The following is a 56604-nucleotide window of genomic DNA, read 5'->3' on the forward strand; positions in this document are numbered from 1 at the left end:
ATCACGACGGAATCCGCCACGGTCACCGCCGCGGTCGTCACGGCGGTCGAAGGAACGCCCACCACGGTCGTCACGACGGTCGAACGAACGCCCACCGCGGTCACCACCACGGTCACCACGGTCATCACGACGGAATCCGCCACGGTCACCGCCGCGGTCGTCACGGCGGTCGAAGGAACGCCCACCACGGTCGTCACGACGGTCGAACGAACGCCCACCACGGTCACCACCACGGTCACCACGGTCATCACGACGGAAACCACCACGGTCACCACCGCGGTCATCACGACGGTCGAAGGAACGCCCACCACGGTCGTCACGACGGTCGAACGAACGGTCGCCGCGGTCGGCGAAGCGGTCACGGCCGTTGCCACCGCCGCTCCGCTCGGTCTTCTCCCCCTTCTCCGCGTCCCGCGCGCCCGGCTGCTCGGGCAGCGAGACCTCGGCCTGCGCCTCGGACGCGGCGGCGGCCACCTCGGCCAGCACCGCCTCCGGGTCCTCGCCGCGCTCCCGCGCGACCCTGGCGACCAGCCGGTCCGCCTCCTCGCGCAGCTCGGTCGCGCGCCGCTGGGCCCGCTCCAGTTCCTTGTTGAGCTGGGCGACCTCGCGCTCGGCCTGCTGCGCCGCGTTGCCCGCGGACTCGGCCTGGACCTCGGTCATCGACCGGGCCCCGGTGATCTCGGCGACCTCCGGCTCGAAGGCCGCGCCGCCCTGGATGATGTGGCGCGTGGCGTCGACGCCCGCGTCCTCCATCAGCCGGAAGATCTGGCGCCGCTGGTGCGGCAGCGAGAGGGAGACGACGGTGCCGGTACGACCGGCGCGCGCCGTACGGCCGGCGCGGTGCAGGTAGTCCTTGTGGTCTCCGGCCGGGTCGACGTTCAGGACCAGGTCGATGCCGTCGACGTGGATGCCGCGGGCGGCGACGTCGGTGGCGACCAGGACGTTGACGTACCCGTCCTTGAAGTCGGCCAGGGTGCGGGTGCGCGCGCCCTGCGTCATGCCTCCGTGCAGCGCGTCGGCCTTCACGCCCGAGTCGCGCAGCTGCTCGGCGACGCGGTCGGCGCCCAGCTGGGTGCGGACGAAGATGATGGTGCGGCCCTTGCGGGAGGCGATGGCCGCGGTGACCGGCGCCTTGTCCTTGGGCTTCACGACCAGGATGTGGTGCGACATGGTCGTCACGGCGCCCTGGGCGGCGTCGACCTCATGGCTGACCGGGTTGTTCAGGTACCGGTCGACGAGGGTCTTGATCTCGTTCTCCATGGTGGCGGAGAACAGCATCCGCTGACCGCCCGCCGGCACCTGGTCCAGGAGCTCGGTGACCTCGGGCATGAAGCCCAAGTCGGACATCTGGTCGGCCTCGTCGAGAACGGCGATCTGCACGTTCTCCAGGGAGCAGGCGCCGCGCTTGATGATGTCGCGCAGCCGGCCCGGGGTGGCGACCAGGACGTCGACGCCGCGTTCGAGGGCGTAGATCTGGTTGCCCATGGACGTGCCGCCGCACACGACCTTCATCTTCAGCCCGAGGACGTCCCCGTACGGCTGGAGCGCGTCGGCCACCTGCATGGCCAGCTCACGCGTCGGCGTCAGGATGACGGCCCGCGGCTTGTGCTTCTCGGTGCGACCGCCGGACAGCGTGGCCAGGGCCGGCAGACCGAAGGAGAGGGTCTTGCCGGAGCCGGTGCGGCCCCGGCCGAGGATGTCCTTGCCGGCCAGGGCGTCCGGGATGGTCGCGGCCTGGATCGGGAAGGGGGTGGTCACGCCGTTCTGCGCGAGCTTGCGCACGACACCCTCGGGCAGACCCAGCGCGGCGAAGGTGACCTCGGGAGCGGCCTCGACGGCCTCGGTCCCGGTCTCCTCGACCGTCTCGGTGAGGTCGGGGATGTCGGCGTTCTCGGGCACGACGACGTGATCAGTACTGATGATGGACATGCGAATGCGAAACCTTCCGGAGTCTCTCGTCGGCACGCGCCCGTCAACTCCGTGAATCGCGATTCGCAATACGACCGCCTCAATGCGGTCCACCACGGCAAGGGAGAGAGTACGCGCCACACGGCGCGCTCTGCGGTGGCGCCGGGCAAATGGGATCAAACGATCTGCCACCATACGCACCCCCCACCCCCGAAGGCAAACCGAGTAGCACATGCCCAGCTCAGCCGGGCTGTCACCCCACGTCGGAGCCACGCCAGGGCCGCTCCCGAGCCACTCCCGAGCCACTCCCGAATCACGCCGGGCCGCGTCCGAGCCCTCACGCGGCCACGCTCGCCTACGCCGGCGCCCCGGCCTCGGGGGCCGGCTCCCGCTGCGCCAGCTGCGTCCCCGGAGGCTCGTGCGCCGACGAGGACGGCTCCGCCGTCGTCGGCTCCGGCGTCGGGGACTCGGGCGGCTCCGGGGGCGGCGTCGGCTCCGGCTCGACCGTCCGGGTGGGCTCCGCGGGCGGTGTGCGGGTGGGCGCCGGATCATCGTCCCCGCCCTTGGCCGGCGGGGCCCCGGACGGGCGGGCGGGCGGCGGAGCGGAAGGGGTGGCGTCCTTCCCCCTCCCGGCCTCTTTCTCGCCCTCGCCCTCGGCCTCGCCCTTGCCGTCGCCCTTGCCCTTCTTCCCCTTGGCGCGCCCCCGGTGCTCGTCGGCCGCCGCGTCGTACCCGGCGTTTCCGCCCGTCACCGCGGGGCCGCCCTCGGGTACCGCGCCGCCCCGCTCCCCGGTGGAGTGCGACGGCTTCGCGCCCCCGCCGGACGCGTCGTCGCCGATGCTCATGCAGCCGGCGGCGGCCGCTACGGCCACGGCTGTGGCGGCCAGACGGACGGGAACGTACAAGGGGCGCACGGGCGGCCACCTCCGGGGGTCAGGAGTCGCCGTGCCCAACTCCCGTCACCCGCAAGAGGACACGCGCCACGGGCCGCGGACCTTGACCCGAGCGCGTCACCCGTACCCGAGGGCGTGCAGCCGCGCGTCGTCGATCCCGAAGTGGTGCGCGATCTCGTGCACCACCGTCACCTCCGTCTCCGCGACGACGTCCTCACGCGTCTCGCAGAACCGCAGCGTCGGCCCCCGGTAGATGGTGATCCGGTCCGGCAGCACCCCCGCGTACCACTCCCCGCGTTCGGTCAGCGGTGTCCCCTCGTACAGCCCGAGCAGCTCCGGGTCGTCCGTCGGCGGTTCGTCCTCGACGAACACCGCGACGTTGTCCATCAGCCGCGTCAGCTCCGGCGGAATCCGGTCCAGGGCCTCGGCGACCAGTTCCTCGAACTCCTCGCGCGTCATCTCCAGCACAGGCCCATTGTCAGGTACGACCGTGGCATACGACACAGCCGTCGGCCCCGCCATCCTTCCCGTCGTCCCCGCCGTCGTCCCCGCCGTCGTTCCCGCCGTCGTCCCAAGCCACTTCAGCGCACCCCATGCGCACCCGCGCCGCTCCCGGGCGCTCCCACCGATTCCCACCGATTCCCACCGCCTCCCCCCGCGTCCGGCAGCCGGAGGCCGCCGCCCGCATATCCGCCCCGGGCCGTGGGCATACGGGACCAATGGTCCGCGTCCCCGCCGCAGCCCTGCACGCCCTGGCCGAGGTGATGAAACCCATCCGCAACGCCCCGCGCGCCCTCATCCGCCGCCACCACGCCCGCCGGACGTCCCCGTCGGCCGAACTCGCCCCCCGGTCGCGCCCCTGGACCCGCGCCGTCGGCCTCGTCGCCGTCGTCCTGCTCGGAGCCTGGATGGGCCTGCTGATCGTGGGCGACGTCCGTGTCCCGGTCGGCCCGATGAACACGACGATGACCCTGCGCCCGTCCCTCGCCGGCGGCACGAAGATCAACGTCTCACCGCTGGGCGCCCTCCAGCTCGACAGCCACATCGCCCCGGTCCGCCTCGACGTCAACGTCGACCAGCTCGACCCCGACCGCGCCCAGGCCCTCGTCGACCACCCCGAGCGCCTCTCCGGTCTCCAGGACGAGGTCGCCCAGGACGTCGAGCACGGCACCCTCGACCTCGCCGTCCGCTCCTGCGTCGCCGTCGTCACCGGCGCCACCGCCCTCGGCCTCGCCGTCTACCGGCGCCCCCGACGCGCCCTCGCGGCCGGCGGTCTCGCCCTCACCCTCCTGGTCGCCTCCGGCGGCACCGCGTACGCGACCTGGAACCCCGACTCCGTCCTGGAACCGAAGTTCTCCGGCCTGCTCTCCTCCGCGCCCTCCCTCGTCGGCAACGCGCGCAGCATCGTCACGGAGTTCGACGTCTACCAGAAGGAGCTGGCCCGCCTGGTGACGAACGTGACGAAGCTCTACGACGCCACCTCCACGCTCCCCGCCTACCAGCCCGACCCGACCACGATCCGTGTCCTGCACGTGTCGGACATCCATCTGAACCCGGCGAGCTGGAAGATCATCGCCTCGCTGGTGGAGCAGTACAAGGTGAACGTGATCGTGGACTCGGGCGACACGATGGACCACGGCACGGCCGCGGAGAACGGCTTCCTGGACCCCGTCGAGGACCTCGGCGCCCCCTACGTCTGGGTCCGGGGCAACCACGACTCCCGAATCACCCAGAAGTACCTGCAAGGCCTCAAGAACGTGCACGTCCTGGACGACGGCCGGGCCCGGACCGTCGCGGGCCTGCGCTTCGCCGGCATCGGCGACCCGCAGTTCACCCCCGACCGTTCCAAGCCGGACGGCGCCGAGGCCTCCCAGGAACTGGCCGGCGCCCGCCTGGCCTCCGCCCTGCGCGACCAGAGCGCGGCCGGCACCCCCGTGGACGTCGCCGTCGCCCACGAGCCGTCGGCGGCCCGGGAGGTCGACGGCGAGGTGCCGCTGGTCCTCGCCGGTCACGTCCACCGCGAGGACATGGAGGTCATGAAGTACGGCACCCGTCTGCGCATCGAGGGCTCTACCGGCGGCAGCGGCCTGCGCGCGGTCGAGGGCGAGCACCCCGACCCGATCCAGGCGTCGATCCTCTACTTCGACCGGGACAGCCGGCGCCTCCAGGCCTGGGACCAGATCAAGCTGGGCGGTCTGGGCCTGACGACGGCCGAGGTCAGCCGCCACCTGCCCAAGGAGAACCAGCCGGGCGCGACCCCCTCCCCCTCCGGCACGGGCCCGTCCCCCACCGGCACCGGCCCCTCGGGCGCCACCCCGACCGGCCCGACGCCCAGCCCTCCGTAAACCGTTTTGGCGATACCTCCCGCCATCCCATATGCTTCTCACGTCCCCGACGCGCTGCGAAGCGCCCAGGCGGGCCGATAGCCCTCATCGTCTAGCGGCCTAGGACGCCGCCCTTTCAAGGCGGTAGCACGGGTTCGAATCCCGTTGGGGGCACGCAGTACGGTGTGCGACACTGTCGTACGAAGCTTGGTCCTGTGGAGCAGTTTGGAGTGCTCGCCACCCTGTCAAGGTGGAGGCCGCGGGTTCAAATCCCGTCAGGACCGCTGAGGTTTCACGTGAAACCTCGCGGCTGGGTAGCTCAGTTGGTACGAGCGATCGCCTGAAAAGCGATAGGTCGCCGGTTCGACCCCGGCCCCAGCCACATTCAACCCCCGTCGAGATCATCGACGGGGGTTTTGTGTTGCGCGGGTGCTACGCGAGTGCTGCACAGATACCGCTCAGGCACCGCGCAGGTACCGCGCAGAGGGCGGGCGGCGCGGCCGGACGGAAATCGTTCGCCACGAAATTCGCGGGGATGAGATCCTGGAACCCGTATGTCTACGCACCCCGCCCCCGCCCTCGGCACCCTCGCCCCCCGGCTGACCGAGCTGTCCCTGCGCGACGCGCACCGGCTCGGCCGCAGGCTCGAGGGTGCGCGGAAGATCCGTAAGCCGGAGGCCCGCGCCGCCGTTCTCGCCGAGATCGAGGCGGAGGTGGCCAAGGCCGAGCAGCGCATCGGTGAGCGCCGGGCCCGTGTGCCCGCCGTCAGCTATCCCGAGCAGCTGCCCGTCAGTCAGAAGAAGGACGTGATCGCGGAGGCCATCCGTGATCACCAGGTCGTCATCGTCGCCGGTGAGACCGGGTCCGGGAAGACCACGCAGATCCCGAAGATCTGCGTGGAGCTGGGTCGCGGTGTCCGCGGCATGATCGGACACACCCAGCCGCGGCGGATCGCCGCCCGTACCGTCGCCGAGCGGGTGGCGGACGAACTGGACACTCCGCTCGGTGAGGCCGTCGGCTGGAAGGTGCGCTTCACCGACCAGGTGAATCCGGACGCCACCTTCATCAAGCTGATGACGGACGGCATCCTGCTCGCCGAGATCCAGACCGACCGCGAGCTGCGCGCCTACGACACGATCATCATCGACGAGGCCCACGAGCGGTCCCTCAACATCGACTTCCTGCTGGGCTACCTCGCGCAGCTGCTGCCGAAGCGTCCCGACCTCAAGGTCGTCATCACCTCGGCGACGATCGACCCCGAGCGTTTCTCCCGGCACTTCGGCGACGCCCCGGTCATCGAGGTCAGCGGGCGGACGTATCCCGTGGAGGTCCGGTACCGGCCGCTCCTCGAAGAGGACGGCGACGACGCCGACCGCGACCAGATCACCGCGATCACCGACGCCGTCGAGGAGCTGATGGGGGAGGGCAAGGGCGACATCCTCGTCTTCCTCTCCGGTGAGCGGGAGATCCGGGACACGGCCGACGCGCTGGAGAAGAAGAAGTACAGATTCACCGAGGTACTGCCCCTGTACGCCCGGCTGTCGCATGCCGAGCAGCACCGGGTGTTCCAGCAGCACACCGGGCGAAGGATCGTTCTGGCGACCAACGTCGCCGAGACCTCGCTGACCGTCCCGGGCATCAAGTACGTCATCGATCCCGGCTTCGCCCGCATCTCCCGGTACAGCCACCGCACCAAGGTGCAGCGGCTGCCCATCGAGCCGATCTCGCAGGCCAGTGCCAACCAGCGCAAGGGCCGCTGCGGACGGACCAGCGACGGAATCTGCATCCGGCTGTACAGCGAGGACGACTTCACCGCGCGGCCGGAGTTCACGGACGCCGAGATCCTCCGTACCAACCTCGCCTCCGTCATCCTGCAGATGACCGCGGCCGGCCTCGGCGACATCGAGAAGTTCCCCTTCATCGACCCGCCGGACCACCGCAACATCCGCGACGGTGTGCAGCTCCTCCAGGAGCTGGGCGCGCTGGACCCGGCGCAGAAGGACGCACGCAAGCGGCTCACCGACACCGGCCGCAAACTGGCCCAGCTGCCCGTGGACCCGCGGCTGGCGCGCATGGTCCTGGAGGCCGACAAGAACGGCTGTGTCCGCGAGGTCATGGTCATAGCGGCGGCGCTGTCCATCCAGGACCCGCGGGAGCGCCCGGCGGAGAAGCAGGCCCAGGCCGACCAGCAGCACGCCCGTTTCAAGGACGAGACCAGCGACTTCCTGGCGTTCCTCAACCTCTGGCGGTACGTCCGTGAACAGCAGAAGGAGCGGGGTTCGTCGTCCTTCCGCCGGATGTGCAAGCAGGAGTACCTCAACTTCCTGCGGATCCGCGAGTGGCAGGACATCTACACACAGCTGCGCACGGTCGCCAAGCAGATGGGCATCCACCTCGACGAGCAGGACGCCCCCGACGACCGGGTGCACGTCTCGCTGCTGGCCGGACTGCTCTCCCACGTCGGCATGAAGGACGTGAAGGAGGGCGCGAAGAACGAGTACCTGGGCGCGCGCGGCGCCAAGTTCGCGATCTTCCCGGGCTCGGCGCTCTTCAAGAAGCCCCCGCGTTTCGTGATGTCCGCGGAGCTGGTGGAGACCTCGCGGCTCTGGGCCCGCGTCAACGCGAAGATCGAGCCGGAGTGGGTGGAGCCGCTCGCCGGGCACCTCCTCAAGCGCACGTACAGCGAACCGCACTGGGAGAAGGACCAGGCCGCGGTGATGGCGTACGAGAAGGTGACGCTGTACGGCGTGCCGATCGTGGCCCAGCGCAAGGTGAACTACGGGCGGATCGATCCGGAGGTCAGCCGCGAGCTGTTCATCCGCAACGCCCTGGTCGAGGGCGACTGGCGCACCCATCACAAGTTCTTCGCGGACAACCGCCGGCTGCTGACCGAGGTCGAGGAGCTGGAACACCGCGCGCGGCGCCGGGACATCCTGGTCGACGACGAGACGCTGTTCGACTTCTACGACCAGCGGGTGCCCGAACACGTCGTCTCGGGTGCGCACTTCGACTCGTGGTGGAAGCACAAGCGGCACGAGCAGCCCGACTTCCTCGACTTCGAGCGCGAGATGCTCATCAACGAGAAGGCGGGGGCGGTCACCAAGGACGACTATCCGGACTCCTGGCGGCAGGGGCCGCTGAAGTTCCGGGTGACCTACCAGTTCGAGCCGGGTGCCGACGCCGACGGCGTGACCGTCCACGTGCCGCTCCAGGTGCTCAACCAGGTGACGGACGAGGGCTTCGACTGGCAGATCCCGGGACTGAGGGAGCAGGTGGTCACGGAGCTGATCCGGTCCCTGCCCAAGCCGATCCGCCGCAACTACGTGCCGGCCCCGAACTACGCGCAGGCGTTCCTGGACCGGGCCGTGCCGCTCCAGGAGCCGCTGACGGTGACCATGGCGCGGGAGCTGAAGCGCATGGTGGGAGTGCCGTTCGACGCGGAGGACTTCGACTGGGCGAAGGTCCCCGACCACCTCAGGATCACGTTCCGGATCGTCGACGAGCGGCGCCGCAAGCTCGCCGAGGACAAGGACCTGGAGGCGCTCAAGCTGCGCCTGAGGCCGAAGGCCCGCAAGGCCCTCTCGCAGGCCGCGGCGGCCACCGCCGAGCGCAGTGGCGGCGAGTCGCTGGAGCGCACCGGGCTGACGGACTGGACGATCGGCACGATGTCCCGGGTGTTCGAGACACGGCGGGCGGGTCAGCCGGTGAAGGCCTACCCGGCGCTGGTCGACGACGGGCCGAAGGCGGACACCGTCTCCGTACGCCTCTTCGACACGGAGGCCGAGCAGGCGCAGGCGATGTGGAAGGGCACGCGCCGGCTGATCCTGCGCAACATTCCGGTCAGTCCCGCGAAGTTCGCGTCCGAAAAGCTGACCAACCAGCAGAAGCTGAACCTGTCCGCGAATCCGCACGGTTCGATCCAGGCGCTGTTCGACGACTGCGCGACCGCGGCGGCGGACAAGCTGATCGCGGACTTCGGCGGGCCGGCGTGGGACGAGGAGTCGTACAGGAAGCTCTACGACAAGGTCCGCGCGGAGATCGTCGACACGACCGTCCGCACGGTGGGCCAGGTACAGCAGGTGCTGGCGGCCTGGCAGGCCTGTGAGCGCCGCCTGAAGGCCGTACGGAGCCCCGCGCTGCTGGCGAACCTCCAGGACGTGCGGGGACAGCTGGACGCGCTGGTGAAGCCCGGCTTCGTCACGGAGGCTGGGATCAGGCGGCTGCCGGACCTGCTGCGCTACCTGGTCGCCGCCGACCGGCGTCTGCAGCAGATGCCGACCGGCGTCCAGCGGGACACCTCCCGGATGGAGAAGGTCCACGAGATGCGGGACGAGTACGCGTGGCTGCTGGAGCAGATGCCGCAGGGGCGGCCGGTTCCGCAGCAGGTCCTGGACGTCCGCTGGATGATCGAGGAGCTGCGGGTCAGCTATTTCGCGCACGCGCTGGGCACGGCGTACCCGGTCTCCGACAAGCGGATCGTGAAGGCGATCGACGCGCTCGCGCCATAGCGGAACCCGTGACGAGGTCCGTACGGAGGGTGAGTTCGCCCCAGGGGCTCGCCCTCCTGTAGAGTCTCTTCTCGCAGCGCAACGCAGCAGAATCCATAAGCGACTCCGTCGCGTGGGCGCCGCAAATCCTGGTCCTGTGGAGCAGTTTGGAGTGCTCGCCACCCTGTCAAGGTGGAGGCCGCGGGTTCAAATCCCGTCAGGACCGCAGCGAAGAGGCCCGCACCGACTGGTGCGGGCCTCTTCTCGTGCTCCCCCGACACGTCCCACCCCACGGCCCCCAGAAGCCCTCCCCGGCCCTCTCGCGGCCTTGACGGCGTCACATTCGCTCGGTACTCCAAAAGGCAAGGCACGTTCTCCGTGCGACCCCTGGAGGTGGCGTATGGCGGCATCGGTCAGGCACGAGACGCGGGCCCTGCTCCGCGCGCATCTGTCGGCCGCTTCGTCGTACCGCCACCTGACGCGGCACTGTCCGATCTGCCACCGGCTGCTGCGGCTGGCGTTGGACTCGCCCGCCCCGCAGTCTCCGACAGGCCGTCAAGAGGGCGCCGGCGGCGGGAGCGCACCCACCGAGTGAACCGCGCCGGCCTCAACGCCCTTGCCACGCAGACCTGCTGGAGCCCACCCGTCCACTAGCGCACATATGCCAGAGCCAACAAGGACCGCGCCGTGTGACGGGTGTCACCGCATGAGTTTTTGAAACCGTGGCACTTACGACTCCTCTACAACTGGTCAATTTAATATGTGCAATTGCACTGCTCCTCAGGGCCCGCGCACAGCCGATCCGACAGCGCTCCCCAGACTCCGACAAGCCCGCCCACAGGGCCGGTCGGCAGGCACTCACCAGGCACAGGACCGGGCACAAAAAAGATCGCGCTGGACCCGGCGGAGTCCAGCGCGATCAACGACGCACCCCTGTTGGGGCAGGAGCGGCATCATTTGGAGCTGTAGGTTCCGAGCGCCTCGGCGGGTTGGGGGACCTGCCGTTTTGCCCGGTTATTCAGTTGTTCAGGCCTCGCTGCGCTGCTGCGGAATGCCCGCGAGCAGAGCGCGGACCTCGGCTTCGCGGTAGCGGCGATGCCCGCCGAGCGTGCGGATCGACGTGAGCTTGCCGGCCTTCGCCCAGCGCGTGACCGTCTTCGGGTCGACGCGGAACATGGTGGCGACCTCAGCCGGGGTCAGCAGCGGCTCGGCATCAGGGGTGCGAGCGGTCATGAGCGGCCTCCTCGGGAGAACCGAACCTTCTCGGTTCTTTCCTCTAAATTCTGCACCTTGACCCGCGTTGCCCGAAATGGCGGACGCGAGTCGAGTCGGTTATAGGACGAACGGCTTGTCCTCGGCACTACAACTACACCATCCGTCCAGCCGCGTCGGCCAAACCGATGGAATTGCCCTCCCAGGTGTTCATCAGCGACGGAAGCCGATGGACCATGCCATAGCGGACAGTCACGCCCTTGTGACGATCAGTCACAGGGCGAACGGGAGTCATCAGACCCATCACGAGACCCCCCAAAGCGTGCGATGCGGAGATTCCGCCCACGGTGCGTCACAGCAGGACGGAAGGAGCCCTCCCCGGGCTCCTTGTCCTATTTTGGCATGAGGAGGGGGAAGGGGCGCAAGAGTGATGTACGTGCGGTCCGTCACGCTTGACTCATACGCCCGGATCGGTACCTAAGCCCGGATCGGGACCTACGTCCCTTGTTGGCAGAACATCAGCACACCCGGGGCACGTGTCGGACCGGAAGACCAAACCCCACATCGGGCGGTACGTCAAACGTCAGTTCGCCGACCGCCGGTCCCGGACCGCCCGCCAGCGCTCCACCAGCCGCCCGTACGCGGCCCCCGCCGTGGCTCCGTCGCCGTGCCGCAGCGCCTCGATGCCCTCGGCCACGTCCGCCGCGGAGTGGTCCGCCTCCAACTCGCCGGCCGGCAGGGCGTGCACGAGCCCGCCGTAGTCCAGCTCGACCAGTGAGCGCGGGTGGAACTCCTCCAGCCAGCGCCCCACGTCCACCAGGCCGTCGATGAGCGGCCCCTCGTCCATGGCCTCCTTCAGCGCCCGCAGGCCCCGGGCCACTCGCCGGCGGGCCTGCACCATGGGCGTCCGGTAGCGCAGCACCGGCGCGGGGGCCCCTTCGCCGTCGCCGCCCTTGTCGTACTCCCGCTCCGCGTCGGAGACCAGCACGAACCAGTTGATCGGCACCTGCCAGGTCGCGGTGCGGATCCAGGGGCGGGCGTCCGGGTTGCGCTCCAGCCAGCGCTCGTAGTCCTGGGTGGTCTCGCGGCGTACGACCGGCGGGATCAGGGCGTCCAGCACCGGTTCCGGGAAGTCCTCGGCCAGTTCCCCGAGCATCTGCCAGCCGCGCAGCCGGGTCCGCCAGGGGCAGACGCAGACCACGCCGTCGAGCTCGGTCACGAAGGCGTCCGCGCTCTCGTGCACCGGAACCGCCACGGGCGGGGTGGGCAGCAGGTCGGCCAGCGAGCGCCGCAGCTCGTCCTGGTAGGAGGGCAGGTCGGTGCGGCGGGCGTAGCGGGCCCAGTGGCCGCGCTCCTCCTCCGGGAAGGCGGCCAGCGGTTCGTACACGCGCAGGTACGCGGCGTAGGGGACGATCACCGAGGACACCTTGGGCACGCCTGCTCCCTCCCCCGCGCACCGCTTCGAAAACCTGCGGTAGCCGATCACAAACGCGCGGGAACCTCTGCAAATCGTCGCACGCCCGTACTCCGTGCGGAGGTGATCCTGGGCACTGTGCGGCGGGCGGTCACCGCCAGGCTCTAATCTCATGCCAAAGTCCCCGCCACCCGCACGGGGGCCCGTCTCCACCCGCCGCAACTACACAGGAGTCACCACCGTGACCGACGTAACCGGCGCACCTGCTGATGTACTGCACACCCTGTTCCGCTCGGAGCAGGGAGGTCATGAGCAAGTCGTGCTCTGCCAGGACCGTGCCAGCGGTCTCAAGGCCGTCATCGCCATCCACTCCACCGCCCTGGGCCCCGCGCTCGGCGGTACGCGCTTCTACCCGTACGCGAGCGAGGCGGACGCCGTCGCCGACGCGCTGAACCTCGCGCGCGGGATGTCGTACAAGAACGCCATGGCCGGGCTCGAGCACGGCGGCGGCAAGGCCGTGATCATCGGCGACCCGGCGCAGATCAAGAGCGAGGAGCTGCTCCTGGCCTACGGCCGGTGCGTCGCCTCACTCGGCGGCCGGTACGTCACCGCCTGCGACGTCGGCACGTACGTCGCCGACATGGACGTCGTGGCACGCGAGTGCCGCTGGACGACCGGCCGCTCCCCCGAAAGCGGCGGCGCGGGCGACTCCTCCGTACTCACCGCCTTCGGCGTCTACCAGGGCATGCGCGCCTCCGCCCAGCACCTGTGGGGCGACCCGACGCTGCGCGGCAGGCGCGTCGGCGTCGCCGGCATCGGCAAGGTCGGCCACCACCTGGTCGACCACCTCGTGGCGGAGGGCGCCGAGGTCTTCGTCACGGACGTGCGCGAGGACGCCGTGCGGCGCGTCACCGAGCGGCACCGTGACGTGCTGGCCGTGCGGGACACCGGGGAACTGATCCGCGTCGACGGCCTCGACGTCTACGCCCCCTGCGCGCTGGGCGGCGCGCTGAACGACGACACCGTGCCGGTACTGACCGCCAAGGTGGTCTGCGGCGCGGCCAACAACCAGCTCGACCACCCGGGCGTGGAGAAGGACCTCGCCGACCGCGGGATCCTCTACGCACCGGACTACGTGGTGAACGCCGGCGGAGTCATCCAGGTCGCCGACGAGCTGCACGGCTTCGACTTCGACCGGTGCAAGGCGAAGGCCGCGAAGATCCACGACACCACGCTGGCCATATTCGCACGTGCGAAGGAAGACGGTATTCCGCCGGCCGCGGCGGCCGACCGGATCGCCGAGCAGCGGATGGCGGAGGCACGTACCCGACGGTGATCGCGCGGCCATCCCGCAGTGATCACCCGCAGGTCGGAGCGGTGTCTTCGCAGGTTTGACCGGTACCCGCCGGGGGGCAGTTAGAGAGAACTCTCACTTATCCCGGCGGGTCGACCGTCGAAAGGTGGTTAAAATCGCCGTTGACCAGCGAGGACAGGGTGCCTCGAAGGTCCTGGGCGTAGCCACGTCCTGCGGGCGACGTACCGTATGGGCGTGGGCTCAGGTACCGTGGAAGCCCTACGGACCGGTCTCTCCACGGGGAGCCCGTTCCGGACCATGAACGCGTGTCAAGACTCTGGGGCCGTCGAGCCCCGTCGTTGAGGGGGTCGAGCCATGGGGCGCGGCCGGGCCAAGGCCAAGCAGACGAAGGTCGCCCGCCAGCTGAAGTACAACAGCGGTGGGACTGATCTCTCCCGCCTGGCCGAGGAGCTGGGCGCATCGCCGTCGAATCCGCAACCGCCTAACGGCGAGCAATTCGAGGACGATGAGCAGGACGATGACGTGTACGCACGGTACGCCGACCTCTATGGGGCCGACGACCAGGACGAGGACGGCCAGTCCCCGCAACAGCGACGCGGCGCTTGACCCTGCACTGAACACTCACCCGGTCGGTGACTCACGTCACCGACCGGGTTCTGTGCTACCCGCAGGACCGTCACCACCCGTACGGCCGTCGCTTCAGCCGGCGTAGTCGCCGACGAGGGCGGCGCCGGTCCCGTGGTCGCCGCGGTCGGTGATCTCGCCGGCCACCCAGGCGTCCACGCCGCGGTCGGCCAGGGTCGCCAGTGCCACGTCCGTCGACTCCTCGGGGACGATGGCGATCATGCCCACGCCCATGTTGAGGGTCTTCTCCAGCTCCAGGCGCTCCACCCGGCCCGTCGTGCCGACGAGGTCGAAGATCGCGCCGGGGGCCCAGGTGGAGCGGTCGACGACGGCGTGCAGGCCGTCGGGGACCACGCGGGCCAGGTTGGCGGCGAGTCCGCCGCCGGTGACGTGGCTGAAGGCGTGGACGTCGGTGGTGCGGGTGAGGGCCAGGCAGTCCAGGGAGTAGATCTTGGTGGGCTCCAGCAGCTCCTCGCCGAGGGTGCGGCCGAGTCCGTCGAGGTGCGCGTCCAGGGACAGGCCGCCCTCGTTCAGCAGGACGTGGCGGACGAGTGAGTACCCGTTCGAGTGAAGACCGGAAGCTGCCATGGCCACGACCGCGTCACCCTTGCGGATGCGATCGGCGCCCAGCAGCCGGTCCGCCTCCACGACGCCCGTACCGGCGCCGGCGACGTCGAAGTCGTCCTCGCCGAGCAGGCCGGGGTGCTCGGCGGTCTCGCCGCCGACCAGGGCGCAGCCGGCCAGTACGCAGCCTTCGGCGATGCCCTTGACGATCGCGGCGACACGCTCGGGGTGGACCTTGCCGACGCAGATGTAGTCGGTCATGAAGAGCGGCTCGGCGCCGCACACCACGATGTCGTCCATGACCATGGCGACCAGGTCGTGGCCGATGGTGTCGTAGACGCCCAGCTGCCGGGCGATGTCGACCTTGGTGCCGACGCCGTCCGTGGCGGAGGCCAGCAGGGGGCGCTCGTAGCGCTTGAGGGCGGAGGCGTCGAAGAGGCCGGCGAAGCCGCCGAGGCCGCCGAGGACCTCGGGGCGCCGGGTCTTCTTCACCCACTCCTTCATGAGCTCGACGGCGCGGTCGCCCGCCTCGATGTCGACGCCGGCGGCTGCGTAGCTGGCACCAGTTGTGTCAGGCATGACGATGAGAACCTTTGTGTCGTACGGCAGGAAGGCAGGCCAGGGAGGCGGACGGCTACGGGCGACGGATGGCGTCGGTGGCGGCCGTACCGGCGGGCCCGGCGGCCAGCTCGGTCTCCAGGAGCTGCTTGCCGAGCAGCTCGGGGTCGGGGAGCTCCATCGGGTACTCGCCGTCGAAGCAGGCGCGGCACAGGTTCGGCTTGGCGATGGTGGTCGCCTCGATCATGCCGTCGATGGAGATGTACGCCAGGGAGTCGGCGCCCATGGAGGTGCCGATCTCCTCGACGCTCATGCCGTTGGCGATGAGCTCGGCGCGGGTGGCGAAGTCGATGCCGAAGAAGCAGGGCCACTTCACCGGCGGGGAGGAGATCCGGATGTGGATCTCGGCGGCGCCGGCCTCGCGGAGCATGCGGACCAGGGCCCGCTGGGTGTTGCCGCGGACGATGGAGTCGTCCACGACGACCAGCCGCTTGCCCTTGATGACTTCCTTCAGGGGATTCAGCTTCAGGCGGATGCCGAGCTGGCGGATGGTCTGCGAGGGCTGGATGAACGTGCGGCCGACGTAGGCGTTCTTCACCAGACCGGCGCCGAACGGGATGCCGGAGGCCTCGGCGTAGCCGATGGCGGCGGGGGTGCCGGATTCCGGGGTCGCTATGACGAGGTCGGCCTCGGCGGGAGCCTCCTTCGCCAGCCTGCGGCCCATCTCGACGCGCGAGAGGTAGACGTTGCGGCCGGCGATGTCGGTGTCCGGGCGGGCCAGGTACACGTACTCGAAGACACAGCCCTTGGGCTTCGCTTCCGCGAATCGGGAAGTGCGCAGGCCGTTCTCGTCGATGGCGACGAACTCGCCCGGCTCGATCTCGCGGACGTAGGAGGCGCCGCAGATGTCGAGGGCGGCGGACTCGGAGGCGACGACCCAGCCGCGCTCGAGGCGGCCGAGGACCAGCGGGCGGATGCCCTGCGGGTCACGGGCGGCGTAGAGGGTGTGCTCGTCCATGAAGACGAGGCTGAAGGCGCCGCGCACCTCGGGGAGCACCTTGCCGGCCGCCTCCTCGATGGTCAGCGGCTTGCCGTCGTCGTCCACCTGGCCCGCGAGCAGGGCGGTGACCAGGTCGGTGTCGTTGGTCGCCGCGACCCGCGTCGAGCGGCCGTCCTGCTTGGGCAGGTCGGCGACCAGCTCGGCGAGCTGGGCGGTGTTGACGAGGTTGCCGTTGTGCCCGAGCGCGATGGAGCCCTGCGCGGTGGCACGGAACGTCGGCTGGGCGTTCTCCCACACTGAGGCACCGGTGGTCGAGTAGCGGGCGTGACCGACCGCGATGTGACCCTGGAGCGAACCGAGAGAGGTCTCGTCGAAGACCTGGGAAACCAGGCCCATGTCCTTGAAGACGAGGATCTGGGAGCCGTTGCTGACCGCGATTCCCGCGGACTCCTGGCCCCGATGCTGGAGGGCGTAGAGCCCGAAGTACGTGAGCTTTGCGACCTCTTCGCCCGGGGCCCAGACACCGAAGACGCCACAAGCGTCCTGGGGGCCCTTCTCGCCGGGAAGCAGATCGTGATTGAGTCGACCGTCACCACGTGGCACGTCTCCGAGTGTAGGCGAGATCGACCACTGGTCCGAATTGGGGACATGGGCTCACGATTGGATCACCGGTCGGCCGTGGCTCGGACGATGCTGCCGTCTTCGCTGGTCAGCGTGAGGGTTTCTTGATCGATCCGGTAGTCGACCCGGCCGTCGAAGAGGCGCAGTATCCGCTTCTCGGCGTCCATGAGTGAGCCTTCGCACATCATTCGGGTGGTGGACGGGGCGCCGAGGGTGATATGTCCGTCGCTGACGGTGGCCTTGGCGTTGACGTGGTTGCAGGGGAGGCGGCCGGAGACGGTCTGCGCGTCCCGGTCGAAGGTGAGGTGGGCGCTGCCCTTCTGGCCCGTGTCCTTCCGGTCCGTGTCCTTCCGGTCCGTGTCCTTCCGGCTCGTGTCCTTCTGGCCCGGGGTGGTGACGGTCCACTTCGTGCCGTAGAGAGGAGCGTCGGGCTGCCTGCTGAGCCGGACGGTGTCGCCGCCTGAGGTGGTGAGGGTCAGTCGCCCGCCCTCGGTCTCGGTGGTGAGCGGGCCGGCGGTGAGGGTGCGGCCGAGGGACTTCTCGAAGTCGATGGGCGTCTTCTCGCAGGCCTTCTCGGTGAACATGGCGTCGCTGAGCCGGACGCGCTCGCCGTCGAGGTCGGCGCGGGCGCTGAAGGTGTTGCAGCCTGTGCTGCCCTCCGCCTCGCCTTGTCCGGTGATCCGGACGTGTGCCGTGTCCGGCGCCTTGTGGGTGGTGCCGTCCACGGTGACGCTGTCGATGCTCCACCGGACGCCGGTGAGGGGCTTGTCCGCGCCCACGGACCCGCTGCCGCCGCCGGCCTTCTCGCTGCCGCAGGCTGCCGCGAGCGGTACGAGCGCGGCGACTGCCGCCACGGTCAGGGTCATGCTGCGCTGCTGCTTCTGCCTGTACATGCCCATTCGACGGAGGGGCGGAGGGTCTGGTTCCCCTCACGTTCACCCGAGGAGCGGCAGCAGCCCCCCGAGGTCGGCCCGCTCCCCGCTCGCGCTCACCCTCGCCCCGGCCACGGCGTCCTCCCAGGACAGCCGTCCGGTGGCCAGCCGGACCCAGGTCAGCGGGTCGGTCTCGACGACGTTGGGCGGGGTGCCGCGGGTGTGCCGGGGGCCTTCGACGCACTGCACGACGGCGTAGGGCGGGATCCGTACCTCCGTCGAACCGCCGGGCGCCTTCGCGGCGAGCGCGTCGGCCAGCAGCCGGGTCGCGGCGGCCATGGCCTGCCGGTCGTACGGCACGTCGAGGCCGGGCACGGCGGCGTTCAGGTCGTCGGTGTGGACGACCAGCTCGACGGTGCGGGTGACGACGTAGTCGGCCAGCGGCAGCGCACCCGCGCTGGTGGGCAGCAGCCGGGTGCCGGGGTGGGTGTCGAGTCGGTCGGTGAAGCGCCGCTCGACCTCGGCGAGGTGGGCGTCGGTGTCGGGGTGCTCGGCCGCGAGGCGCCGGGCGGTGGCGGCGATGGCGTCCGCGTCGGCGGCGATCGCGAACGGCCAGTCGAGCAGCCGACCGTCCTGCCGTGCGGGCTCGGGCTCACCGAGCAGCCGGTCCACGGCGGTCAGCGCCATCGCGAGGTGTGCCACCAGTTCCCGCACGCTCCAGTCGCCGAGCCTGGTCGGCAGGGCGAGCTGCTCGGGCGTGAGGGTGCGGACGGCCGCCCGTACGTTTCCGAACTGGGCCAGTACGGCGGTACGGGTGCGGGCGGGATCGTAGGCGCGGGCGCGCTTCCTGGCGGGCGGCATGGCGGCGAGCCTAGTCGGCGCGGAAGACGGAGCTCCCGTTGAATGACACAGCGGGAATGACACAGCAGGACGTCCACGGACGTGCGCACACCGTCCGGAGGAATCCGCACAGCTCCCCGTTTCCCCGTTCCACGGCCCCGGCGGCTCCACCGAGTCCGCGGCCTCCCACGGAGCTAACCGTCGCGCCGGGCGGCGTGGTCCGCCGGTTCGGGTACGTCGAAGACCTCGCCGTTGCGCGGGACACCGATGCCGTGCCAGGTGAAGGGGATGCCCCGGGCGGTGTCCGGGTCGGGGCCGTCCATGAGCTGGAAGTGGACGTGCGGTTCGGTGGAGTTGCCGGAGTTGCCGCACCGGGCCAGCCGCTGTCCGGCGTGCACCCGGTCGCCCTCGCGGACGGCGTACGAACCGCGCTGCACATGGGCGTACATCGCGTACGTACCGTCGCCGAGGTCCAGCACCAGGTGGTTGCCGACGATCCGGCGGACGCCGCCCATCTCGCGTACCGAGCCCTCGACGAGCATGAGGTAGAGCAGCGCGGGCAGCGAGTTGCGGCTCAGGTGGTCGCGCTGGGTGTCGTCGGTCCGCACGACCGTGCCGTCGGCCACCGCGAGCAGCGGCGCGCCGAACGCCGGGAAGTCGCGGCTGCGCCGGGCGATCGGCCACAGGGCGCGGAAGCCGGGGCGGGCGCCGGGCTCCGGTTCGGCGACGAGATCGATGGCGAAGGTCTGGCCGTAGGCGTGGACCCCGTGGCTCGGGGTGCGGTCGGCGGGGCTGTTCAGCGCGGACCAGCGGCCGGTGACCGGCGGCCGGACCTCGACCGGCTCACGGGCGACGCCCGCCGCGTCCGGAGCGCCGCCGCCCCACCGGTTGACCACCGTGATCAGCACGAAGGCCAGGGCCATGGGCAGGAAGTTCCACCATCCCGGGTATCCGAAGTCGAAGACGACGTGTGCGGTCACCAGGGCGATGAAGCCCAGTTGCAGCGCCCGGAAGGTGATCATGGCTAGCTTGCGTGCGGACATGGGTTCCCCCTGGATCGGACCTTGATCGGACCTTGTTCGGGTCTTGATCGGACCTTGGTCGGTCTTGACCGGATCGCGACGTAGCCGGTCAGCCGCGGGCCGCCGACAGCACCACCAGCAGCGGTACGACCCGTCCCGCCGGCACCTCGTGGCGGCCCCGGCCGGCCGTGTGCAGCCAGCCGGCGCCGGTGAGCTGGCGCAGGTGGTGGTAGATCTGGCCGGTCGTGCCCACCTCGTCCAGCTCGGCGAGCTCGGCCGCGGTGCGCCGGCCGCCGAGGATCTCGCGCAGCAGCCGCAGCCGGACGGGATGACCAAGCGCGGCGAACGCTTCGGCCGACTCGGCCCAGTCGGCGTCCATCAGGCTGTCGGTCAGCGCACCGTGCTGCCAGGCGTACTGCTCTCCGGTCGGCAGCCGGACAGCGCCCGTGAACAGGACGCCTCCGTCGGCCGCCCGCATCTCCGCGAGCTGCTCCTTCAGGCCGTCAAGGGCCCAGAAGTCGCCCTCGCCGAGGCGGGGGGCGGGCCGGTCGACGCCCTCCAGTGCGGCGAGTCGCCGCTCGAGATCGGCTACACGCTGTTCCAGTTGCTCCACTTCTTCGATATTACGTAAATACGTAACCGTGCGCAAGGGAGCGCAAGGGTGCGCAAGGGTGCGACGCCCGAGGTCAGTCACCCGTACGCGTGCCCTCGGAGATCCTCGGGAACGACGCGCGCAGACAAGGACCACGTGTGCTGAAACGACGAGGTCCCGCCCGGAACCGACCGGACGGGACCTCGGCTCGTACGAACCTCCGCGACGCTTACGCGAGCAGCGCCGGGATCGTGCCCTCGTGGGCCTCGCGCAGCTCGGCCAGGGGCAGCGAGAACTCGCCCTGGACCTCCACCGCGTCCCCGTCCACGACACCGACGCGGGTCGCGGGCAGGCCGCGCGCACCGCACATGTCGTTGAAGCGCAGCTCCTCCGAGCGCGGGACGGCGACGACCGCGCGGCCCGCCGACTCCGAGAAGAGGAAGGTGAAGGCGTCCAGCCCGTCCGGTACGACCAGACGCGCGCCCTTCTCCCCGAGCAGCGCCGACTCGACGACCGCCTGGACCAGACCGCCGTCGGACAGGTCGTGCGCGGAGTCGATCATGCCGTCGCGGGAGGCGGAGATCAGGATCTCGGCCAGCAGGCGCTCACGCTCCAGGTCGACCTTCGGGGGCAGGCCGCCGAGGTGGTCGTGGACGACCTGGGACCAGGCCGAGCCGCCGAACTCCTCACGCGTGTCGCCGAGAAGGTAGAGCAGCTGGCCCTCCTCCTGGAAGGCGACCGGCGTGCGGCGGGCCACGTCGTCGATGACGCCGAGGACCGCGACCACGGGAGTGGGGTGGATGGCCGCCTCGCCCGTCTGGTTGTAGAGCGAGACGTTGCCGCCGGTCACCGGGGTGCCGAGCTGCCGGCAGCCGTCCGCCAGACCGCGCACGGCCTCCGCGAACTGCCACATGACCGCCGGGTCCTCCGGCGAGCCGAAGTTCAGGCAGTCGGAGACGGCGAGCGGCTTGGCGCCGGTCGTCGCCACGTTGCGGTAGGCCTCCGCGAGAGCCAGCTGCGCGCCCGTGTACGGGTCGAGCTTGGCGTAGCGGCCGTTGCCGTCGGTCGCGATCGCGACGCCGAGGCCGGACTCCTCGTCCACGCGGATCATGCCCGAGTCCTCGGGCTGGGCGAGGACCGTGTTGCCCTGCACGAAGTGGTCGTACTGCTGGGTGATCCACTGCTTGGACGCCTGGTTCGGGGAGCCGACCAGCTTCAGGACCTGGTCCTTGAGCTGCTCGCTCGTCCCCGGCCGGGGCAGCTTGTTCGCGTCATCGGCCTGGAGGGCGTCCTGCCAGCCGGGGCGGGCGTAGGGGCGCTCGTAGACCGGGCCGTCGTGGGCGACGGTGCGCGGGTCGACGTCGACGATCTTGCCGCCGTGCCAGAAGATCTCCAGGCGGTCGCCGTCGGTGACCTCACCGATGACGGTGGCGATGACGTCCCACTTGTCGCAGATCTCCAGGAAGCGGTCGACCTTCTCCGGCTCCACGACCGCGCACATGCGCTCCTGCGACTCGCTCATGAGGATTTCCTCGGGCGAGAGGGTCGAGTCGCGCAGCGGTACGTCGTCCAGGGTGACGCGCATCCCGCCGGAGCCGTTGGACGCCAGCTCGGACGTGGCGCAGGACAGGCCCGCCGCGCCGAGGTCCTGGATGCCGACGACCAGCTTCTCCTGGAACGCCTCCAGGGTGCACTCGATGAGGAGCTTCTCCTGGAAGGGGTCGCCGACCTGGACGGCGGGACGCTTGGAGGGCTTGGCGTCGTCGAAGGTCTCGGAAGCGAGGATCGACGCGCCGCCGATGCCGTCACCGCCGGTGCGGGCGCCGTAGAGGATGACCTTGTTGCCCGCGCCGGACGCCTTGGCGAGGTGGATGTCCTCGTGCCGCATGACGCCGATGGCACCGGCGTTGACCAGCGGGTTGCCCTGGTAGCAGGCGTCGAAGACGACCTCGCCGCCGATGTTGGGCAGGCCCAGGCAGTTGCCGTAGCCGCCGATGCCGGCGACTACGCCGGGCAGGACCCGCTTGGTGTCGGGGTGGTCGGCGGCGCCGAAGCGCAGCGGGTCCACGACGGCGACCGGACGCGCACCCATCGCGATGATGTCGCGGACGATGCCGCCGACGCCCGTGGCCGCGCCCTGGTAGGGCTCCACGTACGACGGGTGGTTGTGCGACTCGACCTTGAAGGTGACCGCGTAGCCCTGGCCGACGTCGACGACACCGGCGTTCTCGCCGATGCCGACGAGCATCGCGTCGGACTCGGGGGCCTTCTCGCCGAACTGGCGCAGGTGGACCTTGCTGCTCTTGTACGAGCAGTGCTCGGACCACATGACGGAGTACATGGCGAGTTCCGCGCCGGTCGGGCGGCGGCCGAGGATCTCCACCACCCGCTCGTACTCGTCCTTCTTCAGGCCCAGCTCGGCCCAGGGCAGCTCGACGTCGGGGGTCGCGGTCGCGTGCTCGACCGTGTCCAGAGGCGTCCGGCTCATGCGTTGACCAGCTTCTTGAGGATCGAGGTGAAGAACGGGAGGCCGTCGGTGCGGCCGGTGCCGATCAGCGGCTCGACGGCGTGCTCCGGGTGCGGCATGAGGCCGACGACGTTCCCGGCGGCGTTGGTGATGCCGGCGATGTCGTTGAGCGAGCCGTTGGGGTTCATGTCCAGGTACCGGAAGGCGACGCGGCCCTCGGCCTCCAGCTCGTCCAGCGTCCGCCGGTCGGCGACGTAGCGGCCGTCCATGTTCTTCAGCGGGATGTGGATCTCCTGTCCGGCGGCGTAGTCGCTGGTCCAGGAGGTGTCCGCGTTCTCCACCCGCAGCTTCTGGTCGCGGCAGATGAAGTGCAGGTGGTCGTTGCCCAGCATGCCGCCGGGGAGCAGGTGGGCCTCCGTGAGGATCTGGAAGCCGTTGCAGATACCGAGCACCGGGAGGCCGGCCTTGGCCTGGTCGATGACGGTGTCCATGACCGGCGAGAAGCGCGCGATGGCGCCGGCGCGCAGATAGTCGCCGTAAGAGAAACCACCGCACAGCACCACGGCGTCGACCTGCTTGAGGTCCTTGTCCTTGTGCCAGAGGGACACGGGTTCGGCGCCGGCGACGCGGATCGCGCGCTGCGTGTCCCGGTCGTCGAGACTGCCGGGGAAAGTGACGACGCCAATACGAGCGGTCACTTCGCGGCTCCCGCGACTACGTCATCGGACTCGACCTTGACGGTGAAGTCCTCGATCACGGTGTTGGCGAGGAAGGATTCCGCGAGATCGTGGATGCGGGCGAGGGCGGCGTCGTCGACCGGCCCGTCCACTTCCAGTTCGAATCGCTTTCCCTGACGTACGTCCGAGATCCCCTCGAAACCCAGCCGCGGCAGTGCGCGCTGCACCGCCTGGCCCTGGGGGTCGAGGATCTCCGGCTTGAGCATGACGTCGACTACGACGCGTGCCACTGGCACTCCCGGTGTGTGGTGCTGAGCAGGTTCCTTCAGACTACCCGTACAAAATTTCTACGCGCGTAGCCTTGGAGGAAAGTACGTGAGCCCTGTCACGATCCGGTATCGGGGGGAGGCGGTCGCGAAAAGCTTCGGGAAAGATCCCGGATCGTGTCTGGGTGCCTATTGCGCGACGGACACGCGGAGAGATTTAGTCGGGCTTCCCATTGCAATGCCGGGCACTGTACAAATGAAATGTCATTAGCCGATACTTTGCCCAATTACAGGCGAACAGTCGGCATCATCGCGGTGTCTTGGCACGTCATCGCGGAGATGCCGCACGAAGGGACCGATATTCGTGGCGCAGCGTGTCGTGGTCACTCTCTTTGACGACATCGACGGCTCGGAAGCGGCGGAGACGATCGCCTTCGGTGTCGACGGCCGGATGTACGAGATCGACCTGAACGAAGCCAATGCCCGGAAACTGCGCAAGGCCCTCGAGCCGTACGTGTCGGCCGGCCGCAAGCGGTCCCGATCCGGCAAGGCGTACCGGCAGACGGAGGTCGCCCCCGACCCGGCGGCGGTCCGGGCCTGGGCTCAGGCGAACAAGCTGGACGTGCCCGCGCGGGGCCGGATCCCGAAGAAGGTGTACGAGGCGTTCGCCGAGGCGCAGTGAACCGCGGCCCGGTCCGCCGTCCGCCGTCCGCGGTGAGCCGTCAACCGTCAGCCGCCCACGGTCAGCCGTCAGCCTTCAACCGCCCACGGTGAGCCGTCCGCGGTGAGGCGCTTCCGGTGACCTACGGCCGGTGACCTACGGCCGGTGGCCGGTGGCCGACGACCGCTCAGCCGCCCCTCTCGGCAACCGACTTGCGCTACACCCCGGGTGATCAGCTAAAGTCTGGAGCACGCCGAGGGGCGCGGCCGAAAGGCCCAGCTCACGGAACATGCGGGTGTAGTTCAGTAGTAGAACATCCCCCTTCCAGGGGGAAGGCGCAGTGTGCAATTCCTGTCACCCGCTCTGCATCGCCGTACCGATCAGTCGATTCGATCAGGTAGGCTGGTGCTCGCACCGATCGGTGAAGGCCGGTCGGGAGCAATGCGGACGTAGCTCAGTTGGTAGAGCGCAACCTTGCCAAGGTTGAGGTCGCGAGTTCGAGCCTCGTCGTCCGCTCGGGAATCAGACCCCGGTCCTCCAAGGACCGGGGTCTTTTCGTGCGTCCGTAGGCCGTAGCCCGGAGTCCGAAGCCCGGAGTCCGTAGCCCGGAGTCCGAAGCAGGGAGCAGGAAGGGCCGGACGCGTCCGTCTGACATTTGTCATGCCGGGTGATGACGGGCCGCACTGTCGTCCGGCCCGGGAGACCGGAAAGCTTGAGGCATGCGATCAAACGGACACGAACACGTGATTGAGGTCACCGACCTGCGACGTGTGTACGGGGGCGGGTTCGAGGCCGTGCGCGGAATCGACTTCTCCGTGCGCCGCGGAGAGGTCTTCGCCCTCCTCGGCACCAACGGCGCCGGCAAGACGTCGACGGTCGAACTGCTGGAAGGCCTCGCCGCTCCGGCCGGCGGCCGGGTGCGCGTCCTCGGGCACGACCCGTACACCGAGCGGGCCGCCGTACGCCCCCGCACCGGGGTCATGCTGCAGGAGGGTGGCTTCCCGTCCGAGCTGACCGTCGCCGAGACCGCGCGGATGTGGGCGGGGTGTGTGAGCGGGGCCCGCCCGCCGGCCGAGGTCCTGGCGCTGGTCGGGCTGGAGTCCAAGGCCGGGGTACGCGTGAAGCAGCTGTCCGGGGGCCAGCGGCGCCGACTGGACCTGGCACTCGCGCTGCTCGGCGACCCCGAGGTCCTCTTCCTCGACGAACCCAGCACCGGACTGGACGCCGAAGGCCGCCGGGACACCTGGGAGTTGGTCAGCGCGCTGCGTGACGGCGGTACGACGGTGCTGCTGACCACGCACTACCTGGAGGAGGCCGAGAACCTCGCCGACCGGCTCGCGATCATGCACGAAGGCCGGATCGCCGCCACCGGGACCCCGGCCGAGGTGACCGCCGAGCAGCCGTCCCGGATCTCCTTCGAGCTGCCCACGGGCTACTTCGTGGGCGATCTGCCGCCGCTGGACGAGCTGGGCGTCAGCGCTCACGAGGCCGACGGCCGGATGGTCAGGCTGCGCACCCACGAACTTCAGCGCGCCGCCACCGGGCTGCTGGTCTGGGCCGGCCAGGCCGGCGTGGAACTGCGCCGCCTGGACGTGCGGTCGGCGTCTCTCGAGGAGGCGTTCCTGGGGATCGCGAAGGAGGCGTCCGCGCGGACCGCCGAAGGTACGACGCCGAAGGAGTACGCGGCATGAGCGCCACGACCACCAAGCACTCCCCGGCCCGCGCCGCGAATGACCAGGTCACCACGCCGATGGGGCGGATGACCGCCCTCGCCCGGGCCGAACTGACCCTGCTCGGCCGGAACAAGGGCACCGTCTTCGCCGCCCTCTTCGTACCGCTGGTGCTGCCGTTCAGCGTCTGGTCGGCCTCCAAGGAAATGGATCTCGCCGAGGCCGGACTGACCACAGGCACGCTCGTCCTGCCCGCCGCGATCGGATTCTCGCTGCTGTTCGCCGTCTACTCGGCCCTCGTCGGCGTCTTCGTCGTCCGCCGCGAGGAACTCGTCCTCAAGCGGCTGCGCACCGGCGAACTGAGGGACGTCGAGATCCTTGGCGGATCCGCGATGCCGGCCGTGCTCAGCGGGCTCGTGCAGAGCCTGCTGCTGGCGGCGGGCTGCTTCGCCCTGCTGGACCTGTCCGCGCCGTCCGCGCCCCACCTGGCCGTACTCGGCCTGCTGCTCGGCCTCGTGATGTGCGCCGCGCTCGCGGCGGTCACCGCGAGCTTCACCCGGACCGGTGAGAGCGCCCAGGTCACGCCGCTGCCGTTCACTTTCGTCTCGATGCTCGGCTCCGGCATGTTCGTCCCGCTGGAGCTGTTCCCCGACCGGCTGGCCTCCTTCTGCGAGCTGCTGCCGCTGACCCCCGTCGTCACCCTGGTGCGCGGCGGCTGGACCGGCGACCTGTCGGCCTACGAGGCACTGGGCGCCGGGTTGACGGCGGTGGCCTGGACCGTGGTCGCGGTGTTTGCTGTACGGCGGTGGTTCCGCTGGGAACCGCGGCACTGACGTACGGGAAGGCCGGGACCGGAACCAGGGCCGGGGCCGGGGAGAGTGGGGCGAGCGAGGGTATGCGCAGACCGAAGCGGTGGTGGGGGCGGAAGAGCACACCGGCGAAGGTGGAGACGTACACGCGGTGGTCGTTCCACTTCTTCGGGGTCATCGAGATCCTCGTGATCCTCCTGCCCGGCGTCGCAAAGGCCGGACCGCGCCTCGCGACCGGGCTGTCCCTGGCGGCCCTCGTACACGCCGCGGTCTGCATGCTGGTCGCCTCCCAGTCCCTGGACTGGACCCTCGGTCGACGGGCACAGCCGGTGCGGCTGCTGTGGGTGCTCGCCGCCCTCACCGCGGTGATCGCCGTCGGCGCGATCGGGCTCGCGGAGCGCGGCCCGAGTGGCGACGCCGTGGACACCGCGGCGAGGACGGTCTTCAGTGTCGTGCTGTGCTTCGGGGCCGGCATCATCGCCCTCGGAGTGCGGGACCGGCGGCGGGTGGTCGCCATCGTCGGCGGCTTCGCGTTCGGCGCCGGGGTCGTGTCCTTCCCGCTGGGCCTGCCGGGCCTCGCCGCGCTCGCGATGGCGTGCAGCGTGCTGGTGGGGGGCGCGTTTCTGTCCTTCACCTCGATCTTCTCGGTCTGGCTGCTCAACGCCGTCTACGCCCTCGACGAGGCCAAGGAGACCCGGACCCGGCTCGCGGTCGCTGAGGAACGGCTGCGGTTCGGACGCGATCTGCACGACGTGATGGGCCGGAACCTGGCGGTGATCGCGCTCAAGAGCGAACTGGCCGTCCAGCTCTCCCGGCGCGGACGGCCCGAGGCGGTGGAGCAGATGATCGAGGTACAGCGCATCGCCCAGGAGTCGCAGCGGGAGGTCCGGGACGTCGTACGCGGCTACCGCGAGGTCGCCCTGGAGGTCGAACTGGCCGGCGCCCGGAGTGTGCTCTCGGCGGCCGGCATCGTCTCGGAGGTCACCGGCGAGACGGCCGGACTGCCCCCAGAGGTCCAGTCGGCCCTCGGCTGGGTGGTACGGGAGGCGACGACGAACGTGTTGCGGCACGGCAACGCGGAGAAGTGCGCCGTGACGGTACGGATTTCGGAGGGGCGTGTGGTGCTGACGGTGGAGAACGACGGGGCGGCGGAGGAGACCGGCGCAAGATCCTCGGCCGGCTCCGGGCTCGCGGGGCTGCGGGAACGGCTGTCCGCCGTGGACGGCACGCTGGAGACCGGGCGCACCGGCGCGGGTGTCTTCCGGCTCAAGGCCGAGGTGCCGCTGCCGCCGGCCGGCTCGGCAGTGCTGGAGGCCGCGTCGTGACGACCCCCGTCCGGGTACTGCTCGCCGACGACGAGCACCTCATCCGCGGGGCGCTGGCGGCCCTGCTGTCCCTGGAGGACGACCTCCTCGTGGTCGCCGAGGCGGCCACCGGGCTGGAGGCGCTGGCGATGGCCCGGGCGCACGCTCCGGACGTCGCCGTACTGGATCTCCAGATGCCCGGCGCGGACGGTGTGAAGGTCGCCACATCCCTGCGGTCCGAGCTGCCCGCCTGCAAGGTACTGATCGTGACCAGCCACGGGCGGCCCGGGCACCTGAAGCGGGCGCTCGCGGCGGGTGTGCGCGGGTTCGTACCGAAGACGGTCAGCGCCCAGCGGCTCGCCGAGCTGATCCGCTCCGTGTACGCCGGAAACCGCTACGTCGACCCCGAGTTGGCCGCCGACGCGATCTCCGCCGGTGACTCGCCGCTGACCGCGCGCGAGGCCGAGGTGCTGGAGCACGCCGCCGACGGGGCACCCGTAGCGGAGATCGCCGAGCGGGCCGCGCTCGCGGAGGGGACCGTACGGAACTACCTGTCGTCGGCCGCGAACAAACTCGGTGCGGAGAACCGGCACGCGGCGGTGCGGCTCGCACGGGAGCGGGGTTGGGTATAGTGGCTGTCGCGCCACGGGAAGTCCACGGCTTCGGTCACCGGCTTCGGTCACCGGCTTCGGTCATCGGACTCCGTACGCGGCGCAGTGCGAACGTAGCTCAGTTGGTAGAGCGCAACCTTGCCAAGGTTGAGGTCGCGAGTTCGAACCTCGTCGTTCGCTCCATGTGAGAAAGCCCCCGGCTCCGGCCGGGGGCTTTCTCGTGTCCGCCTCGGCGTATCTACGACCAGGCCAGGCCGGTCAGGCGCTCGTACGCCTCCACGTACTTGCCGCGGGTCGCGTCCACGACCTGCTGCGGCAGCGGCGGCGGGGGCTGCTCGCTCTTCCGGTCCCAGCCGGACTCCGCCGAGGTCAGCCAGTCCCGGACGAACTGCTTGTCGTACGACGGCTGCGCGCGTCCCGGCTGCCACTGGTCGGCCGGCCAGAAGCGGGAGGAGTCCGGGGTGAGGACCTCGTCGCCCAGGACGAGGTCGTCGCCGCTCTCGCCCGCGAAGCCGAACTCGAACTTCGTGTCCGCCAGGATGACGCCGCGGTCGCGGGCGATGTCCCGGGCGCGGGAGTAGACGGCGAGGGTGGCCTGGCGCAGGGCGGCCGCGGTCTCCGCGCCGACCTGCCGGGCGACCTCCTCGTAGGAGACGTTCTCGTCGTGCTCGCCGACCTCGGCCTTGGTGGCCGGGGTGAAGATCGGGGCGGGCAGCTCCGAGCCGTCGACGAGGCCCTCGGGGAGGGCGAGGCCGCATACGGTACGGGTCTGGTCGTACTCGGCCAGACCCGAGCCGGTGAGGTAACCGCGGGCCACGCACTCCACCGGGACCATCCGCAGGGACTTGCAGACCAGCGCGCGGCCCTCCCAGTCGGCGGGGGCGCCGGGGGGCAGGTCGGTGCTCAGGACGTGGTTCGGGACCAGGTCGGCGAGCTGGTCGAACCACCACAGGGAGAGCTGGGTGAGGACCCGGCCCTTGTCGGGGATCTCGGTCGGCAGCACCCAGTCGTAGGCGGAGATGCGGTCGCTGGCGACCATCACGAGGTCGCCCGCCTCGTTCCGGTACAGCTCGCGCACCTTGCCGGTGTGCAGATGCACCAGACCCGGAACCTGGATCGGCTCGGGCTTTTCAACGAATCCGGACACGGTTCCTCCCCGTGGTTCTGTCCAATGGCTCCGATTGTCCCGTACGGGCGGGTGATCGGGGACGGCGGGTCGGCCCGAAGCCGGGTCGGGGCGCGGAGTCCGGTCCTGGTCGGGGCGCGGAGTCCGGTCCGGGTGGGGCGCGGGTCAGTCCCGTTTGCAGATGCGGTCCAGGAGGTTGGCGGTGGCTCGCTGGACACGTGGGTCCACGTGGCCCGGGCGGTCCAGGGCCGGGGACCAGGCGAACGTCCCGGACGCGAAGACCCAGGCGCCCGACGGCGTCCGGTACAGCGACGTCTCCTGGTGGCGCCGGGCGCCCTCCGCGTCGGTGTACGGGCTGTGCGCGAGCAGGACCCGCTCGTCGTGCTCGGGGAGCGCGGTGCGCGGGAAGTACCGGTCGGCCTCCCCCGCGACCAGGTTCTCCAGCTCGTCTCCCTCGTGGGCGGCGGTGGCCTCCCAGAGCCAGTGCCCGGCGTTGCGGACGATCATCGGGTGCGGTTCGGGGACGCGGCCGGCGTACTGGATGCCGAGCAGTTGCTGTTCGGCGCGGTCGACCTCCCGCCACAGCACCGGCCGGCCCGGGCCCCGGCGCTTGCGGCAGGTCAGCAGCCGGTCGGGGGCTCCGGACGGGGAGGGGGCCAGCTCGACCTGCCAGTACATGGTGTTGGCGGAGAGGAAGACCAGGGACGTGCCGTGCTCGCGGGCGAGTTCGGTGGTGCGGCGCATGGCGGCGGACCAGTACTCGTCGTGCCCGGGGAAGACCAGGCCCCGGTAGCGGGTGGGGTCGACGCGGCCGGAGTGCAGGTCGCGGGCGTCGGCGTAGGCGAGGTCGTAGCCGTAGCGCTCGGCGAAGCGGATGAAGTCGTAGGCGTGGCCGACGTGGAGGGGGAGGCCGGCGCCCGCGTACGGACGGTCGAAGGAGACGGTCGTCGCGGCGTCGGCCTCGCCCAGCAGCCGGCCCTCCTCGTCCCAGGCGTGGTAGAGGCTGGCGCCGGTGCGGCCGTCCTCCGGGTAGAGGTTGTACGCCTGCCACGTGATGTCCGGCAGGAGGAGCAGGAGGTCGGCGGGGTGGCTGTCGCGGACCGTGAAGGGCACGTGCGAGCGGTAGCCGTCGGCGGTGGTGAGGACGGCGACGTACGCGCCGATGTTCCAGTACGACGGGATCTGGAGCCGCCAGGACAGCCACCAGTGGTGGCAGGAGACCGTGCGGTCGGCGGTGAGCGGCGGGGGCTGGACGATGCCCGACAGGCGGGGGCTGGTGGTGATCTTGGCGGCACCGTCACCGCCGTAGTGGCCGATCCGGTAGACGTCGACGCTGAACTCCTGGGGCGGGTCGACGGTGATGTGGAAGTCGATGGCCTCGCCGGGGGCGGCGGCGCCGGTGGCGGTGAAGCCCTTGATCTGGCGGCGGACGTCGTCGGCGGCGCGCGGACCGCCGCCGTCGGTGCGTCGGTCGTGGATCCTCGTGCCGGATGTGCCGTCCGGGTCCGGTACGGCGTCCTGGTCCGCGTACCAGGCGACGACCTGGCCGGTGTCGCCGAAATACGTCTCGCCACCGCGCAACCAGGGGACGGGCCCCTGTCCAAAGGGATCCGTCACGGCGTGCGCGAGTGCTCCCGACTCCCAGCGGCGGATCTGCTCGGACCCCATGGGACAGTCCCCTCCCTCGTGCCCCCGTGGTCGTGCGTATGACGAACGCCTTTGCCATGTGCGCGATCGGTCCCAGCACATCACATTTCGCGCGCGTGCTGTCACTGTTCGTTGCGAAGTGACCCAAAGTGGAATCGGAGGGTCCGATTCGATGTTCCGGCGCGGCAGTCCCGTGGGGCGGGTCAGACCAGGCGCACCGGCTTCTCCGGGCGTATGCCGAGCTCGGTCATCCAGGAGCGCAGGGGGCCCGGGTCGCCCGTCTCGACGAGGCTGCGGACGTGGGGGGCCAGGTCCATGGCGCGGGCGCCGTCGACCAGGAGGGACGGTCCGTCGAGCCAGTCGAGGCCAGGGACCGCGCCGGCGGTGTCCATCGCCGCGCAGCACACCATCGCCGTGACGTGTGCGGTGAGGATCTCGCGGCCGGTGCGTGGGGGTTGCAGGGGGAAGAGGGGAAGCGCGCGGTCGTCCCAGAGGGCGGTGTCGGGACCGGCCGGTGCCGCGGCCCCCTGGGCGGTCCGGGCTCCGGTCGGCTGCGCGTCCGCCTCCTCACGGGCCAGCTGCGCACTGAGCCCGGCGGCCAGGGCGGCACCGCGGGCGGTGGTCCCGGCGAGGTCGTCATCGTCGTCGACACCGTGGTCGTCCGGGTGGGCGACGCGGGGGAGGTCTGTGCCGCCGGGGGCGCTGGGGTGGTCGGGGTGGTCGCCGCCGGGAAGGTCCGGATCGCCGGGAAGGTCCGCATCGCCGGGGGTGCCGCGCTCGCCGAGGTGGCCGGTATCGCGGCCGTCGCGCTCGCCGTACGGCGGATGCGTGTCGCGCTCGCCGTACGGCGGATGCGTGTCGTGCTCGCCGTAAGGCGGATGCGTGCCGTGCTCGCCGTAAGGCGAACAGGTGTCGGTGTCGGTGGTGGCCGTCGGGTTCCGAGGAGTGGAAGGGCCGGCGGCGAGTGGGGCAGGGGGCGTCGTGAGGTGGTCCAGGACACGGGCCAGGGTCGGGCCGTCCGCGCCCGGTACCGCGCCTTCCGCGGTGCGGCGGACGCCCAGGGTGTCCAGGACGCGGTGGAGGCGGGCCGCGTCCGTGCGCCAGGTCCGGTCGACGACCTCCTCGGGATACTCGTCCCACCCCACCGGGGCCCAGTCCGGGCCGGTCTCGGCGGGCCCGCCGTGGAAGAGACGCGCGGCGAGGAGGGAGACCGCCTCGTCCATCAGCCCGGGCTCCTCCAGCAGGTCGCAGGCGGGACGCTCACCCAGGCGGGAGGCGAAACCCTCGGCCAGGCGGTCGCGGCGGGACAGCTCGGTGAGCGCGGCGACCACGCCCACGTCCAGCCGGGAGGGCCAGCGGCCCATCCGCCAGGCGGGCAGCGCCACCCGGGTCAGCAGCCGGTCCCAGCCCGCGTAGGCGAGCCCGACCTGCTCCTGCGCGACGATCCGCAGACCGTAGTCCACAGCCTGTGCACGCTCGGCGGCCGCGGCCGCGACCCCCCGTTCCATCTGGGCCGCGTGCACGCGGCAGCTGCGCAGCAGCAGCCGGGACACCCAGCCGAGGCCCGCGCACGACGCCCGGGCCAGCGGGCCGCGCCTGTCCGACGAGGCCACCGCCACCGCGGCGTCCAGGCCCCGTATGAAGCGGCGTGCCGCGGCTATGTCGGGGTGCGCCGAAGGGCCCGCACCGGCGACGACCGGGGCGAGGACGGCGCGCAGCTCGCCCACGCGCATCCACCACAGGAAGGGCGAGCCGATGACCAGGACGGGCGCGGCGGCGGTCCGGCGGCGGGCGGGTCCGCCGACGCCGGCCACGTCGTCGTGCTCCTCCACGGGGGGCGGACCGTGGGCCGGGTGGGTGCGGTCCTCCAGCCAGCTGTCGCAGTCCGGCGTGAGGGCTACCGCGGAGGGAGCGGGGACGTCGAGCCGGTCGGCCAGGTCGCGCACCATCCGGTAGAGGTCGGGCGCCGAGTCCTCCGCGATGGTGACCGTCGGGGTCACGGCGGGCCGGGAGCGGGCGACGACCAGGGCGACCGCGGCGGCGGCCGACAGGACGATGAGCGCGAGCGCGGACACCACCCAACGGGCCACGTCCCAGCCCCCGCCGGCGAGGTGCCCGGTGGAACCGCCCACGAGCAGGATCACCGCGGCCCCGGCGGGCAGCAGGGCCACGGCCAGCGCGCGGCTGCGAACGCGCAGCACGGCCAGCGCCCGGGAGCGCGCTGCCTGCGCGCCCATCTCCACACCACCGATACCGGTCACGGCCGGACCTCACCCCCTCCTTGCTGTCCTGGGCTTGCCTACTGCTCTCCGGCTCTTGCTCACTCCCCCACTGTGGCACCCACCACTGACATCGCAATGCCGGTGGGCCAAGTGCCGGAACGCTTGCGCGGCACCATAGTTGGGGCCTTCGTGCCCGTCAGCCGTATGGCGCATCGGTCACCCGATGGAATGGCTTTGGGGAAAGGTGGATGACGGACAGCAAGGGTCAGGCCCCGGTTCCTTTGACGGATCCGGGGCCTGTCGGGTTCGGTGTGCGGGCGTGTCGCGCGGGTCCGGGTCAGCCGCCCGCGGCCGCCTTCGCCGCGATGTCGGTGCGGTGCTGGGAGCCGTCGAGGCCGATGCGGGCGGCGGCCCGGTAGGCGCGGTCGCGGGCCTCGGTGAGGTCCGTGCCGGTGGCCGTGACGGACAGGACGCGACCGCCGGCGCTGACCACGACGTCACCCTCGCGCCGGGTGCCGGCGTGCAGGACGTAGGCGTGCGGGGCGTCCTCGGCGGCCACCTCGTCGAGGCCGGTGATCGGGTCACCGGTGCGTGGGGTGCCGGGGTAGTTGTGGGAGGCGACGACCACGGTGACGGCCGCGTCGTCGCTCCAGCGCAGGGGCTCCAGGTCGGCGAGGTTGCCGGTGGCGGCGGCCATCAGCAGACCGGCGAGCGGGGTCTTGAGGCGGGCCAGTACGACCTGCGTCTCGGGGTCCCCGAAGCGGGCGTTGAACTCGATCACGCGAACGCCGCGTGACGTGATCGCCAGACCGGCGTAGAGCAGGCCGGAGAACGGGGTGCCGCGGCGGCGCATCTCGTCGACGGTCGGCTGGAGCACACTCTGCACCACCTCGTCGACCAGCTTGGGGTCGGCCCACGGCAGCGGCGAGTACGCGCCCATGCCGCCGGTGTTCGGGCCCTCGTCGCCGTCCAGCGCGCGCTTGAAGTCCTGGGCGGGCTGGAGCGGGCGCACGTTCTCGCCGTCGGTGACGGCGAAGAGGGAGACCTCGGGGCCGTCCAGGAACTCCTCGATGACCACGCGGTCACAGGCGTTCGCGTGTGCGCGGGCAGCCTCGATGTCGTCGGTGACGACGACGCCCTTGCCGGCGGCCAGTCCGTCGTCCTTGACGACGTAGGGCGCGCCGAAGGCGTCGAGGGCCGCGTCGACCTCGGCCGGGTTCACGCAGACGTACGAGCGGGCCGTGGGGACGCCGGCACCGGCCATGACGTCCTTGGCGAAGGCCTTGGAGCCCTCCAGTTGCGCGGCCTGCCCGGAGGGGCCGAAGACCGGGATGCCCGCCTCGCGCACGGCGTCGGCGACCCCCGCGACGAGGGGCGCCTCCGGTCCGACCACGACCAGCTCGGCACCGAGCCGGGTGGCCAGCGCGGTGACGGCCGCGCCGTCGAGGGCGTCGACCTGGTGCAGTTCGGCGACCTCGGCGATACCGGCGTTGCCGGGTGCGCAGTGCAGCGCGGTGACGTCGGGGTCGAGGGACAGGGAACGGCACAGGGCGTGTTCGCGGGCGCCGCCGCCGATGACAAGGACCTTCACGGGGTGAAGCCTAATGGGAACGGACCGGCGCGGTTTGTGCGGCCTTCCGAAAGGGCGTCGCACGGAGGCTTGTGACTTCCTCCAGTACGGGTCGGGAGACACCCGGCCCCGCACCCCCCTCCCTTCCCCCTACTCGTGCGGGATCTCCTCGACCACCGAGGCCCCCAGCTCCCGTACCAGCAGTTCCTTGCCGGAGAGGGCCGACTCGTCGAGGTCGGGGTCGTCGTCCTCGGGGATGTCGTCCTCGGGGGAGACCGGGCGCGGCTCGGGGGCCGGGGGCCGGGGCGCGGGAGCGGACGCCGGGTCGGTCGCCGGCCCCGGCGCGGCGGGCGCGGACGGCGCCGGAGCGCGAGCGGGAGCCGGGGCCGCGGGCGAGGGCGAGGGCGCCGGCGGGCGCTGCGCGGGAGCCCCGCTCCCGTAACCGCCACCACCGCCGAAGCCGCCACCACCGGTACCCGGTCCGCCGGTACCGGACCCGCCGGTACCGGACCCGCCGGTACCGGACCCGCCGTAGCCACCGGAGGGGCCGGCCGGGGGCGGAGGGGCCGAGCCGCCGGAGGGGTCGACGACCGCGTCGATCTTCCAATGCACGTTGAACTGCTCGGCCAGGGCCTGCCGCAGCACGTCCTCGCTGCCGCTGCTCACGAAGTTGTCGCGAGCACCGGCGTTGACGAAGCCGATCTGGAGGGATGTGCCGTCGAAGCCGGTCACCTGTGCGTTCTGACTGAGCAGGATCCAGGTGAACCGGCGGCGGTTCTTGACCGCCTCCAGGATGTTGGGCCAGATCGTGCGGGGGTCGACTCCCGCACCCGGCGGCGGAGAGGCGGGACCGGAACCGGCCGCGGATGCGGCGGCCGGCGCGGATGCGGGCGCTGCGGCCGGAACCGGAGCCGAGGCGGGGCCGGGGGCGCCGCCGGACCGGGGCTGGCCGCCGCCCGCCGGGGCCGCTGTGGGCCACCCCCCGGGGCGCCGTCCGCCACCCGCGGGAGCAGTGGTCGGCCAGGCACCGGGGGCGGGGGCGGAGGCGGAGGGAGGTGCCGCGGCGGGGGCGGTGGCAGGTGCGGGGGCGGCCTGGGGCTGCGCCCCTCCGGCGGGACCGCCGCCTTCGCCGGGAGCGGAACCCGCACCCTCGCCCGCGCCCGCGCCCGCGTCCGGGTCAGCACCAGCACCAGCAGGCCCTGCGGGCGGACCGCCTTGAACGGCCGCCGGGGAACCGACACCACCAGCGGCCGCCGGAGCACCACCGCCATTACCCGGCCCGGGCGCCCGTACCGCCGCCCGGGCAGCGGCCGGGCCACCGCCCGGCGGAACCGGAGAGGCGGCGGCCGCGGCACCGGCATGCGCCTCGGGCCCGGGCGCGTATCCCATCGCGGGCGCGCCCGCACCGGCCGAGACCTGCACGCCCCGCTCGATCCGGTCCAGGCGTGCCATCACCGAACGCTCGTCGCCGTACGCGGCGGGCAGCAGCACGCGCGCGCAGATCAGCTCCAGCTGCAGGCGGGGCGAGTGGGCGCCGCGCATCTCGGTGAGCCCCTCGTTGACGATGTCGGCGGCTCGGCTCAGCTCGGCGGCGCCGAAGGAGCTCGCCTGCGACTGCATCCGCTCGATGACGTCGGCCGGGGCGTCGATGAGTCCCTTGTCCGCCGCGTCGGGCACGGCGGCGAGGATCACCAGGTCGCGGAGGCGCTCCAGCAGGTCGGTGACGAAGCGCCGTGGGTCGTTGCCGCCCTCGATCACCCGGTCCACGACCTCGAAGGCGGCCGAGCCGTCCCCTGTGACGAACGCCTCGACGACGGAGTCGAGCAGCGAGCCGTCGGTGTAGCCGAGCAGGGCGGTCGTCATGTCGTACGTCACACCGTCGGCACCGGCGCCGGCCAGCAGCTGGTCCATGACGGACATCGAGTCCCGGACGGACCCCGCGCCGGCCCGCACCACCAGCGGCAGTACACCCTCCTCGACCGGGATCTCCTCCTTGCCGCACACCTCGCCGAGGTAGTCGCGCAGGGTGCCGGGCGGCACGAGGCGGAAGGGGTAGTGATGGGTCCGCGACCGGATGGTTCCGATGACCTTCTCGGGCTCGGTGGTCGCGAAGATGAACTTCAGATGCTCCGGGGGTTCCTCGACGACCTTCAGCAGGGCGTTGAAGCCCTGCGGGGAGACCATGTGGGCCTCGTCGATGATGTAGATCTTGTACCGGCTGGAGGCAGGTCCGAAGAAGGCCTTCTCACGCAGGTCACGGGCGTCGTCCACGCCACCGTGCGAGGCGGCGTCGATCTCGATGACGTCGATGGAACCCGGTCCGTTGCGCGCCAGGTCGCGGCACGACTGGCACTCGCCGCACGGGGTCGGGGTGGGCCCCTGCTCGCAGTTCAGACACCGCGCCAGGATTCGGGCGCTGGTCGTCTTGCCGCAGCCGCGCGGACCGCTGAACAGGTACGCGTGATTGACCCGGTTGTTCCGCAGCGCCTGCTGCAGCGGGTCAGTGACATGCCCCTGACCGATGACCTCGGCGAAGGACTCCGGGCGGTAACGGCGGTAGAGCGCGAGAGACGACACGCATACGAGGTTATAGGCGCCCACCGACAACCGGCCCGCCCCGTAGTGTCCGGCCGCCTCGTGAAGCCCGGCCGCCCCGTAGTGTCCGGGCGCCCCGTGAAGTCCGGGTGCCCCGTGAAGTCCGGCTCCCTGCGAGCTCCGACCACGCCAGGAACGCAGGCGCCCCCCACGCACCCGCCAGAGCCAACCTACCCTTGCTGCCTTCCGGCCCTGGGGGAGTTCAGTCAGATAGCGCCGCGTGAGGGGCTGCGCCACACGTTACCCGATGTGGGGCCCCGAGAACGAGTTCGCAAGCACTCTCCGACGTCATGTAATGTTCTCTGCGGAGGATTCGCCTAGAGGCCTAGGGCGCACGCTTGGAAAGCGTGTTGGGGGCAACCCCTCACGAGTTCGAATCTCGTATCCTCCGCCAGTGCCTCACCGGGCACGATGTCGAAGGGCCCCACCGTTCGCGGTGGGGCCCTTCGAGGTTGCGGGTCGGGTGTCGCTGGTCGGCGGGGCCCTTCAACCCATTGCGGCCGCGGCCGCCCGGGGCGGGCCGTCCTGGGATTTCCGACGCTCGTCGTCCTGCTTCTGCGCCGGTGTATCCGCTGCTGGGCGCGCACGTCGCGGAGCGACACCACTCTCGGCCGGGCAGAGCGGGGTGCTGCGCCACGCATCCCCACCGCCGGGAGGTCCGCCCCCTCCTTGTCACTGACAGCGAAGCCGTGCCGTGAGCCCCGTCCCCGAGGGGGCTGCGCCAGGTAGTCGGCCCTCAGGGCAACACGAGATCATCCCGCAGCACCCCCAGCTCAGGACCTCGAACCGGCAGCATTCTGGCTGGCAGTGCACTACCTGATCAGTCGTACCTACTTCAGCGGTCCTTCGCTCCCCCTCCACGAGCAGGTTCGCATCGTCTGTCGATTCTCCGAGCCTGGATGATGCGTCCGCCAGAGATCGCTGAACCCGGCTTTACGTGACCTTCAATCCTCTGTGCACCTGCCACTGCGAGCACTTCGGCAGCCGGGCCGGCACCTACTTCCCCCACGCCGCCGAGCACGCACGGCGCGCGTACGGCAGGCTGCGGATGCGCCCTGCGGCTCGTCTGCCGCACTGGAGCTGTACCGATTGGCGAGAGTTGCCTAGGTTTGATGGAGAACAGGCCTGTCCAGACTTCGACCGTAGACCGAGTTGAGCGGAGGTTCACTTGTACGACCTGATCTATCTGTCGGAGCAGAAACTCAACGCCTGCCTTCTGGGCGCCACGGACCCCCGATTGCCGTTCCTCAGCGGGTCGCTCCAGTTTCCGGCGGGGCCAGTGACCGCCCAGGTCGACCTCGGCGCCCCGGCAACCAAAACCCTGGTGACTGAAGCGGCGTTGGACCGAGCAGTGAAGCGTTTGGTGCAACACCACGCTCCGTCCACTCTGAGCACTCCGGATTTGCGCCCCAACCAATGGATCGCGTTCGACTTGGACATGGTGCTCAAGACAGCACATGAGGACAGTGGGACAGTGCCGGACGACGTAGTACTGCTCGTAGGCACTACTCCAGCCCAGGATTCCGCGGTCGCCAACATTGGCCTGCTCTTGTGCGGATCGGTTCAGCACTTACGTGTTGAAGCACAGTCCGCCGGACGCTTTGGCTCTGGCACCTCCTGGGTACACGCGATGATCGCGGAGATCGCACGCCGTGACGCACACGGTGTAGGGGTAATTCCGGAGTTCCTGACGGAGATGCTGCCGAATCGAAGCCCGATCAGCAGCATCGAAGACGCCTGTCTCGGCGTGTACTCGTGGATGAGCCGTGACCATCCGCCACCTTCCCGCAGCAGGATGCGCGGCTACGCGAAGGTCCTGATCGACACGGGAAGCCAGGCCGACGTACATCGACTCGTCGTCGCCACTCCCTTGTACGTCGAAAACGCTCCCCAGCGTACCGCGCGGCCGAATTGGTGGCGACGTCGCACAGCCAGACGTGGTCTCCAGCCTGAACTAGCTACCGAACACCCAGGTCGCCACGCGCCTGATCGCGGATCTCGTCGATAATCCCGTGCATGTTGTTGAACGACTCCCACAACCGTCGGCGGGCGTCGTCCACCTGTGCCCCGTCGTCACCCAACCCCTGGTCGAGCACCGTTCGCGCCCAAGTGACGAAGCACGAGGATTCGCCGGCAAACCTCCTGATCAGCGCTCTCACCTCGCTGCTCCAGTAGAGCCGCGCGCCACTCGCCTCGACCGGAACGACAAGCGTCTCCCAAGGCCAGTGCCGCACGATCAGCACCGCCTTGGCATGAATTGACTCCTCCGTCGAATTCGCGCCTGCCCACACCTCGTCGATGGTCCGGCCGAGATCATGCAACCAGCGCCCCAGAGCCTCGTACGCCAGCCCCACCCGTTCTTCCCTACGCCGATCTTTTTCTGCGGCTAGTTGCTTTTGGAACTGCTGTTCCGCGAAAAGTAACTGGGCATCTACCTGACCGCGCATCACTTCCAGATCACGATCGCGTCGCCGAATGGCGCGTGCTGCACCCAGCGCGTATCCCGTGCAGAAGATTCCCGAGATGAGGATTAATCCGATAGCCGTTGACATAGTGAAATGTACCTATTTCTGGCCCCGGCGAGCTACCATGAGGCCATTTCGATTTCCAGCGTGAGCACTTCGACACTCCGAGGGCCCACGCACTTCGTCCCCTTCGCGACAACTTGGCCGACCCACCACGAAAGCAGAGAGCAAAACCGCGTGATGCGCATGGACGAAGGTGGGGGAGGAAGGGCAGTGCGGTCCGTTCTCCCCCACCAGGTCCGCCCTCATGGGTTGCCTCTTTGCCTACTGGTCCGTTTGGTCCGCACCGCCACTTGCGTGAAAGGCTCCATTTTCCACGTCGTCGGGATGCAGCACGGGGTCTGGGATGTTGAGTGCATGCATAAGAGACGCGAGCGTCACCACCCTATTATTGCCCACCCACAGCACACGAAAGGGGCTGGCCCCACTTCGGGCCCTTCGTGAAGCCTGCGACTCCGAGAGCCCTACGGCCTTGAGAGCTTCCTTGAACCCGATGTACTGCGGCAGCAGCTCCGAGAGGTGGTAATAGATATTCTTTCCGTCAATCCATGAACGCCCTACTTGGGCAGGGGTAATGACGGGATAATTAGCTCGACGGTGCACGCCTTCGCGAATTTTTTCGTGAACTTCCTTCACATGACTCATGGCACCCATCCGATGCAGCAGAGCCCCCACTCGCTCGCCGCGAATCCTTTCATCAGCATCCGGATTCAGCACCGATCCCAAGTCAATAATTGAGGACGCGAGTACTCCACTTTCGGTGGAGTGGGGAACTTCTGGAGTCCAGTAGCTCACATCATCGGCGCATGTTTCTTTGGACGGGAACTCCACCAGAGCGCGAGCGCAATTAAAAGCATGCTTCACCATGTCGTCGAGCAACTTGTTCGACATTTCACCGACTGGCGCTTCATCCCATTTCTTGAGCAATCCTTCCATTATTGCTGATTTAATATCGGAAACCTCGTAATGCCACGTCCTGGCGAGGTCCCGCGCCCAACCGTCCAGATTGCTTGCGACTAAGTCCAGAGCAATCAAAAGCCACTTCTCCCTTTCCTTTTTCTCACCTTCTTTCGCCAGAGTGACGATTGACTCCCACGTACGTAGATTCGATTTGGTTTTTGTCCGACCCAGCCGGACCTGATTCCGGAGTTCCCGATAGGTTGGGTGCCTCTTCACCGTACACATTTCGACATCACCCATGTGTGCACAGACAGGCCCTTCACCCAAGTTCCGTAGGGACTGCGCAGTGATGGCGGCAAAAATATTGGACATCAATATCCTCTCGCAACCGACTGGGTCCCGAGAAGATTACTGTGGGGTCTTCCGATCTTCACCTTCCCTTCAGGGATGGACACGATCGAATGAATTTGGTTTGAATGCCCGCACGGATGGGGACCTCAGGGCGTCATGACTGTGGACGAAGTTGCGGCATGATCGACGCCGGCCAGCGTACATAAGGCTTCTTAAAAGCGTTTTATCCCGTCCAGGGTGTTTGGTAAGGCACCCAATGTCAGCGGGCACGCCCGGAGGGGGCCTTGACCCCGAATCCGTGAGCCGAACCACCTCACCTCGATGTCGATACCGCCATCCCAACCGCGTCCGTCGACTGCCCATACTTCGGCTCGTGCGTCGTACAGGCGGTGCACCAAGGCCTCGACCATGCGGTCGAACAGCGGCTGCCCGACACCATCCCATTCGATTGCCGTGGCCCACCTGCTTCTCTGGCAGAGTCATCACATTCGATTCGGCAGCGGAGCCTATCTGTGGCAGGCACGCTGCGGGTGCGACCCCTCCGGAGCCCACGATCAACTCGGAAGGGTTGCAGTTCGGGTTGCATTCACCTCCGTTCGCGGGGGTCCGGCAGGGGTGTCCGGTTGCGCTCCGTCCCAGCTCAGCACGGCGGTGAACCGTGCCGGACTGCACCACGAACTGTTGGAAAGCGTTTGGGGGCAACCCCTCACGAGTTCGAATCTCGTATCCTCCGCCAGTGCCTCACCGGGCACGATGTCGAAGGGCCCCACCGTTCGCGGTGGGGCCCTTCGTCGTGCGTGGGCCGCGCCTCGGCTGCAATGAGGTGGTCGCCGAAGCGGAGAGAGAAGGTCATCAGGCAGCGGGCCTCGGCATCGTGCTCGTCGGGGCAGAGGCTCCGTAGAGATGGCGCAGACAGTCCACGCGTCCGGTTGTCGGCACTCGTACTCGTCGCCGTCGTTCTGCTCTTCGTCTGCCCTCTCACCCCTCGTTCCGTGTCCGCCCCGTCACCGCTCGATCCGTATCCGCCCCGTCACCGCTCGATCCGTATCCGCCTTGTCTCGCTCACCTGGTCGAGCTCCGACACGCGGACCGTGGTCTTCATCGTCCAGGTGCCGGGGAGGGGGAGAGTGAGCGAGTTGGCGCTCCAGTAGCCGCCCCGGTCGACGAGTTCCGCGTCGACCGGGCCGACGCCTCGGTCGGGGAGGGTGAAGGAGAGGCGCAGTTCGGGTACGGCGGCCAGGCTGCCGTCGGGGCCGAAGACGACGGCCTGCACCGCGTTGGCGCCGGTGCGGCCGGGGTCCAGGGTGATCTGGACGGTGCCCCGGCCGGAGGCGCCGATGTCGAAGGGGATCGTGGTGACGGACGCGGGCAGCACCCCGCCCGCCGGTGCGGCCCGTGCCGCCTCGTCGGCCGCCCGGCTCGGCAGGGTGCTGGTGAGCACGGTCGTGACCACCAGGACGACGGCCGCGACGCCGGCCTCGGCCAGGACGGACCGGCGCAGCCCGCGCCGCTGTGCGGCCCCGACGGCGGCCGGCCCGGGCCCGGGCGAATCGGACTCGCACTCGCACTCGGAGTCGCGGTCGCACTCGGAGTCGCGGTCGGAGTCGGACGACTCGGACTCGGACGGTCCGGACTCCGGCTCGGGCGGCTCCGACGGCTCCAACGGCTCCAACGCACGCGACGGTGGCCCGCCCACCGGCTCCGGCACCCGCTCACGTACCCGCTCGTGGTCGCGGGCACAGCTGCCGTCGCGGTCGTGGTCGCGGGCGCGGGCGCCATCGTGGCCGGCAGCCTCCGCCTCCGCGCCCGCCGTCACCCACGCGGCCGTCCATCGCCGCGAGACGGCCGCCACGGCCAGCAGCACGGCCACCCCGGCCAGTTTGGCGAGCAGCAGCCTGCCGTACGCCGTCTCCGTGAGCGCCGGCCAGGAGCCGAGGCCGCGCCAGGACTGGTAGACGCCGGTGACGACCAGGACGGTCACGGAAGCGAAGGCGGTCCGGGAGAAGCGGGCTACCGTGGCGGCGTCCGGGGCGGAGCGCAGGGTGGCGAGCAGGGCCGCGAGGCCGCCGAGCCAGACCGCCGTCGCGAGCAGGTGCAGCACGGACGACGTCATCGCCACCGGCACCTGGATCCCGGTGGAAGCATGCTCGGCGGCGGACCAGGTCAGGGAGAGGCCGACGGCCAGCGCGGCGCCCACCGCGGCGGCGAGCGGAGTGCGCTCCCGGTGCCGGCCCCCGCCTGCCATGCGGACGAGGAACAGCGCGACCGGCACGAGCAGCGCCAGCCGGACCAGCAGCAGCGCACCGGGCCGGGTCGTCAGGGTGCCGCCGAGCGCGGCCGCGTCGAGGGCCGCCGACGGCCCCGTCCCCGCCTCGTACGGGGCACGCAGCATCAGCAGGGCGAGGGTGGCCCCCAGCAGGGTCCACCAGCCCGCCACCAGTGGCCGGCGCAGCGGGGCGGGGTCCGGCGGGCGGCACAGGGCGACGAAGGCGGCCGTGCCGATGAGCAGGGCGGCGGCGAGATAGGCGAGATAGCGGGCGATCTTGTGGAGGGTGGCGGTCAGCGGATCCTCGGTGGGACCGGTGTCCACGGACGCGGTCGTCGCGGAGGGTTTGCCGACCGAGAAGGTGAAGGCGCCGGAGACGGGGTGGCTGTCGGCCGACACCACCCGCCAGGCCACCGTGTACGTGCCCTCGCCGAGTTCGCCCGCCAGCGCGACGCGGACCGTGTCGGACCGGCCGTCGGCGTGCCCGGCCTCCCCCGTGCGCACCCGGTGGCCGCCGGGGTCGAGGACGCGGAAGGAGTCGTCGCGCAGACCGACGGACTCGGTGAAGGTCAAGGTGACGTGGCGTGGGGCCCGCTGGAGGACGCTGCCGTCCTCGGGGCCGGTGGAGCGCAGGGCGGCGTGGGCGGACGCCGGTCCCGCGCCGCCGAGGACGAGCAGGACCAGCACGGTGCCCAGCAGCAGCACCAGCCCCCGGACTCCCCGGCGGCCCCCATCCCGTCGGCCGTCTTCTCCGCTGCGCCCGCCCTCTCCGCGTCGGCCGCCCTTTCCGCCGCGGTCGCCCTTTCCGCCGCGGTCGCCCTTTCCGCCGCGGTCGCCCTCTCCGCCGCGGTCGCCTTCTCCGCCGCGCTGCCCCTCTCGCTCCCAGCCTCCAGTGCGCGCACCACCACCACACCTCACGTCGCATCTCCGTCGTAGGGACCCAGTGCCTCGGGGATACGTACGGAAGCGGGCGTCGCCCCGCTCACCGGAGACTCACGGAGACTCACGGAGGCTCACCGGATGCCGGGCCGGGGCCGGGTCCTCACCACGACGGGCGTGCCGTCACCCCGCCGTCCACCACGAGGTCGTGGCCGGTGACCCAGGACGCCAGCCGCGACGCCAGGAACACGCACGCGTCACCCACGTCCTCGGGCCGCCCCAGCCGTCCCGTGGGTGCCGCCTCCAGCCACCGCCGTACGCCGTCCGGCCAGGCCTGGGCGAGCCCGTCCCGGTCGACGAGGCCGGGCGAGACGGAGTTGACCCTGACTCCCCACGGCCCGTACTCCAGCGCCGCCGAACGGGCGTGCATGACGACCGCCGCCTTGGAGGCGCTGTAGTGCGCGTGGGCGGGAGCGGGGGCGCCCGCCTCGATCGAGGCGATGTGGGTGACCGTGCCGCCGCCGTCCTGGGCCCGCATGATCTGAGCCGCGGCCTGTGTGCACGCGAAGACGCCGGTGAGGTTGGTGTCCACCACCGCCCGCCACTCGGCGGCCGTCATGCCGGGCAGTTCCCGCAGTGGCTGCACGCCCGCGTTGTTGACCAGCGCCGTCAGCCGTCCCCCGCGTCCCCCGCCGCGTCCCCCACGTCCCCTGCCTTCCCCGCGTCCTCCACCTGCCCCGCCCCAGTCGGCGGCCTCTTCGACCAGACCGCGGCAGGCGTCCTCGTCGGTGAGGTCGGCCCGCAGCACCACCGCCCGTCCGCCGCGTTCCCGGATCCGAGCGGCCACGTCCCGCGCCGCCTCCACCGCCGTGCGGCAGTGCACCGCGACCGCCGCGCCCTCCTCGGCGAACCGCAGCGCGATGCCCCGGCCGATGCCGCCGCCCGCGCCCGTCACGAGCGCCACCTGACCGTCGAGCAGGTTCATGGGCGGCACAGTTCCACGATCCGCTCGGCCGCCGCCGGATACCGCGCCGTGAGGCCGGCCGCGTCGCCGTGCTCGTAGTCCCCGTAGGTGAATCCGGGCGCCATCGTGCACCCGAAGAACGACCATGCTCCGCCCGCGGCCACCCGGCCGCCCATCCAGGTCCCGGCGGGGACGGTGAACTGCACGTGCTGCCCGCCCAGGACGTCCGGTCCCAGCACGGCCGCACGCGCGCCGCCGTCCGGGTCGAGGAGCAGCAGTTCCAGCGGATCGCCGAGGTAGAAGTGCCAGACCTCGTCGGCGGGCAGACGGTGCAGCGCGGAGAAGTCACCCGGGCGGGCGGTCAGCAGGGCGACGATGGCCGAGCCCGCCGGACGTCCGTCCGGGCGCTCGGGTCCGGCCCAGGTACGCCGGAACAGACCGCCCTCGCGCGGGATGGGCTCCAGCCCGTAGTGCGCGATCAGGTCCTCGGCGGTCGGCTGGGTAGTCACCTGCCGAACGCTACCTCCCGGCTCAGGAAGGCGAGTTGCGCCTTCTTCTCCGGCAGGTACACGTCCGGCAGGTCGATCTCCGGCAGCACGACCGCCGGTCCGGCGGTGAAGCCCTGCTTGAGGAAGCGGGCGATCGCCTTCTCGTTGCCGACGTCCGGGTCGACCACGATCCGCTTCCGGTCGAGGCCCAGCAGGACGTACGCCATGAGGGCCCCCGCCAGCGCGGCGGTCCAGCCGGACCGCGCGCCGTCGGTTCCGGCGGGCGCGAGCAGCAGGTGGACGCCGATGTCGCCGGGCTCGACGTCGTAGCACTCGCTCACCCGGTCGGCCTCGGGCTCGTAGGTCTGGAGCAGGGCGGCCGGCTCCTCGTCCTTGACCACCAGGAAGGCGTGGTGGGTGTCGAGCGTGTCCATGTGCGCGTAGACACCGGCGACCTGGTCCCGCGTGAGGCCGTTCATGCCCCAGAAGGCGGCCCGCTCCTCGCTCACCCAGCGGTGAATCGTGCCGGCGTCCGCGTCGGTGTCGAGGGGGAGGACGCGGACGGTGCCGAATCCGTCGAGCTCCTGCTCGTGGACGGGGACCCGGGAACCGTACGGGGACGGGGACTTGTGCGGGTCAGACATCGGTTTCCTTCGTGAGCCGGTCGAAGTCGGTGACCACCGGGGCGAGTTCCCCGTCGAGCCACAGGGGCCGCTGGTCCCGGTGGTGGGGCGAGCCGGGGACGCCGGAGGCGCCGAGCGGCACCACCCAGCGGCTGTCCCGCCGGTCGGCCAGATCCCAGACGTAACGGGCCGCGGGGCCACGTGCGGCACGGTCGGTGATGCCGGGTACGGCGGAGGTGCACAGCACGCAGTCGTGGTCGCCGGACAGACGGGGTTCGTCGGAGCTTCGGATTTCCCCGGAGGTCCCGGAGGTCCCGGAGCCCCCGGAGTCTCGGGAGCCACTGGAGTCCCGTGACCCCTCGACGCCCTGGATGCCCTGGGAGCCCTGGGAGGTGTCCGGCAGTGCCTGGGAGGTATCCGGCGGCGCCTGGGAGGTGCCCGGCAGTGCCTGGGAGGTGCCCGGCAGTGCCTGGGAGGTATCCGGCGGCGCCTGGGGGGTGTCCGGCAGCGCTCGCCAGGGGGCCAGGCGGTGGGTGTCGCCCCAGGTGCCCGCCGGTGGCCGTGCGGCCACCTCCTCCAGCGCCGCTCGGACGGCCCCGGCGCGGTCGATGCCGTACAGGTCCTCGGCGCGCAGCAGGTGTTCGAGGGCGTGACCGACGCGCGGCACGAGCGCGAGCCACGGCAGCAGCACCTCGGGGTACGCAGGCGGCACGGACGCCCCCGCCAGAACCGGGTGCGCGGCCAACCGCCGTACGACCGCACCGCGCACCGCCGCGTACGCCGCCGCGTCGGTGCTGTCGGCGTCCATGCGCCGGTCCCAGGCGAGGAGGCGGTCGCGCAGGTCGCCGGCCTCGGGTGTCAGGCCGTCCAGAGCCGTGAGGTGGTGCAGGAGGGGGCCGGCCGAGCCGAGGTGGGTGTCCATGTGGATGGCGGGCATGTCGGCGGCCGACCAGCGCTCCTTTCCGGCGAGCAGGGCGGCGATGCGGTCGGCGCGGTGCGGCGGGGCGAACTCGACGCCGAGCGGGGCGGCCGGGCCGCGCTGGTTGGCCATCACGGCGACGCCGTCGGCGAGGCCGGCGCGGGGCGGAGTGTGCCAGCCGGTCCACTCGTGCCCCGGCTCCCACGCGGGCACCGGGCGCAGGCCGTTGGCGGTGGGCCGCAGCGGCACCCGCCCCGCCACCCGGTGCAGCAGCCCGCCCTCGGTGTCGGCGGCCTGCACGACGTTGACCGGCTCGGCCCACGCGTCCAGGGCGCGGTCCACGTCGGCGACGCGGCGGGCCCGTAGCAGTGGCAGCAGGGCGCCGAAGCCCAGGTCGGCGGTGACGCGGGGCGGGTAGCGCAGGCTGAGGGCGGTGGGGGTGCCGTCGTCGAGGCCCTCCGGCCCACCGGCGATCACCGGGCCCCGGTCGGTCTCGATGACCTCGACCTCGACGGTCTCCTCGCCCGCGACCCGGATCAGCTCCGTGTGCCGGGCGGCGCGGTGCCAGGTGCCGTCGGGACCGAGCGCCTCGACGCCGGCGCCGGTGCGGCGCAGCCGCTCGCGGTACAGGTCCTGGTAGTCGGCCATGGCGTTGGTGATGGCCCAGGCGACCGTGCCGGTGTGACCGAAGTGGGCGATGCCGGGTACGCCGGGCACGGTGAGGCCGACGACGTCGAACTCCGGGCAGGACAGGTGGATCTGCTGGTAGACGCCGGGGTCCTCGATGAAGCGGTGCGGGTCGCCGGCGATGACGGCGTGCCCGGTCACGGTCCGCTCGCCGCTCACCAGCCAGCCGTTGCTGCCGGCGGTGCCGGGTCCGTCGGCGGCGAAGAGGGCGACGGCGTCCGGGCCGAGATGCGCGGTGATGTGCTCGCGCCAGAGCTTGGCGGGGAAGCCCGCGAAGAGGATGTGCGTCGCGAGCCAGACGGCGAGCGGCGTCCAGGGCTCCCAGCGGCCGGGGGTGAGGCCGGCGCGCGCGAACTCGGGGGCGGGGGCGGAGGCGGGGCCGGCCCCGGCCGTCCCCTCCGCCGAAGGGCCGGCCGCCTTCTCCGCCGATGGGCCGGCCGGCTTCCCCGCCGCAGGGCCGGCCGACTTCCCCGCCGAAGGTCCGGCCGGCTTCCCCGCCGCCCCCTCGGCCAGTCCCTCGTTGACGCCGTCGACGTACGCCCGTACCCAGGCGGCCGTCTCGGGGTCCTTCACCTCCAGGGCGGTGAAGCAGCGGCGGGCGGTGTCCGCGAGCCGGGCCCGCCGGGCGAGCCGGTCCCAGGACAGGGCCCCGGGCCCGAGGAAGGACGCGGAGGTGCCCTGCGCGCGGTGCCGTTCGACCTCCAGCTGCCAGGCCCGGTCACGGGCGGTCACCCGGCCCTGGGCGCGGGCGAGTTCGTCGGCGTTGTCCGCGCGCAGGTGCGGGATCCCCCAGGCGTCGCGGTATGTATCGGCGCTCACCCCTGTGCCCCTACTTTCCTTTAGGTTAGGCTCACCTAAGTCTTACGTCGTGGCCGAATAGTACGTGAAGGGTGAAGAAACAATGGGGCAGGGGCGGGGTTGGGAGGGCGCGGTCCTCAAGCTGATGCGTGCGAAGGACTTCGAGTTCACCGTGACGGACGCCGAGGACGTGACGCCGGACTTCCGGCGGCTGCGGCTGACCGACGGCGGCATGCTGGCGGCGACCGGCGTCCACCCCACGATGTGGGTGCGGCTGTGGTTCGACAACGCGGGCAAGCCGCACCAGCGGGCGTACACGCTGGTCGACCCGGACCCGGCGACCGGCACCTTCGGCATGGAGTTCGCCCTGCACGAGGGATGTGCGAGCGACTGGGCCAGGGCCGCGAAGCCGGGCGACACCATCGAGGCGACGGTCCAGGGCACCGGCTTCGAGATCCCGGAGCCGGTGCCCTCCCGCGTCTTCGCGGTGGCGGACCCGGCCTCCCTGCCCGCCCTCAACTCCCTCCTCGACGCGCTGGGGCCGGTCCCCGCGACGATCTGGTTCGAGGGCGGCGGCACGGACGACGGGCTGCCCTTCCGCACCGACCCCGACCGCCACGAGGTCCGTACGGTCCCGCGCCGCGACGCGGGCGCCCACCTGGTCGCGCAGGTGAAGCAGGCACTGCCGGAACTGCTGCGGTCGACCCCCGAGCCGTTCGTCTGGATCGCCTGCGACACGGCGACCACCCGGGCACTGGCCTCGTACGCCCGCAAGGAGCTGGGGCTGCCCAAGCAGCGGGTGAACGCACTGGGGTACTGGCGCGCGACCTGAGTCCGCACGCGCGATCATCGGGGGCATGGACGTCACACTTCACCTCGCCCAGGACCCCGAGGCCGACGAGCTCCTCGGCCGCAGCCCGCTCGCCGCGCTGGTCGGCATGCTGCTCGACCAGCAAGTACCCATGGAGTGGGCGTTCAAGGGCCCGTCGACCATCGCCCGGCGCATGGGCGCGGAGGACCTGGACGCACACGACATCGCGGCCTACGACCCCGAGGCGTTCGCCGCCCTGCTCTCCGACAAGCCGGCCGTGCACCGCTACCCCGGCTCGATGGCGGGCCGCGTCCAGCAGCTGTGCCGGTACCTCGTCGAGAGCTACGACGGCGATGCCGAGGCCGTCTGGCGGGGCGTCCCCACCGGCAAGGAGCTGCTGAAGCGGCTCCAGGACCTGCCCGGCTTCGGCAAGCAGAAGGCCCAGATCTTCCTCGCCCTGCTCGGCAAGCAGCTCGGCGTCCAGCCGGAGGGCTGGCGCGAGGCCGCAGGCGCCTACGGCGAACCGAAGTCCTTCCGCTCCGTCGCCGACATCACCGGCCCGGAGTCGCTGACGAAGGTCCGCGCCCACAAACAGGAAATGAAGGCGGCGGCAAAGGCGGCGAAGACGGCGAAGACCTCCGGCAAGTAGCCGGCCCCGGACCCCGGCCGCGCCCTCTCGCACCGCCCCGTCAGCCCACTGGCCCGTCAGCCCACTGGCCCGGCCCGGCTGGCGACCCAGCCGAGCCCGCTCCCAGCATGGAGCATGACCGAGCCACCCAGCGGCAGCCCCGGCGGGCAGCCGTACGACGACCGCGGGGTCCACGCCCGGACCGGCCCCGGAACGCACACCCGGACCACCGGGCGACACCAGCACGAACCCGAGCCCGCCTTCGAGGGACCACTGCACCTCCTGTCCCGCGCCGCATGGCGGACCGTGCTGCTCACCGGGACCGCCTCTCTCGTCCTGGGCGTGCTGGTCCTGGTCTGGCCCGGCGCGTCACTGCTCGCCGCCGGTGTGCTCTTCGGCCTCTACCTCGTCGTCAGCGGCGTCCTCCAACTGGCCGCCGCTTTCGGCACGCACCGGACGACCTCGCTGCGGGTCCTCGCCTTCATCAGCGGCGCCGTGTCGATCCTGCTGGGCCTGTTCTGCTTCCGCGGCCCCTTGCAGTCGGTGCTGCTGCTCGCGCTGTGGATCGGCATCGGCTGGCTCTTCCGCGGCGTCACGCAGATCGTCGCCGCCGTCCACGACCCGGCGATGCCGGCGCGCGGCTGGCACATCTTCCTCGGCGGCGTCACCGTCGTCGCCGGCATCGTCCTGATCGACTCGCCGGTGGACTCGGCGGCCGTCCTCATGCTGGTCGGCGGCTGGTGGCTCGTCGCCGTCGGCGTGGTCGAGATCGTCACGTCCGTACGCCTGCGCGGCCGCGCCCGCCAGGTCCCGCAAGCCCTGTGAACCGCGCTACGCCGAGCGAGCGGTTCTCGCCCCGGCGCGAGAGACGGCGTACGACTGGCGGGGACACGACCTGACGTGGGCCCCGCACCGCACGCCGCCGCCACCGTCCGCGCCACGCGCGCCGGACACGCAGCGCATGCCGGACGCATAGCGCGCGCCGCGCATACAGCGCGGGCCGGACGTGCGGCACTCGCCGGAGACGCAGTGCGCGCCGGACGCGCAGCGTGCGCCGGACGCCGCGGTGCCTGCCTGTGGGCCCTGGTCCTGCTGCTCGCCCTGATCGTGCCCTGCGCCCACGCGACGGCCCAGACGGCCCAGACGACCCAGACAGCCCAGACAGCCCAGACAGCCCAGACGGCACCCGCCGCCCTGGTGGCCGGCGGCAGCGGAGGACTCGGCGGCGGGCTCGGCGCCGGCGGAGGAACCGGCGGCGGGCTCGGCGCCGGCGGAGGAACCGGCGGCAGCGGAGGAACCGGCGGCGGCCCGGGCGGCAGCGCCGGTGAGTACGACCACCTCGACACCGCCCTGCGCACACCGGCCCGCAGCGGCCGGCGCACCCTCGTGGTCCTGTCCGTCCCGCCGCCCCCGGCGCCCGGCCGCCACGTGCCCATCGACCGGGCCCTCGCACACCCCGTTCCGACCGGGCCGCCGCCCTCCCCGCGCGGCCCGCGCCCCGTGGTCCTGCGCTGCTGACGGGACCGGACCGGCGCCGGCCGCCCGGCCGCCTGCCCTCCGCACGCAACACGCAACGCGGAACACGCAACAACGGAAAACGGAACACGGAACGAGCGACGAGGAACGAGAAACGAGGAACCAGCCATGCTCAACGACCCCTACGCCGTCCTGCGCGCCCTCCTGCGCGCCGAGGCCGCCCGCCGCACCCCCAAGCCCGACACCGGCCGGCCGCAGGCCCCGAGCGAACCCCGGCCGTCGGCGCGGGAAGCGGGGCGTGACTGACGGAGCAGCCCGGGCGGCGGAGGCGGGTCCGGTGCCGCCTTCGCCGCCGACGGAACGCGCCTCACGGTCGCCCGCGCCTCGCCCCCTTCCCCTTTGCCCCTGTTTACCGCGTCATTTCCAGCGCCGTACTCCGGCGCCATGGCTGCGCCCGCAACGTCTGGGCCGGTAGGCTTTCCGTGTGATCTTCAAGCGCATCGGAAACGGCCGGCCGTACCCCGACCACGGCCGGGAGAGCACCCGGCAGTGGGCGGACGTCGCGCCGCGCCCGGTCCGCCTCGATCAGCTCGTGACGACCAAGGGCCAGCTCGACCTGGAGACGCTCCTGGCCGAGGACTCCACCTTCTACGGCGACCTCTTCGCACACGTCGTGAAGTGGCAGGGCGACCTGTACCTGGAGGACGGCCTGCACCGCGCGGTGCGCGCGGCGCTCCAGCAGCGCCAGGTGCTGCACGCCCGGGTCCTCGAACTCGACTGACCGGGACCCGCGATACCTTCGCGATACCTTCGCGGCACCTTCGCGGCACGTCCACGGTCGTCTCCGCGGCACCCGCACGGCACCTCTGCGCCACGCGCACGGCAGCTCCGCGGCACCCTCGCGGAAGAGCCCTCGTCCACCCGCGACGGCCGCGCCGACGCTTCGGGTTGGCCCTTTCGGGTTGCATTGCGCCGAACCGCGGAACGTCGACTGATCATCTAATAGGCATCGCCGCCCGAGCGCACTACGCTGCGCCCATGAGCATGCTCACTCCCCCTGGCATGGGCGGCCAGTACAAGATCACGGGGGACAAGTACCCGCGGATGCGACCGGCCCGACGACGCGGCCGACTGGCGGTCGCCGCCGTCGCCTCTGTCGCCGTGCTCGGAGTGCTCGGCTGGGGCACGATGCAGCTCATCGACGTCTTCACCGGCGGTGACAAGGCCTCCGCGGCCGGTGCCGGCACGGACTGCGGGGTCACGTCCGCGAAGGCGAGCGCCTCGCCCGCCGCCGTCGCCGTGCCCAAGCCGGCCCAGGTCACCGTCAACGTGCTCAACGCGACGACCCGCAGCGGCCTCGCGCAGAAGACCGCCGACGAGCTGAAGAAGCGCGGCTTCCGTATCGGCGACGTCGGCAACGCGCCCAAGGAGTACGACAAGAAGGTCGACGGCGCGGGCGTGCTGCTCGGCCCGGCCACCTCCCCGAAGACCTCGCTGCCCGTGCTCGGCACCCAGCTCCCCGGCGCCGAGCGCAGCACCGACGCGGCGCGCAAGGGCGCCGCCGTCGACCTGATCATCGGCGACGGCTTCAAGGGCCTCGCGAAGCAGGCGGACGCCGACGCGGCGCTGACGAAGCTGACGGCGCCGCAGCCGGCGTCCGCCGCGGAGAAGAAGAGCTGCTGAGCAGCCGTACGAGGGCGTGGAGCGCCCGGAGTGTGCGCTACTCGGCCGCCCCGTACATCCGGTCGCCCGCGTCGCCGAGACCCGGCACGATGTAGCCCTGGTCGTTGAGGCGTTCGTCGACCGAGGCCGTCACGACCGTCACCGGGGTGCCGGCCAGCTCTCGCTCCATGAGTTCGACGCCCTCGGGGGCGGCGAGCAGCACCACGGCCGTCACGTCGTCGGCACCGCGCTTGATCAGCTCCTGGATCGACGCGACCAGGGTGCCCCCGGTGGCCAGCATCGGGTCCAGGACGTACACCTGACGCCCGGAGAGGTCCTCCGGCATCCGGGTCGCGTACGTGGAGGCCTGCAGCGTCTCCTCGTTGCGGATCATGCCGAGGAAGCCGACCTCCGCGGTCGGCAGCAGCCGGACCATGCCGTCGAGCATGCCGAGGCCGGCCCGCAGGATCGGCACCACCAGCGGGCGCGGGTGGGAGAGCTTGACGCCGGTGGTCGGGCAGACCGGCGTGTGGATGTCGACCTGTTCGGTGCGCACGTCGCGCGTGGCCTCGTAGGCGAGCAGGGTGACCAGCTCGTCGGCGAGACGGCGGAAGGTCGCGGAGTCGGTGCGCTGGTCGCGCAGCGTGGTGAGCTTGTGGGCGACCAGGGGGTGGTCGACGACGTGGAGACGCATGTCCCCCACAGTAACCGGGCCCCGTGCGTTCACCGTCCCCCCGAGGGACCGGGCCCCGGCCACCCGAGGGACCGGGCCCCGGCCACGGCTCCACCCGTTCACCGGCGTCAAACCGCCCGACCGGGGGAAGGCGGGAGGGACGGACGCTGGGTGGTGAGACTGTGCCTGACCGGGACTTCCACGACACGCCGTCCCCTGGCGAGGAGCCGGGGACGCCGCGCGGGGCTGAGCGGTACACGGAACCGAGTACGGAGCTGGAGAGGGAGGCCGAGCGCCGTCGGCGGCGGACCCGGTTCCTGCGCGAACTGGCGGAGGCCAGGGAGCTGCGGGACCGCGTCCAGCCGCGCCGCGCCAAGGCCGCCCGGCTGCGCCACGCGATGCGCATGCGCACCTTCCGCTGGTGACTTCGCGGCCCGGCCGGGGAAGATCGCGCGCCGCGCCGGCGTTACGGCGACGGACGTACGCGGGCGGCGCGGGAATCCGCGTACGATCCGCACGTGGCTGCGACTAGTGCGCTGACGGGTGGCCGCCCGGGTAGGTACTCCCGGGACCCGGCCGTGACCGCCGGACACGAAACTGCCGGACACAGGGCGCCGAAGACGTCCCCTGAAGGCCTTGTTTCTGCCACGATTCCGAGTGGGTGGGGCTCGCAGCACCGTCCCCCGCCCGCAGCCTCCGCCGGGGGGACCCCCAACCGGCACGCCTATGACCAGTGGGAGAGTCACGGTGTACTTCGCCGCACTGCTCGCGCGCACCGAAGACGGGTGGGAAGCGAGCGACACGGAGCTCGACGATGTGGAGACCCTGTCGGATCTGGCCGACCTGGCCCGGGAAGCCTCTCCCGACGAGGACACGGTGCTCGTGCTGATCGAGCAGGAGGACGCGTGGTTCGGAGTCGTCCGGGTGGACGGCGAGGAGGACCCCCGTATCTACGTCTCGGACGCCGCCGCGGCCGCCCGCAGCAGCTACGGCGAGATCCTGCTCACCGACGAGCTGCTCGGCCGGGAGCCCGGTGCCGGCGACGACCTCGACGCCCTCGACCTCGACGGCACGGAGGACGGTGAGTCCGACGACGACGAGGACGAGGACGACGAGGAGAGCGGGGGCGGCGGCGACGCGGCCGCCGGTACGGGCGAGGCCGTGCCGCACGGACCGGTCGGAGACGCCGAGGTCCTGGACGACCTCGGCGTGAGCGAGAAGGAGCTGCGCTCGATGTCCGGGGACGCGGTCGGCGAGATCGCCGAGGCCCTGGGCGCCTCCGAGGTACTGGAGACCGTCCGCTGACCGTGCCGACCGAACATGACCGAGCGGCGGAACCGACGGACCGCTCCGTACCGCCCGACCAGGTGCGCGAGCCGGTACGCGACCCGGTGCAGCCCGATCCGGTGCAGCCCGATCCGGTGCAGCCCGATCCGGTGCGCGACCCGTGGCGGGCCGCGATGCGGCTCGCCCTGGCCGAGGCCGGGCGGGCCGAACAGGGCGGTGACGTCCCCGTCGGCGCCGTCGTACTGGCGCCGGACGGGCGGACCGTGCTGGCGGCCGGGCACAACGAACGCGAGGCCACCGGCGACCCGACGGCCCACGCCGAGGTCCTCGCGATCCGGCGGGCCGCCGCGCAGGCCGGCGAGTGGCGGCTGGCCGGCTGCACGCTCGTCGTCACCCTCGAGCCGTGCACGATGTGCGCGGGCGCCGTGGTGCAGTCCCGCGTGGACCGCGTCGTCTACGGCGCCCGCGACGACAAGGCGGGCGCGGCCGGCTCCCTGTGGGACGTCGTACGCGACCGGCGGCTCAACCACCGCCCCGAGGTGATCGAGGGCGTGCTCGCGGACGACTGCTCCCGCCTGCTCACGGACTTCTTCCGCGACCGCTGACCGGCACCGCCGGGGCGTCCGCAGGGCTCCGGATACCGATTTCAAACCATGCCGCACTGTGCTGTAAGGTCTCTCTCGGTAGCGTGTCCGAGCGGCCGAAGGAGCTCGCCTCGAAAGCGAGTGTGGCGCAAGTCACCGAGGGTTCAAATCCCTCCGCTACCGCTCTTGAAGGGCCCCGTCGAAAGACGGGGC

General features: G+C 71.2%; 48 protein-coding genes, 9 tRNA genes and 1 other RNA gene. 30 read left to right on the top strand and 28 right to left on the bottom strand.

The window, feature by feature from the left end; all coding sequences use genetic code 11:
- The 3 genes from ACZ4V1_RS10345 to ACZ4V1_RS10355 form a co-directional block, all read right to left on the bottom strand.
- A partial coding sequence (locus ACZ4V1_RS10345) for a DEAD/DEAH box helicase (RefSeq protein WP_468332402.1) occupies positions 1 to 1929 on the bottom strand: 1929 nt, incomplete at its 3' end.
- Positions 1930 to 2263: 334 nt separating this feature from the next.
- Positions 2264 to 2821 carry a hypothetical protein gene (locus ACZ4V1_RS10350; protein WP_468332405.1) on the bottom strand — a complete coding sequence of 186 codons (558 nt, stop codon included), beginning with the start codon at positions 2819 to 2821 and terminating at the stop codon, positions 2264 to 2266.
- A 96-nt stretch (positions 2822 to 2917) separates the two neighbouring features.
- On the bottom strand, positions 2918 to 3268 hold the full coding sequence (locus ACZ4V1_RS10355) for a metallopeptidase family protein (RefSeq protein ID WP_189869689.1): 351 nt from the start codon (positions 3266 to 3268) through the stop codon (positions 2918 to 2920).
- 251 nt (positions 3269 to 3519) lie between these two features.
- Here ACZ4V1_RS10355 and ACZ4V1_RS10360 point away from each other — a divergent pair, with 251 nt between their 5' ends.
- The 7 genes from ACZ4V1_RS10360 to ACZ4V1_RS10390 all read left to right on the top strand — a co-directional run bounded on the left by ACZ4V1_RS10360 (position 3520) and on the right by ACZ4V1_RS10390 (position 10206).
- Complete coding sequence (locus ACZ4V1_RS10360) at positions 3520 to 5145, top strand: metallophosphoesterase family protein (protein WP_468332408.1); 1626 nt, start codon at positions 3520 to 3522, stop codon at positions 5143 to 5145.
- A gap of 80 nt (positions 5146 to 5225) precedes the next feature.
- Positions 5226 to 5298: transfer RNA gene (locus tag ACZ4V1_RS10365), tRNA-Glu, on the top strand.
- Between the two features lie 35 nt (positions 5299 to 5333).
- Positions 5334 to 5408: transfer RNA gene (locus tag ACZ4V1_RS10370), tRNA-Asp, on the top strand.
- Positions 5409 to 5432: 24 nt separating this feature from the next.
- Positions 5433 to 5506, top strand: a tRNA-Phe gene (locus ACZ4V1_RS10375).
- A 172-nt stretch (positions 5507 to 5678) separates the two neighbouring features.
- On the top strand, positions 5679 to 9632 hold the full coding sequence (gene hrpA / locus ACZ4V1_RS10380; RefSeq protein ID WP_468332411.1) for an ATP-dependent RNA helicase HrpA: 3954 nt from the start codon (positions 5679 to 5681) through the stop codon (positions 9630 to 9632).
- Between the two features lie 130 nt (positions 9633 to 9762).
- A tRNA-Asp gene (locus ACZ4V1_RS10385) sits at positions 9763 to 9837 on the top strand.
- 174 nt (positions 9838 to 10011) lie between these two features.
- Positions 10012 to 10206, top strand: coding sequence for a DUF6274 family protein (locus tag ACZ4V1_RS10390; RefSeq protein ID WP_468332414.1), 195 nt, complete (start codon positions 10012 to 10014; stop codon positions 10204 to 10206).
- 431 nt (positions 10207 to 10637) lie between these two features.
- Here the strand turns inward: ACZ4V1_RS10390 and bldC are convergent, their stop codons facing one another.
- Together bldC and ACZ4V1_RS10400 are read right to left on the bottom strand one after the other, a co-directional pair.
- Positions 10638 to 10844 (bottom strand): developmental transcriptional regulator BldC, encoded by a 207-nt coding sequence (bldC, locus tag ACZ4V1_RS10395; RefSeq protein ID WP_003949541.1) that lies wholly within the window; start codon positions 10842 to 10844, stop codon positions 10638 to 10640.
- Positions 10845 to 11406: 562 nt separating this feature from the next.
- Positions 11407 to 12258 carry a DUF8083 family protein gene (locus tag ACZ4V1_RS10400; RefSeq protein WP_468332417.1) on the bottom strand — a complete coding sequence of 284 codons (852 nt, stop codon included), beginning with the start codon at positions 12256 to 12258 and terminating at the stop codon, positions 11407 to 11409.
- Between the two features lie 220 nt (positions 12259 to 12478).
- On the opposite strand from ACZ4V1_RS10400, the gene ACZ4V1_RS10405 reads away from it, so the two are divergent.
- Both ACZ4V1_RS10405 and ACZ4V1_RS10410 read left to right on the top strand, forming a co-directional pair.
- Entirely contained in the window at positions 12479 to 13573 is a 1095-nt protein-coding gene (locus ACZ4V1_RS10405) for a Leu/Phe/Val dehydrogenase (protein ID WP_468332420.1), read from the top strand.
- A 333-nt stretch (positions 13574 to 13906) separates the two neighbouring features.
- Positions 13907 to 14158 carry a DUF3073 domain-containing protein gene (locus ACZ4V1_RS10410; protein WP_468332423.1) on the top strand — a complete coding sequence of 84 codons (252 nt, stop codon included), beginning with the start codon at positions 13907 to 13909 and terminating at the stop codon, positions 14156 to 14158.
- A 93-nt stretch (positions 14159 to 14251) separates the two neighbouring features.
- On the opposite strand, the gene purM is transcribed toward ACZ4V1_RS10410, so the two are convergent.
- The 9 genes from purM to purS all read right to left on the bottom strand — a co-directional run bounded on the left by purM (position 14252) and on the right by purS (position 23679).
- Positions 14252 to 15319 (bottom strand): phosphoribosylformylglycinamidine cyclo-ligase, encoded by a 1068-nt coding sequence (gene purM, locus ACZ4V1_RS10415; RefSeq protein ID WP_468332426.1) that lies wholly within the window; start codon positions 15317 to 15319, stop codon positions 14252 to 14254.
- Positions 15320 to 15374: 55 nt separating this feature from the next.
- Entirely contained in the window at positions 15375 to 16901 is a 1527-nt protein-coding gene (gene purF, locus ACZ4V1_RS10420; protein WP_310872547.1) for an amidophosphoribosyltransferase, read from the bottom strand.
- A 62-nt stretch (positions 16902 to 16963) separates the two neighbouring features.
- Entirely contained in the window at positions 16964 to 17812 is an 849-nt protein-coding gene (locus ACZ4V1_RS10425) for an META domain-containing protein (protein ID WP_468332430.1), read from the bottom strand.
- Positions 17813 to 17854: 42 nt separating this feature from the next.
- Positions 17855 to 18652, bottom strand: a complete 798-nt coding sequence (locus ACZ4V1_RS10430; protein ID WP_468332433.1) for a maleylpyruvate isomerase family mycothiol-dependent enzyme — start codon at positions 18650 to 18652, stop codon at positions 17855 to 17857.
- Between the two features lie 173 nt (positions 18653 to 18825).
- The gene (locus tag ACZ4V1_RS10435; protein ID WP_468332436.1) at positions 18826 to 19674 is read right to left on the bottom strand and encodes a M23 family metallopeptidase; all 849 of its coding nucleotides are present in this window, start codon (positions 19672 to 19674) and stop codon (positions 18826 to 18828) included.
- A gap of 88 nt (positions 19675 to 19762) precedes the next feature.
- Positions 19763 to 20266: an ArsR/SmtB family transcription factor gene (locus tag ACZ4V1_RS10440; protein WP_468332439.1), complete on the bottom strand. Its 504-nt coding sequence runs from the start codon at positions 20264 to 20266 to the stop codon at positions 19763 to 19765.
- Between the two features lie 208 nt (positions 20267 to 20474).
- Entirely contained in the window at positions 20475 to 22733 is a 2259-nt protein-coding gene (gene purL, locus ACZ4V1_RS10445) for a phosphoribosylformylglycinamidine synthase subunit PurL (RefSeq protein WP_468332442.1), read from the bottom strand.
- On the bottom strand, positions 22730 to 23410 hold the full coding sequence (gene purQ, locus ACZ4V1_RS10450) for a phosphoribosylformylglycinamidine synthase subunit PurQ (protein ID WP_310872539.1): 681 nt from the start codon (positions 23408 to 23410) through the stop codon (positions 22730 to 22732). Before purQ ends, purL begins: the two co-directional genes overlap by 4 nt.
- Positions 23407 to 23679: a phosphoribosylformylglycinamidine synthase subunit PurS gene (purS, locus tag ACZ4V1_RS10455; protein ID WP_063482444.1), complete on the bottom strand. Its 273-nt coding sequence runs from the start codon at positions 23677 to 23679 to the stop codon at positions 23407 to 23409. Before purS ends, purQ begins: the two co-directional genes overlap by 4 nt.
- A 340-nt stretch (positions 23680 to 24019) precedes the next feature.
- On the opposite strand from purS, the gene ACZ4V1_RS10460 reads away from it, so the two are divergent.
- The 8 genes from ACZ4V1_RS10460 (at position 24020) to ACZ4V1_RS10495 (ending at position 28893) form a co-directional block, all read left to right on the top strand.
- Positions 24020 to 24337: a histone-like nucleoid-structuring protein Lsr2 gene (locus ACZ4V1_RS10460; protein WP_468332446.1), complete on the top strand. Its 318-nt coding sequence runs from the start codon at positions 24020 to 24022 to the stop codon at positions 24335 to 24337.
- A 270-nt stretch (positions 24338 to 24607) separates the two neighbouring features.
- Positions 24608 to 24679 (top strand) — tRNA-Gly (locus ACZ4V1_RS10465).
- Positions 24680 to 24759: 80 nt separating this feature from the next.
- A tRNA-Gly gene (locus ACZ4V1_RS10470) sits at positions 24760 to 24832 on the top strand.
- Positions 24833 to 25035: 203 nt separating this feature from the next.
- Positions 25036 to 26007, top strand: a complete 972-nt coding sequence (locus tag ACZ4V1_RS10475; RefSeq protein WP_468332449.1) for an ABC transporter ATP-binding protein — start codon at positions 25036 to 25038, stop codon at positions 26005 to 26007.
- Positions 26004 to 26819: an ABC transporter permease gene (locus ACZ4V1_RS10480; RefSeq protein ID WP_468332452.1), complete on the top strand. Its 816-nt coding sequence runs from the start codon at positions 26004 to 26006 to the stop codon at positions 26817 to 26819. The genes ACZ4V1_RS10475 and ACZ4V1_RS10480 overlap by 4 nt, the downstream gene beginning before the upstream one ends.
- A 62-nt stretch (positions 26820 to 26881) precedes the next feature.
- On the top strand, positions 26882 to 28120 hold the full coding sequence (locus tag ACZ4V1_RS10485) for a sensor histidine kinase (protein WP_468332454.1): 1239 nt from the start codon (positions 26882 to 26884) through the stop codon (positions 28118 to 28120).
- Positions 28117 to 28731: a response regulator gene (locus ACZ4V1_RS10490; RefSeq protein ID WP_468332457.1), complete on the top strand. Its 615-nt coding sequence runs from the start codon at positions 28117 to 28119 to the stop codon at positions 28729 to 28731. Before ACZ4V1_RS10485 ends, ACZ4V1_RS10490 begins: the two co-directional genes overlap by 4 nt.
- Before the next feature lie 86 nt (positions 28732 to 28817).
- A tRNA-Gly gene (locus ACZ4V1_RS10495) sits at positions 28818 to 28893 on the top strand.
- Between the two features lie 55 nt (positions 28894 to 28948).
- On the opposite strand, the gene ACZ4V1_RS10500 is transcribed toward ACZ4V1_RS10495, so the two are convergent.
- The 6 genes from ACZ4V1_RS10500 to ffs all read right to left on the bottom strand — a co-directional run bounded on the left by ACZ4V1_RS10500 (position 28949) and on the right by ffs (position 38102).
- Entirely contained in the window at positions 28949 to 29857 is a 909-nt protein-coding gene (locus tag ACZ4V1_RS10500; protein WP_468332460.1) for a phosphoribosylaminoimidazolesuccinocarboxamide synthase, read from the bottom strand.
- A gap of 144 nt (positions 29858 to 30001) precedes the next feature.
- Positions 30002 to 31504, bottom strand: coding sequence for a N,N-dimethylformamidase beta subunit family domain-containing protein (locus ACZ4V1_RS10505; RefSeq protein WP_468332463.1), 1503 nt, complete (start codon positions 31502 to 31504; stop codon positions 30002 to 30004).
- Positions 31505 to 31686: 182 nt separating this feature from the next.
- On the bottom strand, positions 31687 to 33744 hold the full coding sequence (locus ACZ4V1_RS10510) for a M48 family metalloprotease (RefSeq protein ID WP_468332466.1): 2058 nt from the start codon (positions 33742 to 33744) through the stop codon (positions 31687 to 31689).
- Positions 33745 to 34042: 298 nt separating this feature from the next.
- Positions 34043 to 35296: a phosphoribosylamine--glycine ligase gene (gene purD / locus ACZ4V1_RS10515; RefSeq protein ID WP_468332469.1), complete on the bottom strand. Its 1254-nt coding sequence runs from the start codon at positions 35294 to 35296 to the stop codon at positions 34043 to 34045.
- Between the two features lie 129 nt (positions 35297 to 35425).
- The gene (locus ACZ4V1_RS10520; RefSeq protein WP_468332472.1) at positions 35426 to 37852 is read right to left on the bottom strand and encodes a DNA polymerase III subunit gamma and tau; all 2427 of its coding nucleotides are present in this window, start codon (positions 37850 to 37852) and stop codon (positions 35426 to 35428) included.
- Positions 37853 to 38007: 155 nt separating this feature from the next.
- An RNA gene (gene ffs / locus ACZ4V1_RS10525) (signal recognition particle sRNA small type) lies at positions 38008 to 38102 on the bottom strand.
- A 74-nt stretch (positions 38103 to 38176) separates the two neighbouring features.
- Here ffs and ACZ4V1_RS10530 point away from each other — a divergent pair.
- Both ACZ4V1_RS10530 and ACZ4V1_RS10535 read left to right on the top strand, forming a co-directional pair.
- Positions 38177 to 38264 (top strand) — tRNA-Ser (locus ACZ4V1_RS10530).
- A 774-nt stretch (positions 38265 to 39038) separates the two neighbouring features.
- Positions 39039 to 39878, top strand: a complete 840-nt coding sequence (locus ACZ4V1_RS10535; protein WP_468332475.1) for an SAVMC3_10250 family protein — start codon at positions 39039 to 39041, stop codon at positions 39876 to 39878.
- On the opposite strand, the gene ACZ4V1_RS10540 is transcribed toward ACZ4V1_RS10535, so the two are convergent.
- The 7 genes from ACZ4V1_RS10540 to ACZ4V1_RS10570 form a co-directional block, all read right to left on the bottom strand.
- Positions 39829 to 40422 carry a hypothetical protein gene (locus ACZ4V1_RS10540; RefSeq protein ID WP_468332478.1) on the bottom strand — a complete coding sequence of 198 codons (594 nt, stop codon included), beginning with the start codon at positions 40420 to 40422 and terminating at the stop codon, positions 39829 to 39831. The two genes, ACZ4V1_RS10535 and ACZ4V1_RS10540, sit on opposite strands and share 50 nt — an antisense overlap.
- Before the next feature lie 237 nt (positions 40423 to 40659).
- Entirely contained in the window at positions 40660 to 41595 is a 936-nt protein-coding gene (locus tag ACZ4V1_RS10545) for a hypothetical protein (RefSeq protein ID WP_468332481.1), read from the bottom strand.
- A 1081-nt stretch (positions 41596 to 42676) separates the two neighbouring features.
- Positions 42677 to 44614, bottom strand: coding sequence for a copper resistance CopC/CopD family protein (locus ACZ4V1_RS10550; RefSeq protein WP_468333494.1), 1938 nt, complete (start codon positions 44612 to 44614; stop codon positions 42677 to 42679).
- 340 nt (positions 44615 to 44954) lie between these two features.
- Complete coding sequence (locus tag ACZ4V1_RS10555; RefSeq protein ID WP_468332484.1) at positions 44955 to 45776, bottom strand: SDR family NAD(P)-dependent oxidoreductase; 822 nt, start codon at positions 45774 to 45776, stop codon at positions 44955 to 44957.
- Entirely contained in the window at positions 45773 to 46264 is a 492-nt protein-coding gene (locus ACZ4V1_RS10560; RefSeq protein WP_468332487.1) for a cupin domain-containing protein, read from the bottom strand. The genes ACZ4V1_RS10555 and ACZ4V1_RS10560 overlap by 4 nt, the downstream gene beginning before the upstream one ends.
- A complete protein-coding gene (locus ACZ4V1_RS10565) occupies positions 46261 to 46887 on the bottom strand; it encodes a GNAT family N-acetyltransferase (protein WP_468332490.1) in 627 nt (208 codons plus the stop codon). Before ACZ4V1_RS10565 ends, ACZ4V1_RS10560 begins: the two co-directional genes overlap by 4 nt.
- Entirely contained in the window at positions 46880 to 49291 is a 2412-nt protein-coding gene (locus ACZ4V1_RS10570) for a penicillin acylase family protein (protein ID WP_468332493.1), read from the bottom strand. Before ACZ4V1_RS10570 ends, ACZ4V1_RS10565 begins: the two co-directional genes overlap by 8 nt.
- A gap of 82 nt (positions 49292 to 49373) precedes the next feature.
- Here ACZ4V1_RS10570 and ACZ4V1_RS10575 point away from each other — a divergent pair, with 82 nt between their 5' ends.
- The 7 genes from ACZ4V1_RS10575 to ACZ4V1_RS10605 all read left to right on the top strand — a co-directional run bounded on the left by ACZ4V1_RS10575 (position 49374) and on the right by ACZ4V1_RS10605 (position 53868).
- Positions 49374 to 50102: a siderophore-interacting protein gene (locus ACZ4V1_RS10575; RefSeq protein ID WP_468332496.1), complete on the top strand. Its 729-nt coding sequence runs from the start codon at positions 49374 to 49376 to the stop codon at positions 50100 to 50102.
- 25 nt (positions 50103 to 50127) lie between these two features.
- On the top strand, positions 50128 to 50730 hold the full coding sequence (locus ACZ4V1_RS10580) for an HhH-GPD-type base excision DNA repair protein (protein ID WP_468332499.1): 603 nt from the start codon (positions 50128 to 50130) through the stop codon (positions 50728 to 50730).
- Between the two features lie 114 nt (positions 50731 to 50844).
- Positions 50845 to 51534, top strand: coding sequence for an HdeD family acid-resistance protein (locus ACZ4V1_RS10585; RefSeq protein WP_468332501.1), 690 nt, complete (start codon positions 50845 to 50847; stop codon positions 51532 to 51534).
- A gap of 204 nt (positions 51535 to 51738) precedes the next feature.
- The gene (locus ACZ4V1_RS10590; RefSeq protein ID WP_468332503.1) at positions 51739 to 52227 is read left to right on the top strand and encodes a hypothetical protein; all 489 of its coding nucleotides are present in this window, start codon (positions 51739 to 51741) and stop codon (positions 52225 to 52227) included.
- A gap of 126 nt (positions 52228 to 52353) precedes the next feature.
- Entirely contained in the window at positions 52354 to 52491 is a 138-nt protein-coding gene (locus tag ACZ4V1_RS10595; protein WP_468332505.1) for a hypothetical protein, read from the top strand.
- 178 nt (positions 52492 to 52669) lie between these two features.
- Positions 52670 to 52966, top strand: coding sequence for a type II toxin-antitoxin system VapB family antitoxin (locus ACZ4V1_RS10600; RefSeq protein WP_003999914.1), 297 nt, complete (start codon positions 52670 to 52672; stop codon positions 52964 to 52966).
- 281 nt (positions 52967 to 53247) lie between these two features.
- Positions 53248 to 53868 (top strand): LytR C-terminal domain-containing protein, encoded by a 621-nt coding sequence (locus ACZ4V1_RS10605; protein ID WP_468333497.1) that lies wholly within the window; start codon positions 53248 to 53250, stop codon positions 53866 to 53868.
- Positions 53869 to 53905: 37 nt separating this feature from the next.
- On the opposite strand, the gene upp is transcribed toward ACZ4V1_RS10605, so the two are convergent.
- On the bottom strand, positions 53906 to 54541 hold the full coding sequence (gene upp / locus ACZ4V1_RS10610) for a uracil phosphoribosyltransferase (RefSeq protein WP_468332507.1): 636 nt from the start codon (positions 54539 to 54541) through the stop codon (positions 53906 to 53908).
- Between the two features lie 161 nt (positions 54542 to 54702).
- Here upp and ACZ4V1_RS10615 point away from each other — a divergent pair, with 161 nt between their 5' ends.
- From ACZ4V1_RS10615 to ACZ4V1_RS10630, 4 genes are all read left to right on the top strand, one after another.
- The gene (locus tag ACZ4V1_RS10615) at positions 54703 to 54945 is read left to right on the top strand and encodes a hypothetical protein (RefSeq protein ID WP_468332509.1); all 243 of its coding nucleotides are present in this window, start codon (positions 54703 to 54705) and stop codon (positions 54943 to 54945) included.
- Positions 54946 to 55267: 322 nt separating this feature from the next.
- Positions 55268 to 55825, top strand: a complete 558-nt coding sequence (locus ACZ4V1_RS10620; protein ID WP_468333500.1) for a tRNA adenosine deaminase-associated protein — start codon at positions 55268 to 55270, stop codon at positions 55823 to 55825.
- A 155-nt stretch (positions 55826 to 55980) separates the two neighbouring features.
- Complete coding sequence (gene tadA, locus ACZ4V1_RS10625) at positions 55981 to 56412, top strand: tRNA adenosine(34) deaminase TadA (RefSeq protein ID WP_468333503.1); 432 nt, start codon at positions 55981 to 55983, stop codon at positions 56410 to 56412.
- A 77-nt stretch (positions 56413 to 56489) separates the two neighbouring features.
- A tRNA-Ser gene (locus ACZ4V1_RS10630) sits at positions 56490 to 56574 on the top strand.
- Positions 56575 to 56604 lie beyond the last annotated feature (30 nt).

The sequence above is a fragment of the Streptomyces sp. NPDC028991 genome (assembly GCF_055564775.1).

Excerpts from the sequence above, each read along its gene's own strand:
- ACZ4V1_RS10435 (WP_468332436.1), bottom strand. The coding sequence starts at position 19,674 with ATGTCCGCACGCAAGCTAGCCATGATCACCTTCCGGGCGCTGCAACTG.
- ACZ4V1_RS10390 (WP_468332414.1), top strand. The coding sequence starts at position 10,012 with ATGGCGGCATCGGTCAGGCACGAGACGCGGGCCCTGCTCCGCGCGCAT.
- ACZ4V1_RS10485 (WP_468332454.1), top strand. The coding sequence starts at position 26,882 with ATGCGCAGACCGAAGCGGTGGTGGGGGCGGAAGAGCACACCGGCGAAG.
- ACZ4V1_RS10360 (WP_468332408.1), top strand. The coding sequence starts at position 3,520 with ATGGTCCGCGTCCCCGCCGCAGCCCTGCACGCCCTGGCCGAGGTGATG.
- ACZ4V1_RS10555 (WP_468332484.1), bottom strand. The coding sequence starts at position 45,776 with ATGAACCTGCTCGACGGTCAGGTGGCGCTCGTGACGGGCGCGGGCGGC.
- ACZ4V1_RS10410 (WP_468332423.1), top strand. The coding sequence starts at position 13,907 with ATGGGGCGCGGCCGGGCCAAGGCCAAGCAGACGAAGGTCGCCCGCCAG.
- ACZ4V1_RS10585 (WP_468332501.1), top strand. The coding sequence starts at position 50,845 with ATGACCGAGCCACCCAGCGGCAGCCCCGGCGGGCAGCCGTACGACGAC.
- ACZ4V1_RS10575 (WP_468332496.1), top strand. The coding sequence starts at position 49,374 with ATGGGGCAGGGGCGGGGTTGGGAGGGCGCGGTCCTCAAGCTGATGCGT.
- ACZ4V1_RS10605 (WP_468333497.1), top strand. The coding sequence starts at position 53,248 with ATGGGCGGCCAGTACAAGATCACGGGGGACAAGTACCCGCGGATGCGA.
- ACZ4V1_RS10565 (WP_468332490.1), bottom strand. The coding sequence starts at position 46,887 with ATGTCTGACCCGCACAAGTCCCCGTCCCCGTACGGTTCCCGGGTCCCC.
- upp (WP_468332507.1), bottom strand. The coding sequence starts at position 54,541 with ATGCGTCTCCACGTCGTCGACCACCCCCTGGTCGCCCACAAGCTCACC.
- tadA (WP_468333503.1), top strand. The coding sequence starts at position 55,981 with ATGCGGCTCGCCCTGGCCGAGGCCGGGCGGGCCGAACAGGGCGGTGAC.
- ACZ4V1_RS10540 (WP_468332478.1), bottom strand. The coding sequence starts at position 40,422 with ATGTCAACGGCTATCGGATTAATCCTCATCTCGGGAATCTTCTGCACG.
- ACZ4V1_RS10545 (WP_468332481.1), bottom strand. The coding sequence starts at position 41,595 with ATGGGTGATGTCGAAATGTGTACGGTGAAGAGGCACCCAACCTATCGG.
- ACZ4V1_RS10505 (WP_468332463.1), bottom strand. The coding sequence starts at position 31,504 with ATGGGGTCCGAGCAGATCCGCCGCTGGGAGTCGGGAGCACTCGCGCAC.
- ACZ4V1_RS10475 (WP_468332449.1), top strand. The coding sequence starts at position 25,036 with ATGCGATCAAACGGACACGAACACGTGATTGAGGTCACCGACCTGCGA.
- ACZ4V1_RS10595 (WP_468332505.1), top strand. The coding sequence starts at position 52,354 with ATGCTCAACGACCCCTACGCCGTCCTGCGCGCCCTCCTGCGCGCCGAG.
- purM (WP_468332426.1), bottom strand. The coding sequence starts at position 15,319 with ATGCCTGACACAACTGGTGCCAGCTACGCAGCCGCCGGCGTCGACATC.
- bldC (WP_003949541.1), bottom strand. The coding sequence starts at position 10,844 with ATGACCGCTCGCACCCCTGATGCCGAGCCGCTGCTGACCCCGGCTGAG.
- ACZ4V1_RS10580 (WP_468332499.1), top strand. The coding sequence starts at position 50,128 with ATGGACGTCACACTTCACCTCGCCCAGGACCCCGAGGCCGACGAGCTC.
- ACZ4V1_RS10430 (WP_468332433.1), bottom strand. The coding sequence starts at position 18,652 with ATGCCGCCCGCCAGGAAGCGCGCCCGCGCCTACGATCCCGCCCGCACC.
- ACZ4V1_RS10480 (WP_468332452.1), top strand. The coding sequence starts at position 26,004 with ATGAGCGCCACGACCACCAAGCACTCCCCGGCCCGCGCCGCGAATGAC.
- hrpA (WP_468332411.1), top strand. The coding sequence starts at position 5,679 with ATGTCTACGCACCCCGCCCCCGCCCTCGGCACCCTCGCCCCCCGGCTG.
- ACZ4V1_RS10425 (WP_468332430.1), bottom strand. The coding sequence starts at position 17,812 with ATGTACAGGCAGAAGCAGCAGCGCAGCATGACCCTGACCGTGGCGGCA.
- purL (WP_468332442.1), bottom strand. The coding sequence starts at position 22,733 with ATGAGCCGGACGCCTCTGGACACGGTCGAGCACGCGACCGCGACCCCC.